Annotated in this window: 57 protein-coding genes and 1 tRNA gene (2 of these 58 running past the window's edge); 17 read left to right on the top strand and 41 right to left on the bottom strand. The window is 61.3% G+C overall.

The genetic code is table 11. The features are described from left to right. A protein-coding gene (locus ACR0J1_RS00815; RefSeq protein ID WP_480730160.1) for a DUF1223 domain-containing protein crosses the window boundary here: on the bottom strand, nucleotides 1–95 show its 5' portion. The gene continues 607 nt to the left of window position 1, outside the view; 95 of the gene's 702 nt are visible here — the first part of the coding sequence; it begins with the start codon at nucleotides 93–95; its stop codon lies off the left edge, out of view. Nucleotides 96–319: 224 nt separating this feature from the next. On the opposite strand from ACR0J1_RS00815, the gene acnA reads away from it, so the two are divergent. Both acnA and ACR0J1_RS00805 read left to right on the top strand, forming a co-directional pair. After that, nucleotides 320–3,010, top strand: coding sequence for an aconitate hydratase AcnA (gene acnA / locus ACR0J1_RS00810; protein ID WP_480730162.1), 2,691 nt, complete (start codon nucleotides 320–322; stop codon nucleotides 3,008–3,010). Nucleotides 3,011–3,154: 144 nt separating this feature from the next. Continuing rightward, nucleotides 3,155–3,856, top strand: coding sequence for an SDR family NAD(P)-dependent oxidoreductase (locus ACR0J1_RS00805; RefSeq protein ID WP_480730164.1), 702 nt, complete (start codon nucleotides 3,155–3,157; stop codon nucleotides 3,854–3,856). Here the strand turns inward: ACR0J1_RS00805 and ACR0J1_RS00800 are convergent. The 10 genes from ACR0J1_RS00800 to yajC form a co-directional block, all read right to left on the bottom strand. Further along, nucleotides 3,851–4,393: a DsbE family thiol:disulfide interchange protein gene (locus ACR0J1_RS00800; RefSeq protein WP_480730166.1), complete on the bottom strand. Its 543-nt coding sequence runs from the start codon at nucleotides 4,391–4,393 to the stop codon at nucleotides 3,851–3,853. The two genes, ACR0J1_RS00805 and ACR0J1_RS00800, sit on opposite strands and share 6 nt — an antisense overlap. Continuing rightward, nucleotides 4,386–4,544, bottom strand: a complete 159-nt coding sequence (gene ccmD, locus ACR0J1_RS00795) for a heme exporter protein CcmD (protein ID WP_480730167.1) — start codon at nucleotides 4,542–4,544, stop codon at nucleotides 4,386–4,388. Before ccmD ends, ACR0J1_RS00800 begins: the two co-directional genes overlap by 8 nt. Beyond that, nucleotides 4,541–5,314 carry a heme ABC transporter permease gene (locus ACR0J1_RS00790; RefSeq protein WP_480730169.1) on the bottom strand — a complete coding sequence of 258 codons (774 nt, stop codon included), beginning with the start codon at nucleotides 5,312–5,314 and terminating at the stop codon, nucleotides 4,541–4,543. Before ACR0J1_RS00790 ends, ccmD begins: the two co-directional genes overlap by 4 nt. 62 nt (nucleotides 5,315–5,376) lie before the next feature. Continuing rightward, on the bottom strand, nucleotides 5,377–6,033 hold the full coding sequence (gene ccmB, locus ACR0J1_RS00785) for a heme exporter protein CcmB (RefSeq protein WP_480528710.1): 657 nt from the start codon (nucleotides 6,031–6,033) through the stop codon (nucleotides 5,377–5,379). Further along, nucleotides 6,030–6,644: a heme ABC exporter ATP-binding protein CcmA gene (ccmA, locus tag ACR0J1_RS00780; protein ID WP_480730170.1), complete on the bottom strand. Its 615-nt coding sequence runs from the start codon at nucleotides 6,642–6,644 to the stop codon at nucleotides 6,030–6,032. The genes ccmB and ccmA overlap by 4 nt, the downstream gene beginning before the upstream one ends. A gap of 177 nt (nucleotides 6,645–6,821) precedes the next feature. After that, a complete protein-coding gene (locus ACR0J1_RS00775) occupies nucleotides 6,822–7,175 on the bottom strand; it encodes an Mth938-like domain-containing protein (protein ID WP_480730172.1) in 354 nt (117 codons plus the stop codon). Nucleotides 7,176–7,184: 9 nt separating this feature from the next. Beyond that, nucleotides 7,185–7,931, bottom strand: coding sequence for a TSUP family transporter (locus tag ACR0J1_RS00770; RefSeq protein WP_480730173.1), 747 nt, complete (start codon nucleotides 7,929–7,931; stop codon nucleotides 7,185–7,187). Further along, on the bottom strand, nucleotides 7,924–8,892 hold the full coding sequence (secF, locus tag ACR0J1_RS00765) for a protein translocase subunit SecF (RefSeq protein WP_480730174.1): 969 nt from the start codon (nucleotides 8,890–8,892) through the stop codon (nucleotides 7,924–7,926). The genes ACR0J1_RS00770 and secF overlap by 8 nt, the downstream gene beginning before the upstream one ends. 1 nt (nucleotide 8,893) lies before the next feature. Further along, on the bottom strand, nucleotides 8,894–10,555 hold the full coding sequence (gene secD, locus ACR0J1_RS00760; RefSeq protein ID WP_480730176.1) for a protein translocase subunit SecD: 1,662 nt from the start codon (nucleotides 10,553–10,555) through the stop codon (nucleotides 8,894–8,896). A gap of 33 nt (nucleotides 10,556–10,588) precedes the next feature. Next, nucleotides 10,589–10,873: a preprotein translocase subunit YajC gene (gene yajC / locus ACR0J1_RS00755; RefSeq protein WP_480730177.1), complete on the bottom strand. Its 285-nt coding sequence runs from the start codon at nucleotides 10,871–10,873 to the stop codon at nucleotides 10,589–10,591. Nucleotides 10,874–11,075: 202 nt separating this feature from the next. Between yajC and ACR0J1_RS00750 the strand changes: the two genes are divergently transcribed. Then, nucleotides 11,076–12,740 (top strand): mechanosensitive ion channel family protein, encoded by a 1,665-nt coding sequence (locus tag ACR0J1_RS00750; RefSeq protein WP_480730179.1) that lies wholly within the window; start codon nucleotides 11,076–11,078, stop codon nucleotides 12,738–12,740. Nucleotides 12,741–12,812: 72 nt separating this feature from the next. Beyond that, on the top strand, nucleotides 12,813–14,105 hold the full coding sequence (gene serS, locus ACR0J1_RS00745; protein ID WP_480730181.1) for a serine--tRNA ligase: 1,293 nt from the start codon (nucleotides 12,813–12,815) through the stop codon (nucleotides 14,103–14,105). A 51-nt stretch (nucleotides 14,106–14,156) separates the two neighbouring features. Here the strand turns inward: serS and ACR0J1_RS00740 are convergent, their stop codons facing one another. The 5 genes from ACR0J1_RS00740 to ACR0J1_RS00720 form a co-directional block, all read right to left on the bottom strand. Then, entirely contained in the window at nucleotides 14,157–14,735 is a 579-nt protein-coding gene (locus ACR0J1_RS00740) for a helix-hairpin-helix domain-containing protein (protein WP_480730183.1), read from the bottom strand. Nucleotides 14,736–14,819: 84 nt separating this feature from the next. Next, nucleotides 14,820–15,806, bottom strand: coding sequence for a fatty acid desaturase (locus tag ACR0J1_RS00735; protein WP_480730413.1), 987 nt, complete (start codon nucleotides 15,804–15,806; stop codon nucleotides 14,820–14,822). Between the two features lie 163 nt (nucleotides 15,807–15,969). Further along, nucleotides 15,970–17,433: a ribosome biogenesis GTPase Der gene (gene der / locus ACR0J1_RS00730; protein WP_480730184.1), complete on the bottom strand. Its 1,464-nt coding sequence runs from the start codon at nucleotides 17,431–17,433 to the stop codon at nucleotides 15,970–15,972. A 49-nt stretch (nucleotides 17,434–17,482) separates the two neighbouring features. Beyond that, nucleotides 17,483–18,805: a PQQ-binding-like beta-propeller repeat protein gene (locus ACR0J1_RS00725; RefSeq protein ID WP_480730186.1), complete on the bottom strand. Its 1,323-nt coding sequence runs from the start codon at nucleotides 18,803–18,805 to the stop codon at nucleotides 17,483–17,485. Between the two features lie 42 nt (nucleotides 18,806–18,847). Then, entirely contained in the window at nucleotides 18,848–19,519 is a 672-nt protein-coding gene (locus tag ACR0J1_RS00720; RefSeq protein ID WP_480730188.1) for a hypothetical protein, read from the bottom strand. A 225-nt stretch (nucleotides 19,520–19,744) separates the two neighbouring features. On the opposite strand from ACR0J1_RS00720, the gene ACR0J1_RS00715 reads away from it, so the two are divergent. Together ACR0J1_RS00715 and ACR0J1_RS00710 are read left to right on the top strand one after the other, a co-directional pair. Beyond that, a complete protein-coding gene (locus ACR0J1_RS00715) occupies nucleotides 19,745–20,974 on the top strand; it encodes an efflux RND transporter periplasmic adaptor subunit (RefSeq protein ID WP_480730190.1) in 1,230 nt (409 codons plus the stop codon). Next, complete coding sequence (locus ACR0J1_RS00710) at nucleotides 20,971–24,750, top strand: efflux RND transporter permease subunit (protein ID WP_480730192.1); 3,780 nt, start codon at nucleotides 20,971–20,973, stop codon at nucleotides 24,748–24,750. The genes ACR0J1_RS00715 and ACR0J1_RS00710 overlap by 4 nt, the downstream gene beginning before the upstream one ends. Nucleotides 24,751–24,783: 33 nt before the next feature. Here ACR0J1_RS00710 and ACR0J1_RS00705 read toward each other — a convergent pair whose 3' ends face one another. From ACR0J1_RS00705 to ACR0J1_RS00695, 3 genes are read right to left on the bottom strand one after another with little or no spacing between them, the layout of a single operon-like run. Next, nucleotides 24,784–25,176, bottom strand: coding sequence for a DUF2147 domain-containing protein (locus ACR0J1_RS00705; protein ID WP_480730193.1), 393 nt, complete (start codon nucleotides 25,174–25,176; stop codon nucleotides 24,784–24,786). A 52-nt stretch (nucleotides 25,177–25,228) separates the two neighbouring features. Continuing rightward, nucleotides 25,229–27,040 carry an ABCB family ABC transporter ATP-binding protein/permease gene (locus tag ACR0J1_RS00700; RefSeq protein WP_480730194.1) on the bottom strand — a complete coding sequence of 604 codons (1,812 nt, stop codon included), beginning with the start codon at nucleotides 27,038–27,040 and terminating at the stop codon, nucleotides 25,229–25,231. Between the two features lie 57 nt (nucleotides 27,041–27,097). Beyond that, on the bottom strand, nucleotides 27,098–28,489 hold the full coding sequence (locus ACR0J1_RS00695; RefSeq protein ID WP_480730196.1) for a LysM peptidoglycan-binding domain-containing protein: 1,392 nt from the start codon (nucleotides 28,487–28,489) through the stop codon (nucleotides 27,098–27,100). A gap of 126 nt (nucleotides 28,490–28,615) precedes the next feature. On the opposite strand from ACR0J1_RS00695, the gene ACR0J1_RS00690 reads away from it, so the two are divergent. After that, the gene (locus ACR0J1_RS00690; RefSeq protein WP_480730198.1) at nucleotides 28,616–29,167 is read left to right on the top strand and encodes an LOG family protein; all 552 of its coding nucleotides are present in this window, start codon (nucleotides 28,616–28,618) and stop codon (nucleotides 29,165–29,167) included. Nucleotides 29,168–29,184: 17 nt separating this feature from the next. Here ACR0J1_RS00690 and ACR0J1_RS00685 read toward each other — a convergent pair whose 3' ends face one another. The 4 genes from ACR0J1_RS00685 to ACR0J1_RS00670 form a co-directional block, all read right to left on the bottom strand. After that, nucleotides 29,185–29,670: a hypothetical protein gene (locus ACR0J1_RS00685; RefSeq protein ID WP_480730199.1), complete on the bottom strand. Its 486-nt coding sequence runs from the start codon at nucleotides 29,668–29,670 to the stop codon at nucleotides 29,185–29,187. 159 nt (nucleotides 29,671–29,829) lie between these two features. Beyond that, nucleotides 29,830–30,282 carry a host attachment family protein gene (locus ACR0J1_RS00680; protein ID WP_480730201.1) on the bottom strand — a complete coding sequence of 151 codons (453 nt, stop codon included), beginning with the start codon at nucleotides 30,280–30,282 and terminating at the stop codon, nucleotides 29,830–29,832. 206 nt (nucleotides 30,283–30,488) lie between these two features. Beyond that, a complete protein-coding gene (locus ACR0J1_RS00675) occupies nucleotides 30,489–31,370 on the bottom strand; it encodes a metallophosphoesterase (protein ID WP_480730202.1) in 882 nt (293 codons plus the stop codon). Nucleotides 31,371–31,374: 4 nt separating this feature from the next. Further along, a complete protein-coding gene (locus tag ACR0J1_RS00670) occupies nucleotides 31,375–31,974 on the bottom strand; it encodes a superoxide dismutase (RefSeq protein WP_480730203.1) in 600 nt (199 codons plus the stop codon). Nucleotides 31,975–32,074: 100 nt separating this feature from the next. Here ACR0J1_RS00670 and ACR0J1_RS00665 point away from each other — a divergent pair, with 100 nt between their 5' ends. Beyond that, nucleotides 32,075–32,842: an FkbM family methyltransferase gene (locus ACR0J1_RS00665; RefSeq protein ID WP_480730205.1), complete on the top strand. Its 768-nt coding sequence runs from the start codon at nucleotides 32,075–32,077 to the stop codon at nucleotides 32,840–32,842. Nucleotides 32,843–32,949: 107 nt separating this feature from the next. On the opposite strand, the gene ACR0J1_RS00660 is transcribed toward ACR0J1_RS00665, so the two are convergent. From ACR0J1_RS00660 to ACR0J1_RS00645, 4 genes are all read right to left on the bottom strand, one after another. After that, a complete protein-coding gene (locus ACR0J1_RS00660; RefSeq protein WP_480730206.1) occupies nucleotides 32,950–33,516 on the bottom strand; it encodes a sarcosine oxidase subunit gamma in 567 nt (188 codons plus the stop codon). Then, nucleotides 33,509–36,538 (bottom strand): sarcosine oxidase subunit alpha family protein, encoded by a 3,030-nt coding sequence (locus ACR0J1_RS00655; RefSeq protein WP_480730208.1) that lies wholly within the window; start codon nucleotides 36,536–36,538, stop codon nucleotides 33,509–33,511. The genes ACR0J1_RS00660 and ACR0J1_RS00655 overlap by 8 nt, the downstream gene beginning before the upstream one ends. Nucleotides 36,539–36,605: 67 nt before the next feature. Continuing rightward, nucleotides 36,606–36,935 carry a sarcosine oxidase subunit delta gene (locus tag ACR0J1_RS00650; RefSeq protein WP_480730209.1) on the bottom strand — a complete coding sequence of 110 codons (330 nt, stop codon included), beginning with the start codon at nucleotides 36,933–36,935 and terminating at the stop codon, nucleotides 36,606–36,608. Nucleotides 36,936–37,019: 84 nt separating this feature from the next. Beyond that, nucleotides 37,020–38,264 carry a sarcosine oxidase subunit beta family protein gene (locus ACR0J1_RS00645; protein ID WP_480730211.1) on the bottom strand — a complete coding sequence of 415 codons (1,245 nt, stop codon included), beginning with the start codon at nucleotides 38,262–38,264 and terminating at the stop codon, nucleotides 37,020–37,022. Nucleotides 38,265–38,440: 176 nt separating this feature from the next. Between ACR0J1_RS00645 and ccmI the strand changes: the two genes are divergently transcribed. Genes ccmI through ACR0J1_RS00630 form a run of 3 tightly spaced genes read left to right on the top strand, consistent with a single transcriptional unit; the run spans nucleotide 38,441 to nucleotide 40,391 of the window. After that, the gene (gene ccmI / locus ACR0J1_RS00640) at nucleotides 38,441–39,679 is read left to right on the top strand and encodes a c-type cytochrome biogenesis protein CcmI (protein ID WP_480730212.1); all 1,239 of its coding nucleotides are present in this window, start codon (nucleotides 38,441–38,443) and stop codon (nucleotides 39,677–39,679) included. Then, nucleotides 39,676–40,140: a Holliday junction resolvase RuvX gene (ruvX, locus tag ACR0J1_RS00635; RefSeq protein ID WP_480730214.1), complete on the top strand. Its 465-nt coding sequence runs from the start codon at nucleotides 39,676–39,678 to the stop codon at nucleotides 40,138–40,140. Before ccmI ends, ruvX begins: the two co-directional genes overlap by 4 nt. Nucleotides 40,141–40,157: 17 nt before the next feature. Then, a complete protein-coding gene (locus tag ACR0J1_RS00630; protein WP_480730216.1) occupies nucleotides 40,158–40,391 on the top strand; it encodes a DUF1289 domain-containing protein in 234 nt (77 codons plus the stop codon). On the opposite strand, the gene ACR0J1_RS00625 is transcribed toward ACR0J1_RS00630, so the two are convergent. From ACR0J1_RS00625 to ACR0J1_RS00595, 7 genes are all read right to left on the bottom strand, one after another. After that, nucleotides 40,392–40,703, bottom strand: coding sequence for a hypothetical protein (locus ACR0J1_RS00625; RefSeq protein ID WP_480730218.1), 312 nt, complete (start codon nucleotides 40,701–40,703; stop codon nucleotides 40,392–40,394). A 171-nt stretch (nucleotides 40,704–40,874) separates the two neighbouring features. Then, on the bottom strand, nucleotides 40,875–41,603 hold the full coding sequence (locus ACR0J1_RS00620; RefSeq protein WP_480730220.1) for a SpoIIAA family protein: 729 nt from the start codon (nucleotides 41,601–41,603) through the stop codon (nucleotides 40,875–40,877). A 36-nt stretch (nucleotides 41,604–41,639) separates the two neighbouring features. Further along, on the bottom strand, nucleotides 41,640–42,425 hold the full coding sequence (locus ACR0J1_RS00615) for a hypothetical protein (RefSeq protein ID WP_480730221.1): 786 nt from the start codon (nucleotides 42,423–42,425) through the stop codon (nucleotides 41,640–41,642). After that, nucleotides 42,419–43,243 carry a sulfite exporter TauE/SafE family protein gene (locus ACR0J1_RS00610; RefSeq protein ID WP_480730223.1) on the bottom strand — a complete coding sequence of 275 codons (825 nt, stop codon included), beginning with the start codon at nucleotides 43,241–43,243 and terminating at the stop codon, nucleotides 42,419–42,421. The genes ACR0J1_RS00615 and ACR0J1_RS00610 overlap by 7 nt, the downstream gene beginning before the upstream one ends. 28 nt (nucleotides 43,244–43,271) lie before the next feature. Then, nucleotides 43,272–44,282: a tRNA dihydrouridine(20/20a) synthase DusA gene (dusA, locus tag ACR0J1_RS00605; protein ID WP_480730225.1), complete on the bottom strand. Its 1,011-nt coding sequence runs from the start codon at nucleotides 44,280–44,282 to the stop codon at nucleotides 43,272–43,274. Between the two features lie 92 nt (nucleotides 44,283–44,374). Continuing rightward, nucleotides 44,375–44,451 (bottom strand) — tRNA-His (locus ACR0J1_RS00600). A gap of 47 nt (nucleotides 44,452–44,498) precedes the next feature. Then, nucleotides 44,499–44,981, bottom strand: a complete 483-nt coding sequence (locus tag ACR0J1_RS00595; RefSeq protein ID WP_480730227.1) for an N-acetyltransferase family protein — start codon at nucleotides 44,979–44,981, stop codon at nucleotides 44,499–44,501. A 78-nt stretch (nucleotides 44,982–45,059) separates the two neighbouring features. Here ACR0J1_RS00595 and ACR0J1_RS00590 point away from each other — a divergent pair, with 78 nt between their 5' ends. Beyond that, nucleotides 45,060–45,248, top strand: a complete 189-nt coding sequence (locus ACR0J1_RS00590; RefSeq protein ID WP_480730229.1) for a DUF6324 family protein — start codon at nucleotides 45,060–45,062, stop codon at nucleotides 45,246–45,248. On the opposite strand, the gene ACR0J1_RS00585 is transcribed toward ACR0J1_RS00590, so the two are convergent. Next, nucleotides 45,245–45,676, bottom strand: coding sequence for an MmcB family DNA repair protein (locus ACR0J1_RS00585; protein ID WP_480730231.1), 432 nt, complete (start codon nucleotides 45,674–45,676; stop codon nucleotides 45,245–45,247). The genes ACR0J1_RS00590 and ACR0J1_RS00585 overlap by 4 nt on opposite strands. A gap of 112 nt (nucleotides 45,677–45,788) precedes the next feature. Between ACR0J1_RS00585 and ACR0J1_RS00580 the strand changes: the two genes are divergently transcribed. Both ACR0J1_RS00580 and ACR0J1_RS00575 read left to right on the top strand, forming a co-directional pair. After that, complete coding sequence (locus ACR0J1_RS00580; RefSeq protein ID WP_480730233.1) at nucleotides 45,789–46,109, top strand: ArsR/SmtB family transcription factor; 321 nt, start codon at nucleotides 45,789–45,791, stop codon at nucleotides 46,107–46,109. Continuing rightward, a complete protein-coding gene (locus tag ACR0J1_RS00575; protein WP_480730235.1) occupies nucleotides 46,106–46,531 on the top strand; it encodes an SRPBCC family protein in 426 nt (141 codons plus the stop codon). The genes ACR0J1_RS00580 and ACR0J1_RS00575 overlap by 4 nt, the downstream gene beginning before the upstream one ends. A gap of 225 nt (nucleotides 46,532–46,756) precedes the next feature. On the opposite strand, the gene ACR0J1_RS00570 is transcribed toward ACR0J1_RS00575, so the two are convergent. From ACR0J1_RS00570 to ACR0J1_RS00550, 5 genes are all read right to left on the bottom strand, one after another. Further along, nucleotides 46,757–47,062, bottom strand: a complete 306-nt coding sequence (locus ACR0J1_RS00570) for a hypothetical protein (protein WP_480730237.1) — start codon at nucleotides 47,060–47,062, stop codon at nucleotides 46,757–46,759. A gap of 59 nt (nucleotides 47,063–47,121) precedes the next feature. Then, nucleotides 47,122–47,604 (bottom strand): transcription antitermination factor NusB, encoded by a 483-nt coding sequence (nusB, locus tag ACR0J1_RS00565; RefSeq protein WP_480730239.1) that lies wholly within the window; start codon nucleotides 47,602–47,604, stop codon nucleotides 47,122–47,124. Further along, nucleotides 47,601–48,152, bottom strand: a complete 552-nt coding sequence (locus tag ACR0J1_RS00560; protein WP_480730241.1) for a 6,7-dimethyl-8-ribityllumazine synthase — start codon at nucleotides 48,150–48,152, stop codon at nucleotides 47,601–47,603. The genes nusB and ACR0J1_RS00560 overlap by 4 nt, the downstream gene beginning before the upstream one ends. A 2-nt stretch (nucleotides 48,153–48,154) precedes the next feature. Then, complete coding sequence (ribB, locus tag ACR0J1_RS00555; RefSeq protein WP_480730243.1) at nucleotides 48,155–49,276, bottom strand: 3,4-dihydroxy-2-butanone-4-phosphate synthase; 1,122 nt, start codon at nucleotides 49,274–49,276, stop codon at nucleotides 48,155–48,157. Between the two features lie 73 nt (nucleotides 49,277–49,349). After that, nucleotides 49,350–49,937, bottom strand: a complete 588-nt coding sequence (locus ACR0J1_RS00550) for a riboflavin synthase (RefSeq protein ID WP_480730245.1) — start codon at nucleotides 49,935–49,937, stop codon at nucleotides 49,350–49,352. Nucleotides 49,938–50,069: 132 nt separating this feature from the next. Here ACR0J1_RS00550 and ACR0J1_RS00545 point away from each other — a divergent pair, with 132 nt between their 5' ends. From ACR0J1_RS00545 to ACR0J1_RS00535, 3 genes are all read left to right on the top strand, one after another. Then, nucleotides 50,070–51,368 carry a capsule biosynthesis protein gene (locus ACR0J1_RS00545; RefSeq protein ID WP_480730247.1) on the top strand — a complete coding sequence of 433 codons (1,299 nt, stop codon included), beginning with the start codon at nucleotides 50,070–50,072 and terminating at the stop codon, nucleotides 51,366–51,368. 81 nt (nucleotides 51,369–51,449) lie between these two features. Then, nucleotides 51,450–52,583: a polysaccharide biosynthesis/export family protein gene (locus ACR0J1_RS00540; protein ID WP_480730249.1), complete on the top strand. Its 1,134-nt coding sequence runs from the start codon at nucleotides 51,450–51,452 to the stop codon at nucleotides 52,581–52,583. 3 nt (nucleotides 52,584–52,586) lie between these two features. Next, the gene (locus ACR0J1_RS00535) at nucleotides 52,587–54,590 is read left to right on the top strand and encodes a capsular polysaccharide biosynthesis protein (RefSeq protein ID WP_480730250.1); all 2,004 of its coding nucleotides are present in this window, start codon (nucleotides 52,587–52,589) and stop codon (nucleotides 54,588–54,590) included. Nucleotides 54,591–54,593: 3 nt separating this feature from the next. Here the strand turns inward: ACR0J1_RS00535 and ribD are convergent, their stop codons facing one another. Then, nucleotides 54,594–55,210: the 3' portion of a bifunctional diaminohydroxyphosphoribosylaminopyrimidine deaminase/5-amino-6-(5-phosphoribosylamino)uracil reductase RibD gene (gene ribD, locus ACR0J1_RS00530; RefSeq protein ID WP_480730252.1), read on the bottom strand. It continues 484 nt past the right edge of the window; 617 of the gene's 1,101 nt are visible here — the last part of the coding sequence; the start codon falls outside the window, past its right edge; the stop codon is at nucleotides 54,594–54,596.

The raw sequence follows: 55,210 nt of genomic DNA, 5'->3' as shown, positions 1-55,210 counted from the left end.
GTAAACAGTTCGACCACGACCGGGTCAGTCTCGGCAGTGGCGGCGGTGGTCAGAAAGAGTGAAGCAATCGCGGTCAGGGTGGCTGATCTGAGCATGAAATCTCTCGGCATGAGTGGCGTTCCAAAGGTCTAAACGGGAATCACATAAACCACCAATCAAGGTTTCTTGAGAGCCTGGCAGCGGAATTTCGCAAAAATGTGTGCAATGGTATACAAAAATTGCCGCAGGTAGCCTGTTGGACCTTGAACCGAAGGCCAACGTCATGCAGATACCCCTCAGCGAATCCCATATTCCACGTCATTTGAGAGGGAGGCCACAGATGCCCATCAAAGTCGGACAGGATACCGCCAAGACACGCCGCAGCCTGAGCGTGAATGGCAAGTCCATTTCCTATTACTCGATCCCCGCCGCGCAAGAAGCCGGTCTGGGTGATTTCTCGAACCTGCCCGCCGCGCTGAAAGTGGTGCTGGAGAATATGCTGCGGTTCGAGGATGACGGATTCTCGGTCTCGGTCGACGACATCAAGGCCTTTGCCGAATGGGGCGCGAATGGCGGTAAGAACCCGCGCGAGATCGCTTACCGCCCTGCCCGCGTGTTGATGCAGGATTTCACCGGTGTTCCGGCGGTTGTTGACCTTGCCGCGATGCGTGACGGGATCAAGGGTCTGGGCGGCGACGCGCAGAAGATCAACCCGCTGAACCCGGTCGATCTGGTCATCGACCATTCGGTCATGATCGACGAATTCGGCAACCCGCGCGCCTTCCAGATGAACGTGGATCGCGAGTACGAGCGCAATATGGAGCGTTACCAGTTCCTGAAATGGGGCCAGAACGCGTTCAACAACTTCCGCGTGGTGCCCCCGGGCACCGGCATCTGCCATCAGGTGAACCTGGAATATCTGGCCCAGACCGTCTGGACCGATACCGACCAGAGCGGTGAAGAGGTCGCCTATCCCGATACGCTGGTCGGCACCGACAGCCACACCACCATGGTCAACGGCATGGCCGTTCTGGGCTGGGGCGTTGGCGGGATTGAGGCCGAGGCTGCGATGCTGGGTCAGCCGATCTCGATGCTTATCCCCGAGGTTGTAGGCTTTGAACTGACCGGCGATCTGGTCGAAGGCACCACTGGCACCGACCTTGTTCTGAAGGTCGTCGAGATGCTGCGCGAAAAAGGCGTTGTTGGTAAATTCGTCGAGTTCTACGGCGAAGGTCTGGACCGTCTGCCGCTGGCCGACCGTGCCACCATCGCCAACATGGCGCCTGAATACGGCGCGACCTGCGGCTTCTTCCCGATCGACGGCGAGACCCTGCGCTATCTGCGCAACACGGGCCGCGACGAGGACCGGATTGCTCTGGTCGAGGCCTACGCGAAAGAGAATGGCTTCTGGCGGGATGCGGACTATGCGCCGATCTACACCGACACTCTGTCGCTGGATATGGGCACCATCGTTCCCGCCATCTCGGGCCCGAAACGCCCGCAGGATTACGTTGCGCTGACCAACGCCAAGGCCGCTTTCACCAAAGAGATGGAAGAGACCTTCAAGCGTCCCATGGGCAAAGAAGTCGCCGTCAAAGGCGAAGACTACACCATGGAATCGGGCAAGGTCGTGATCGCCTCGATCACGTCCTGCACCAACACGTCGAACCCCTATGTGATGATCGGGGCCGGTCTGGTGGCGCGCAAAGCGGCTGCTTTGGGCCTGAACCGGCAGCCCTGGGTCAAGACCTCGCTGGCACCGGGTTCGCAGGTTGTGTCCGCCTATCTTGAAGCCGCTGGCCTGCAAGAGGATCTGGACAAGGTTGGCTTTAACCTTGTGGGTTACGGCTGCACCACCTGCATCGGTAACTCGGGACCCATTCAGGCTGAACTGTCTGATGCGATTGCCGAAGGCGATCTGGTCGCCACGTCGGTTCTGTCGGGTAACCGGAACTTCGAAGGCCGTATCTCGCCTGACGTGCGCGCCAACTATTTGGCCTCACCGCCGCTGGTTGTCGTTTATGCGCTGGCCGGTACGATGGATATCGATCTGACGTCTGAGCCGATTGGTCAGGACAAGGACGGCAACGATGTCTACATGAAAGACATCTGGCCGACCCAGCAAGAGGTTGCGGAACTAGTTGAACAGACCGTGACGCGCGAGGCGTTCCAGTCGAAATATGCCGATGTCTTCAAGGGCGACGAGAAATGGCAATCGGTTGAGACCACCGACGCCGAAACCTATGACTGGCCGCCGACCTCGACCTATATCCAGAACCCGCCCTATTTCCAGGGCATGGGGACCGAGCCCGGCACGATTTCGAATATCGACGGTGCCAAGGTTCTGCTGATCCTCGGCGACATGATCACGACCGACCATATCTCGCCCGCGGGCTCGTTTGCGACGACCACTCCGGCTGGCAAGTATCTGGTTGAGCGTCAGGTGCAACCGCGCGAGTTCAACTCGTATGGCTCACGCCGCGGCAACCACGAGATCATGATGCGCGGCACCTTTGCCAACATTCGTGTTAAGAACGAGATGCTGGATGGTGTCGAAGGTGGCTATACCAAGGGCCCCGATGGCGCGCAGACCTCGGTCTATGAGGCGTCGATGGCCTATCAGGAACAGGGCACACCGTTGGTTGTCTTTGGTGGTGAACAGTATGGCGCGGGGTCTTCGCGTGACTGGGCAGCCAAAGGGACCGCTCTGCTGGGCGTCAAGGCGGTAATCGCCGAGAGCTTTGAGCGTATCCACCGCTCGAACCTGGTTGGCATGGGTGTCATCCCGTTCGAGTTCACCGGTGGTGACACTCGCAAGTCGCTGGGCCTGACGGGGGACGAGACCGTCTCGATCCACGGACTGGATACGATCCAGCCGCTGCAGGAAGTACCCTGCACCATCGTCTATGGTGACGGAACCGAGAAAACCATCACCTTGAAGTGCCGCATCGATACCGCGCCCGAGATTGAATACATCGAGAACGGCGGCGTGCTGCATTACGTGCTGCGGAATCTGGCCAAGGCAGGCTAACGCCGCATTGGCTTAGAGGTTTGAAAGGACGCCTTCGGGCGTCCTTTCTTTTTTGCGAGGCTCTGCCTCGCGCTCCGAAGTATTTTGAACAGAAGAAGTTGAATCTGTGCGGTTTTCCGGGTCTGGTGAGATCGGGAGGTAATCATGGACAAGGTCGCATTGGTGACAGGCGGGGCACGGGGCATTGGCCGCGCCATTGTCGAGGATCTGAGCCGCGATCATAGGATTGCGTTTACATGGCTTTCGACAGAGCCAGCATCCGAGCTGGTGCATGGGGAGGCTTTGGCGATCCGCGCTGATCTGACCGCGCCGGGTCAACCAGAGGCGGTGATCGCGCAGGTGATGCAGCGATTTAGGCGGATCGATGTAATCGTGAACAATGCCGGGTTGGTGCGGCCGACGCCGAAAGAGGCGTTTCAGGCCGATGCACACCGCGCGATTCTGGATCTGAATGTGCTGGTGCCTGCGGCCTTGCTGGCAGCCGCCTTGCCGCATCTGCAGCGAGAGGCCGCGATTGTCAGCATCTCGTCGATGAATGCGGTACTTCCGCCCCGCGACGCGGTGACCTATGGGGCCAGCAAGGCCGCGCTGAACCTGTGGACCCGTGCCATGGCGAAAGAGTTGGGGCCGGAGGGGATACGCGTCAACGCGGTGGCTCCGGGTGCAATCAACATCCCCGAAGCGCCGCGCTCCGAGGAACTGACAGAACTGTTCGTGAAGGATACCGCGTTGCGCCGGGCGGGGCGGCCCGAAGACATCGCCAAAGCGGTCAGATTTCTGGCGTCCGATGCCGCGTCATTTATCACCGGTGAGGTTCTGGCTGTCGCCGGTGGCTATCGCTTATGAACCGCCCGCAGCTTTCTCGAGCGCGGGGCGAATTGTGCTTTCGATGACGCGCTGGGTGATCGGCCCGGCGAAGCGCAGGAGGATCGTGCCCTCTCCGTCGATCACGTAGGTCTCGGGCACGCCGTAGACGCCCCAGTCGAGGCCCATGCGGCCTTGCTCATCCCGCCCGATGCCTGTGTAGGGGTCGCCGAGCTCGGTCAGGAAGGCCTCGGCATTGTTCAACTGGTCCTTGTAGTTGATGCCGTAGACTGGGATGCCTTCGTCCGACAGGGCCTGCAGGTTGGGGTGTTCCACGCGGCACGGGGCGCACCAGCTGGCCCAGTAGTTGACCAGCTTGACCTCGCCATCGCGCAAGGTGGCATCGTCAAAGCCCGGTTTGCCCGCGAATTCGGTCAGAACCACGGGCGGTGCGGTCTGGCCCTCGCGCGCCGAGGGCAGCGCGTTGGGGTCATCACGGAACATGCCGATCCCGGCCAGCACCGCGAAGGCTCCGAAGATCAGCGGCGGTGCGATCATCAAGGGTGATATCTTAGCCATGGCGCGACATCCGTTGTTCGACCTTCTCCATCTCGGCCCGCACCTTGCGACCCCGGATCAGGCTGAACACGACCAGCGCGACCAGCAACAAGATCGAGGCGGCATAGGCCGACAGGACGGTATCGGCGTATTTTCCAAGATCGGGTATCATCCGTTAACCCTTTCCCGCGCCAGCAGGGCCTTGATCCGGCGGGCGCGGATTTCCGTGCCGGTGCGGTAGAAGACAAGCGCGATGAACAGCAGCACGAAGCCGATAATGCACAGGAACAGCGGATAGAAGTAGATATTGCTGACCTTTTCTTCGGTATCCGTACCGGTGACGGCAGCGGCGCGCATCACCGATGCGCCCTGATGCAGGCCCTGATTCCAGAAATTCACCGCATAGCGGCTGAGCAGCGCAAAGACCGACCCAACGAGGCACAGGACTGCTGTCAGATCGGCCGCCGTATCGGGGTCTTCGATGGCTTCCCAAAGGGCCATGTAGCCGAGGTAGAACAGGAACAGAATCAGGAACGAGGTCAGGCGCGGGTCCCAGGCCCACCAGGTGCCCCACATGGGTTGACCCCAGATTGCGCCGGTTGCCAGCGCAATCAGCGTCATGACGATGCCGATCGGCGCGGCCGCGCGGGCGGCCAGCGCACTGACATGATGGCGGCGGACCAGCCAGACCAGCGACGTGGCCAGCATCATAAGCCAGCAGTTAATTGCCATTAACGCAGCGGGCACATGCAGGTAGATGATTTTGACGGTCGAGCCCTGTTTGTAGTCATCGGGGGTGAAGAAGAAGCCCCATATCAACCCGACGACCAGACAGATCGCCGAAGTAATCCAGAAAAACGGCAAGGCCCGCTCGGTCGTGGCGAGAAACTTGCGCGGATTGGCGTATTCCCAGAGGGCGTTGGCTTTGGCTGCGATTGTCATGGGCCTTATCTAGTCCGAGTCGGTGTGGTTCTCAATTGACCTCGGTCAATCTTCATTCCCCGTCACCGAAGATTGATACGCAGAACGGCGGCGCTGGCGAAAGGCAACAGCGCGACCGTGGCGGCGGTGATCCCGGCCAGCATCAGCAGCGGGGTTTGCGTCTCCATCCCTGTGGCACCGCGCCGGGCGACCTCGGCCCCGAAGATCAGGGTTGGGACATAAAGCGGCAGAACCAGCAGCGACAGCAGCAGGCCGCCGCGTTTCAGGCCCACGGTCAGGGCTGCGCCGAAGGTGCCGATCACGCTCATCGCCGGGGTGCCGATCAGCAGCGAGATGACCAGCCATGAAAAGCCGGGAACGGGCAGGTTCAACAGCACACCCAAAAAGGGCGCAGCCAGCACCAGCGGCAGGCCCGTGGTCAGCCAGTGGGCCAGCGCCTTGATGGTTACGACCGCCTCGAGCGGCAAGGGCGCGGTGGCCAGCAGGTCAAGCGAGCCATCCTCCCAATCCAGCGCCAGCAGGCGGTCGAGCGACAGCAGGCAGGCCAGCAGCGCGCCCAGCCACAGCACGCCGGGGGCGATGGTGGACAGCAGCGAGGATTGCGGGCCGACCGAGAAGGGCACCAGCACGGTGACGATCAGGAAGAACGCAAGGCCGAGGCCGAACCCTCCGCCCGCGCGGAGGGCGAGTTTCAGGTCACGCAGCAGTAGGGCGATCACAGGAAGCCTCCGTCGAAATCGTCGATGGGTTTGGGTTTGGCCTTGTTGGGGCCGACATCCAGAACCTCTCCGTCAAGGCCCAGGTCGATATGGGTGGCAATCAGGGCGGACCCGCCCTGCCCCAGATGCGCGCGGACGGAATCGGCGAACATCTGCACGGCGTTCTTGTCCAGCGAAACGGTCGGCTCGTCCAGCATCCATACGGGGCGGCCCGTCACCAGCATCCGCGCCAGCCCGAGGCGGCGCTTTTGCCCAGCCGAGAGGTTCCCCGCGTGGCGATCAGCCAGTTCGTTCAGGGCAAACGCGTCGAGCGCGGGTTGGATATCGTGGGTCCCGAACACCGAGGCCCAGAAGTTGAGGTTCTCGACCACAGTGAGCGTGGGTTTCAGCCCGTCGGAATGCGAGGCATAGGCGATCTGATCCTCTGCCCCCTCGATCTGCCCCGCCAACGGTGGCTGCAGCCCGGCCAGCGTGCGCAGCAGGGTTGTCTTGCCGATGCCGTTGGGGCCACGCAGGATCAGCGCGCGCCCGGGTTGGAGCGAGAAGCTCAGCCCTTCGAGCACAGGAACGCCGCCGCGGGCGATGGCCAGATCGGTTACTTGCAATGTCATGGTGCCCGCTTAGCGGATTGTGGGTGCCGGCAAAAGGTCGGAAATGCCGCAGAGTGGTGACCTTGGTTTTGTGGTGGGGGTGGAGCGAGGGGCCAGCCCGCCGCCATTGGCGCTTGAACCAATGGCGCACCAATGACGGCTCCCCGGGATATTTTTGGCCAGATGAAGATTGGATCCTTAGGCAGGGATCAATGCCAGTGCGACGCGGCGGCCTTCGGAGAGCAGCACGTTATAGGTGCGGCAGGCGGCGGGCGAGTTCATGATTTCGACGCCGATGCCCGCCTCTTCCAGCTTTGTGCGCAGGGCGGCGGGGATATGGGTGAGGTCTTTGCCAGTGCCGATGAAGAGGACATCGATGTGATCGGACAAGGCCAGCAGCGGGCTTTCGTCGGCATAACCGTCCCATGTCGTGGTTCCTGTAGGGCCGGTCAGCACCGGGCCCTGGTGGACTTGGCCGCCGATACGGAAGAAGCCAGGGCCGTACCCGTCGATCGGCTTGGCGTCGGTGTAGGTGATCTCGTTCAGGCGCATGGCTGGGTTTTAACCCCAAACCGGAAGGCCGGACAAGGCCGCGGATGCGATCACCAGATAGGCGGTTGCACGATAGAGTTTCTCTCGCTCGGGGCGGAACAGCCAGCCACCCAGCCCGTTGCCCGCGATGTTGGGGATGGCAAGCATGAGCCCGATCCCGACAGCCGGCAGGGTGACGCGCCCCATGCCGGTGAGATAGCCGAGGATCAGGAAGTCGAAGGCAAACAGGAACAGCAGGATCGTGGCACGGATCACGGCAACCGGCAGCGGGCGGGACATATAGAACAGGATCACCGCCGGGCCTGGTATTCCCGCGACACCACCGAGGAGGCCGGCGGCCCCGCCGATGGCTGTGACCATGCCCCGGTGAACCGCTCCGCGATACCGCAGCCCAAGGATCAGCGCCGCCAGCATCGACAGCGAGATCAGGCTGACCAGATAGCGAAACAGCACTGGGTCCGAGCGGGTGAGCAGCCAAAGGCCGACAGGCAGGATCAGGGCGCATCCCAGCAGAAGGCGCGCGAGATCGCCCTTTTCAACCACGGCCCAGGCGCGGCGCAGGTTCGGCAGCGGGCCGAAAATGTCCATGATGGTCAGCGCGATGATCGCGCCGAAGGGGCCCAGATGGGGGCTGGCAAGTGGCAGGAAGATCAGGGCTGTGCCAAAGCCGGAAAACCCGCGCACCAGGCCGCCGACAAAGGCGGCCAGAATGATGACGGCCAGACCGGTTGGGGTCTGGCCGAGAAGATCAGGCATCAATATTGGCGAACTGGTTGCCCGCCGTGTTCGACGGTTTCGACCAGTCGCGCTTGACCCCTAGCCACAGCAGGATGGTCGAGGCCACGAAGACCGACGAATAGGTCCCCACGATCACACCCCAGATCATCGCGAAGACGAAACCTCTGATGACATCCCCGCCCAGCACATAGAGCGAAATCAGCGCCAGCAGCGTGGTGACCGAGGTCATCACCGTCCGACTGAGCGTTTCATTGATCGAGATGTTCAGAACCTCTTTGAGGTCCTTCTTCTTGTACTTCCGCAGGTTCTCGCGCACGCGGTCAAAGACGACCACTGTGTCGTTCAGCGAATAGCCGACGATAGTCAGAAGCGCCGCGATGATGGCCAGATCGAAACGGATCTGCAGTTCCGAGAAGATGCCGATCGTCAGGATCACGTCATGCACCAGCGCAGCCACGGCGCCAAGGGCAAACTGCCATTCGAAGCGTAGCCAGATGTAGACGAGGACGGCTCCGATCGCCAAGGCCACGGCGATGACCGCAGTCTGGATCAACTCGCCCGAGACCTTGGGGCCGACGGATTCGACGGACACGAACTGGATATCGGGGGCGGCGGCACTCAGCGCCTCTTCGACGGCGGTGATGGTGCTGGCGGCAACGGCCTCGGCGTCGTCCTGCGCCTGAATGCGGATCATGGCGACATTTTCATCGGGTCCGAAGGTCGGGTCGAAGATCTCGGTGATGGTGATGTCGCCCAGCTCCAGCGGCGCGATGGCGTCGCGGTAGGCACCGACGTCAATCTGTTCGGTGCTTTGGGTGCGGATCGTGGTGCCGCCACGGAAATCGATGCCGAAGTTCAGCCCCTGCAACAGGAACGACGTGAAGGCGATCACCATCATCAGACCCGAGATGCCCAGCCAGACTTTCCAGCGGCTGAAGAAATCGAACGAGGTGTTTTGCGGTACGAGTTTCAGTCTCATGTCAAACCTCGATCATTTTCGGACGACGGCGTTCGAACCACATCACGATCATCAGGCGCGTCACGAAGATCGCCGTGAAGACCGAGGTCAGAATACCCAGACCCAGAGTGATGGCGAACCCGCGCACCGGGCCGCTGCCCATGGCAAACAGGATCGTTGCGGTGATGAAGGTGGTCACGTTGGCATCCAGAATCGCCGACAGCGCCTTTTCATAGCCCAACTCGATGGCCCGTGCTGGGCCTTTGGCCGATTTCAGCTCCTCTCGGATACGTTCGAAGATCAGCACGTTGGCGTCCACCGCCATACCGACCGTCAGAACGATACCGGCGATGCCCGGCAGGGTCAGCGTCGCACCGATCAGCGACAGCAGGCCGAACAGCAGCCCCACGTTCAGGATCAGCGCGACATTGGCGAAAAGGCCAAACAGGCCATAGCTAAGCGCCATGAAGACCAGCACAGCGGCAAAGGCCACCATGGTTGCGACTTTACCCGCGTCAATGCTGTCCTGTCCCAATTCGGGGCCGATGGTGCGTTCTTCGAGGAAGTCCAGGCCCGCCGGCAGCGCACCTGCACGCAGCAGAACGGCCAGATTGGTGCTTTCCTCGACAGTGAAATTGCCGGTGATGATGCCCGACCCGCCGGGGATGTGGCTTTGGATCACGGGGGCCGAGATGACCTCGTCATCCAGCACGATGGCAAACGGTGCGCCGATGTTTTCCAGCGTATAGTCGCCGAATTTGCGCGCCCCGGAGGTGTTGAACCGGAAGCTAACCGCCGGGCGGCCATTCTGATCGAACGCAGGCTGCGCGTCGACCAGTTCCTCGCCCGTGACGACGGGCGCCGATTCCAGCGTGTAATAGACGCCGCTTTCGTCAATCGAAGGTACGATCTTTTCACCCACGCCCGGGACTGCGTCGGGGTCAGAGCCGCGCCCCACCACCGGATTAAAGGTCAGCTGAGCGGTGGTGCCGATGATCTCTTTCAACTCACCCGCGCTGCCGATACCGGGAACCTGAATCAGGATACGGTCTGCACCCTGACGCTGAATGGTGGGCTCACGAGTGCCGACCTCGTCGATCCGGCGACGGATGATTTCAAGGGACTGGCGCACGGTGCGGTCGTCTGAGGCCAGCTTTTCAGCCTCGGACAGTTGCACGACGATCTCGTCGCCATCGGCACGGGCCTCGATATCGGTGGCCCCTACTCCGGTCAGTGTCTGCACCTGACGGGCCAGACCGCGAACAACCTCCAGCGCGCGGGACATGCCTTCGGGCTGGCTGATCTTCACGCGAATCTCGTCCGGGGCCGACGGTTGTTTGCGAATGGTGCCGACGGTGGCGCGCTCATCCCGCAGGGCGTCGCGGATTTCGGGCCACATCGCCTCCATCCGGGATTCGTAGACATCGCCGACCTTGACCTCGGCCAGCAGATGCGCGCCGCCGCGCAGGTCGAGGCCCAGATTGACCAGCGAAGATGGCAGCCAGTTGGGCCATTGTCCGGCCTCGGCCTGCATTTCAGGGGTGTCGATGCCAAGCTCAATCGCGGCCTTGGCATCGTTGGATTGTTCGACGCGCGTGTAAAACGCATTCGGCAGGGCCAAGAGCAGGCCGATCACGCAGACCGACCAGATCAGAACCCGCTTCCAGGTATCAATTTGCAGCATTACCCTGCCTTTTCAAGGGATTGTCGCGCGAGGTTACTTCGCCGGTTCAGTCTTGTTCAGAACCTGTGCAATGGTGGCCTGCACCACACGCACCTTGACGCCTTCGGCGATCTCGACCTCGACCTCGCCGTCGTCCTTGACCTTGGCGACCTTGCCGATCAGGCCACCTTGGGTGACCACCTGATCCCCGCGGCGCAGCGCTTCGACCATCGCCTTGTGTTCTTTCATCTTTTTCTGCTGCGGACGGATCAGCAGGAAATACATGATCGCAAAGATCAGGATGAGGGGGAGAAACTGGGCGATTGCGCCACCTTCCATGGGATATTCCTTTGTTCTGATGCTGCGGAGGGCTCTCCGCAAATTTGGCGGGAACCTATGCCCTGAACCGGGCGTTTGCAAGCAAAGGCGGCACGGGAATCTGTCATGGACCGGCATCGACGGCCACGGATGCCGTCAAGCGTTGCAGATATGCCCTAGGAACCAGCCCCAAAGCGGATATAGTCACCAGTCAGGAGGACCTATGACGCCAATCTTCAAGCCCTTCCGTTTGCTGTCTTATTTGCTGTGGATCGCGGTCTTGATCTGTGGGTTTTCCTCGTTGGCCGTCGCGCAAGACACCACGGGCGAGGTCGTCGAAACTCCGGCCGAAGACAGCGATATTTTCAAGGCTCCGGTAATTGTCGACGGGGATATCCTGTTCCATCTGCGCGGCTCAAGCGCCCTGCCCGCGTCCGAGCGTGCCGAAGGCGTTCAGGACAAGATCATCGAGATTGCCGAGTCCTCGGACGACCCCACGGTCGATATCAGTTTCGAGGAAACCGAGTTCGGCACCTGGGTCATGGCCGATGGTGAACGAGTGTCGATTGTCACCGATGCAGATGCCGATCTGGATCAGATGGACCGCAGCGTCGTCGGCGTCCTGCATGGCAACGCAATCCGCGACGCCATCGAGTCCTACCGTGCCAACCGCACCGAGCAGGCGCGCGTCTCCGGTGCAATTGAGGCCGCAGGCTGGACCATAGGGTTCGGCCTGTTCATCCTGATCATCCTCTGGCTGCACCGTCGGATCAGGCGGCGGACGTTACGGTTTGTCCAGCGTCACCTGAAAGAGGTCGAGACCGCCACCGCCAAGAGCGTACAGGCCGAAGCCATCGCCGCGCTTGTGCGCTATGGGCTGAATCTTGTTCTGCTGATCGTCTTCTTCCTCGGCTTTTACTACTATCTGTCCTTCGTCCTGCTGGCCTTTGCCGAAACCCGCTATTTCGCCCAGCTTCTGCTGACTTATCTGACCGAGCCGGTGCTGCTGATCTTTCGGGGCGTCATCAGCTATATCCCCAACCTGATCATGCTGGGGCTGATCACCTGGATCACGCTGTACATCATCAAGGGCATGCGCGTGTTCTTCGACGCGGTCGAGGCCGGTACTTTCGAGATGCGTGACTTCGAAAGCCATTGGGTGAACCCCACTTTCAACATCGCCCGCGTTGCCGTCATCCTGATCGCACTGGTCTTTGCGGTGCCCTACATTCCGGGCTCGGATTCGGCAGCGTTTCAGGGGCTGACCATTCTGGTGGGCGCGATGCTATCTCTGGGCGCGAACTCTGTGGTGTCGAACATGCTGGCAGGGCTGTTCGTGATCTATCGCCGATCAACGTCGATCGGGGACCGCATCCAGATCGGCGACCATATCGGCGATGTGGTGCAGATCAAGCTTATGGAGACGCATCTGAAATCGATCAAGAACGAGCTGATCTCGATCCCCAACGCGCAGCTGATGAATTCGGATGTGGTGAATTTCTCGAAGAAAACCGATGGCAGCGGTTTGCTGCTGCATACCACCGTCGGCATCGGCTATGAGGAACCGCCCGAGAAGGTCGAGGCGATGCTGATCGAGGCCGCCCACCGCACCAAGGGCATCAAGGCCAAGCCCGAACCCTTTGTTCTGTGGACTGCCTTGGCCGATTACGCGATCAACTATCAGATCAACGGCTATACCACGCGGGGCAGCATCATTCCAAAAATCCGCTCGGACCTGCATCGCAACATCGTGGCCGTGTTCAACGAGAACAATGTGCAGATCATGACGCCATCCTACATGGCTGACCCGCCCGAGCCGAAAATCCCGGCAGAAGGCTGGGATGGCCATCTGGCACATGAAACGCACGAGGACGACGATAAGTCGTAACCGGTGCTACACCCCGCCTGTCAGATGGTGCATAAGCGCTCTCAGTGATTCACGCATTCAAGGATCTGAGACATGCACGACATCCGCGCCATTCGCGAAAACCCAGCCGCCTTCGACGCCGCCCTTGCGCGCCGTGGGGACGCGCCGGTGTCGTCAGACCTGCTGAGGCTGGACGAAAGCCGCCGCGCCAAGATTCTGGCGGCTGAGACCGCGCAGGCCGAACAGAACAAGGCCAGCAAAGAGGTCGGTGCTGCCAAGGGCCGCGGTGATGAGGCCGAGTTTGAACGCCTGCGCGCTTTGGTCGCCGAGAAAAAGGCCGAGATCGCGCAGATGCAGAACGAGGCCAAGGATCTGGACGCTCTGCTGACCGACCAACTGATCCGCATCGCCAACCTGCCCGCCGAGGATGTGCCCGAAGGTGCGGACGAGGACGACAATGTCGAGGTTTCGCGCTGGGGCACCCCGCGCGAACTGGATTTTGCACCGAAAGAGCATTTTGAAATCGCATCCGTCCAAAACGGCATGGATTTCGAAACCGCCGCCAAACTGTCCGGCTCGCGCTTTGTGCTGCTGTCCGGCGGCGTCGCGCGCATCCACCGCGCGCTGGCTCAGTTCATGCTGGACACCCATATCAACGAGAACGAACTGACCGAGGTCAACGGCCCGGTTCTGGTTCTGTCCGAGATGATGCAGGGCACCGGCCAGTTGCCGAAATTCGGCGAAGACAGCTATCAGACCCGCGAAGGCTGGTGGTTGATCCCGACGTCCGAGGTCTCGCTGACCAACATCATCAACGACACGATGATCGAAGAAAGCTATCTGCCCCGCCGGTACACCGCGCATTCGCTCTGCTTCCGGTCCGAGGCCGGATCGGCGGGCAAGGATACCCGTGGGATGCTGCGCCAGCACCAGTTTGAAAAGGTCGAGATGGTCTCGGTCACGCATCCCGACAACTCGGACGCTGAACAGAAACGCATGCTGCGCTGCGCCGAGGGGATTCTGGAGAAGCTGGGCGTGCCCTATCGCACCGTGATCTTGTGCACCGGCGATATGGGTTTTGGCGCGCGTCGGACCTTTGACATCGAGGCCTGGTTGCCCGGTCAGGATACATACCGCGAGATCAGTTCGGTCTCGACCTGTGGCGACTTTCAGGCGCGTCGCATGAACGCGCGCTTCCGCCCCGAAGGTGGCGGCAAGCCGGAATATGTGCATACGCTGAACGGTTCGGGCCTTGCGGTCGGGCGCTGCCTGATTGCGGTGCTGGAAAACGGTCAGAACGCGGATGGCACGGTCACCCTGCCCGACGTTCTGGCTCCCTATCTGGGCGGCAAGCTGACGCTGCGGACCGACGGCACACTGGCATAAGAAAACCGGCACCCCTAGGTGCCGGTCGGATTGAACAAGGCGGAGAAGGTGTTACTTCTTCGCCTTCTTCTTATCCTTCTTCTTTACGGATTTCTTATCGGGCTTTTTGTCCGACTTCTTTTTCGCCTTCTTCTTTTCGGCCTTTTTCTTGCCGCCAGATTTGGACTTCTTGTCCTTCTTGGCTTTCTCTTTGACCTTTTCCTTGGCCTTCGAGAAAACGGCCTCCATCTCGGATTTCTTGCGCGCAGCTTTCTCAGCCTTCGCCTTGGCCTTGGCTTTTTTCTTCGCCTTTGCCTCGGCCGCTGCCAGTTCTGCAGTGGCGCGTTCTTCGGCTGCCTTGCGCTCGGCCTCGGCCTTTTTCGCGGCGGTCGACTTGCGCGCAGGTGCCCGGCGCGCCGGGGGTTTGCGGGCCGGCGCACGGCGCGCAGGTGCCTTGGCCGGCGTCGGTTTGGCGACAGCCTCGTTCGCGGCGGCAATCAGAATGGCGGCCCGGGCAACACCGATACGCGGCACCTTCACCAGATCTTCGGGCTTGGCCTTTGCGACGGCCTCGGCGGTTTTGAAGCCGTTCGAATTCAGCGCTTGGGCCAGCGCCTGTCCTACGCCGCGTACATCGGTAACTGCAGTCATCGCGGGTCCTTTCCTGTCTTCTCGCATCTATGTATGTACACGGAACATGCACCCTGACAAGGGCGTCGACCGCCTGCCCCCGGATCAGCCGCTCTGAGCCAAACCCTGCGCCTGTGGCCGCTTGGGGAAGGGTACCAGACGTTTGGCCTCTTCATCCCACAGCTTGAGATTCAGCGCCGCCACTGCCTCGGGGAACTTGATCCGGCGCGGCGTGTATTCGGGCGGCAGGTTATAGTGGCACGCGCGCAGCCGGTAGGACGGGATACGCGCGTTGAAATGGTGGATGTCGTGCAGGGTGATACAGGCCACCGCATTATCGAACCACCACCCAAAATCCAGCGCCGACGACCCCTGCAGCGCGGCCAACTGCGGATCGAGATCGGGGCGGCGATCCCAATAGGTATCCTCAAAATTATGCTGAAGGTAGACGAGGAACACACCAAGCATCCCGCCCAGCAAAGAGAAGATCAGCCAGACCAGAATGCCGGTGCTGCCCGCGATCAGATAGAGCAGCCCCAGAAAGACAATGATCGACAGATTATGCAGCAACACGCCTCTTACGCCGAAGCGAACGGTGTTTTTTGGCCAGCGATAACGAATGAAGTAGGTGAACAGCGCACCCACCGGCACAAGGATAAACGGGTTCCGGTAAAGCCTGTAAAACAGACGCTTTTTCCAATCCGCCTCATTCCATTCGCGCAGCGTCATGGTGTGGATTTCGCCGGTTTCGCGATGTTCCAGATTGCCGATCCCCGCGTGATGCAGATTGTGGTTCTGCTTCATCACCTCAAACGGTGCAAAGGTGAACGGCGACAGGCCGTGGCCCGCCCATTCATTCTGCGCCCGCGTCTCAAACAGCGAGTGATGCCCGCAATCGTGCTGGAGCACGTAAAGACGCACGGCAGAGAAGGCAAAAACGACCCCCGCCGGGATCATGATATACCAACGATCCACATAGGCGATCGCCAGCGTCAGCGATGCAAAATACACAGCAAACGTCCCGAAATAGCTGAGCGCGGCCAGCCGGTTGTCCTGTACCGCGTATTGTCTTGTGTATTCCCTCAGATCCATCACGCCCGCTCCCCAGGGTGGTCCGGTTATGTACTGTTTCAAAATGATATGCGGGCAGCCCGCAAACAAGCCGCGCACGAAAACAAATGCACGCAGTTGAATGCTAGCGCGGGGAACGGGGGCTGTCACGCCCCCTGTCTGAAAATGGCGAAAATTAGCGCAGTTACGCGCGTCCCTTGAGATGTTTGGCCAAGGCACCGGCGTTTTTCTTGCGCCGTCCCTTATAGGGATTCTTGTCGCCCTGCCCACGCAACGTCAGCCGGATCGGGGTGCCCGGCATGTCAAAATCCTCGCGCAGACCGTTGACCAGATAGCGGTTATAGCTTTCCGGCATCTTGTCGGGATGCGAGCACATCACCACAAACCCCGGCGGGCGGGTCTTGGCCTGGGTCATGTAGCGCAGCTTGATCCGGCGGCCCTGTGGTGCTGGCGGCGGGTGCTGTTCCAGCATGGCCGTCAGCCAGCGGTTCAGCGCAGCCGTCGGCACACGGCGGTTCCAGACATCATGGGCGCGCAGGATCGCGGCGCGCAGACGCTCCAGCCCCCGGCCCGTCTTAGCCGAAACGGTGATCAGCGGAGCGCCGCGTAATTGGGGCAGCAGCCGTTCAAAGGACTCTTTCAGGTCGCGCAGCTTTTCCTGTTTGTTGTCCTCGACGTCCCACTTGTTGACGGCGACGACCACAGCGCGACCCTCACGCTCGGCCAGATCAGCGATGCGCAGGTCCTGCTGTTCAAACGGAATCGCAGCGTCCAGCAGGACCACCACAACCTCGGCAAATTTCACCGCGCGCAGACCATCCGAGACCGAGAGCTTCTCAAGCTTCTCCTGCACCTTGGCCTTTTTGCGCATCCCGGCGGTATCAAAGATACGCATCGGGGTGCTGCCGCCCTCGGGGCTGGCCCAATCGATGCGCAGGCTGATGGCGTCGCGGGTGATCCCAGCCTCGGGACCGGTCAGCAACCGGTCTTCGCCCATGATCTTGTTGATCAGTGTGGATTTTCCGGCATTCGGGCGGCCCACCACAGCCACCTGCAAAGGCTTGGCTGCCGTGATCAAAGGGGACTCGCCCTCACCATCCTCATCAAGTTCAATATCGGTTTGCGGGGTATCATCGACGGACTGCTCCTCCGCCGCGTCCGCCAGCGGCATCAACTGCGCATAGAGGTCCGTCATCCCCTCGCCGTGTTCGCCCGACAGGCGCACGGGTTCGCCAAGACCCAGATTATAGGCTTCAAGCACGCCTGCATCCGCTGCGTTGCCTTCGGCCTTATTGGCAGCCAAAATCACATGCTTCGAGCGTTTCCGCAGAATTTCGGCGAACATCTCATCGGTCGGCGTCAGTCCAACCCGCGCGTCGATCATGAACAGGCAAACATCTGCCATATCAACAGCTCGCTCGGTCAGACGGCGCATCCGGCCTTGCAGGCTGTCATCGGTCGCATCCTCAAGGCCCGCCGTGTCGATCACGGTAAAACGCAGATCGCCCAGACGTCCTTCGCCCTCGCGCAGGTCACGCGTCACGCCGGGTTGGTCGTCGACCAACGCCAGACGTTTGCCCACAAGGCGGTTGAACAGTGTGGATTTGCCCACATTCGGGCGCCCCACGATGGCGAGGGTCAGCGACATGATACCAATCTTTCAAGACTCAAGATGCGCCCTTTAACGCATCTTGTCGTCAACGGAAAGCGTGCAGTTCGCCCTTGGTCGACACGACATAGAGCGTCTGCCCCGCCACAACCGGGGCCGTGGTCGCGCCACCCGGTACTTCGACCTGATGCACCAGCGCCCCGTCGACGGGGTTGAAGAACCGCAGGAAGCCGTCATTTGAGGCCACGACCGCCCGCCCTCCGGCCATGATCGGGCCGTAATGGGCAAAGATCGGGCCACGGCGACCTGGCTTGTCTTTCACAAAGCCCGGCAGGTCGATCGCCCAGACGATCGCGCCATCTGCTGCGTTCAACCGCACCAGCTGGCTGCGGTCGCTGATCAGGAAAATGCTATTCCCGGCGGGCCACACGGTATCAACCGCCCCCTCGGGGGCTGTCCAGTTGCGCTCGCCTGTGCCTGCGTTGAACGACACCGTCCGGCCCGAGTGGTTACCGATCAGGATCGCATCGCCCGACACCATCGGCCCCGCCGTGACATCCACGATCTGCGCGGCAGCACGCCCCCTGCGCCCGCCCGCGGCCGAGGCGTTCCAGCGGCGGATGCCGCCCTGCCGGAACGCTGCGGCAACATCCCCTGATCCAAAGGCAAAAACAGCCAAATCCGAGGTGATGACCGGCGCTGGCGCCCCCAGAACGTTGCCGACGCTGGGTGTGCCTTCAAGCTGCCATGCGATACGTCCGTCCTTGGTGTTCACGGCCCATCCGGTCTCGTCCCCGGCGACCAGATACAGCAATCCGCCACTGACCAGAGGCGCGCCGCTGCCCGTCGCATTCAGGCGTTTCTGCCACCGCTGCGCCCCGGTCTTTGCATCGATCGCCGTCAGACGGCCAAACCCAGACGAGACGTAAAGAACCCCGTCGGCATAGGCGAGGCCCCCGCCGGTGGCGTCGCCCTCTTTCTCATTGGACGGAATCAGGTTCGTCGTCCATGCGACCTGCCCCTGCGGTGTCACCGCCGAGACATTGGCACCAGAATCGAGCGTATAGATCAGCCCGCCGCCCACGACCGGATCGGCTGTGATCCGCTGCCTGCGGCTGTCGCCACTGCCGATATTCGTCGACCAGATCCGCTGCGGTGTCTTGCCAAGGGCGGCATTGGTGGTGCGAAAGGCCGGAGTGCCGGGGCTTTGCGACCAGCTTGCATTCCCGCTTTGCGCCGGAAGGCTGATCGGCTTGGCACCGCGCGTCTCAACGGTTTCATTGTCGATGGCGGCGCGGATGTCCTCGCGCTCACCCGGCAGGATGACCTCGGGTTCCCGACAGGCGCTCAGGGTGGTCAGGGCAATTGCCGCGACGGGCAAAGCAAAGCGTGAGAAATAACGTGCTACCATGATCTTACGAACTCGCCTGTGAAATTCCGTTTTGTCGCCGGGTCAGCCTTGTTGCGCCGCGACGGGCTCGGGCTCACCGCCCAGGGCCACGATCAGCTGCGCGGCCCGCTGCTGGATATCAAGACTGGCTTCAGCGTCCTGACGCAGCGCCTGCAACCGGTCCAACGCGGCCTGCGTGTCACCTTCGGCTACGTCGATCAGGGCCAGTTGCTCTTGGGCCAGAAGGCGCAATGGCGCGCCGGGGATGGCCAGTGCCTCGAACTGCTGGCGGCGGTCGGCTGCGGGCAGCGTATCGGTCTGCAGCAACAGCGCCTTAAAGCTTGCGATAGCCCGATAGATCTCGGGCAGCTCACCCTGCGTGGCGATGGCGTTCAGGCTGTTGATGGCGTCCTGCTCGGATCCGGCTTCGACCTGTGCTGCCGACAGCAGCATGTTCAGCACCGCATCGCCGCCCACGGATTGCGCATCAACGCCTTGCAGGCTGGTGGCCCGTTCGGCAGACCCGTTTTCGGCCAGCGCGGTTAGAATCGCATCGCCCAGCGCCTCGGCCTGACCGGTGTCGCGCGCCTTGCGGTATTCGTTGAACGCCGCCCCGCCGACGATGGCAATGACGGCAACCACACCAACCCAGCCCCAGCGGCGCAAAAGCAGGTACATGCGGTCGCGGCGCACCTCTTCGGTGACCTCATCAATAAAACTGTCGGCGTCGCTCATCCCTGCCCCCGGGCTCGTGTGTAAAATTCTCTGGCGCCATGTCTTACCCCGCCACCGGGGTCAAGCCAAGTGCCCGAATCCACACATTTGGCCGGATGCACCGGGGTCTTGCTTAAAAAAGTGAACCGAACTATTCAGTTTAGTATGGACAAGGCCTGAACCCGGCCCCATTTCAAGGCAACGCGCCACAGCCGGGTGGGCGATCAGATCTGGAGAACGCATCGAATGCGATTGATTTCATTCGTCAACGCCATTTTGGTCATCATTGCGTTGTATTTTCTTGTATTCGAACGCGACGCGTTGTTCGCCTTCGCCGGTCGCGGCGAGGATCAGACGGAAACGGCGGCGCAGACAGCCGAAGCAGAAACCGAACAGGTGGCCAATGCCGTGGGTGTGGTTGCCCTGCGCTCGACCGCGCGCGAGATCGGCAGCGCCGTGCAACTGCGCGGCCAGACCAAGGCCAACCGTCAAGTCGAAGTGCTGGCCGAGACGACCTCGACCGTGCTGTCCGAGCCGAAACGCAAAGGCGCCTTTGTCGAGGCCGGAGACCTGCTGTGTGAACTTGACCCCGGCACTCGTCCCGCCAGCCTGGCCGAAGCGATGGCAGGCAAGCTCGAGGCTGAAAGCCGCGTGCCCGAGGCCGAGGCCCGTCTGGCCGAGTCGCATGCCCGTCTGGCCGAGGCCGAGATCAACCTGAAAGCGGCGCGCAAGCTGTCGGAAACCGGGTTCGGTTCGGAAACCCGCCGGATTTCGAGCGAGGCCGAGATGAGCACCGCGCAGGCCGGGATCAAATCCGCCGAGGCCGGGCTTGAGGCCACGCAGGCCGGCATCGAGGCCGCCACCGCCGAGGTCGCCGCCGCCCGCCGCGAGATGGACCGCCTGACCATTGAGGCCCCCTTCAAGGGTCTTCTGGAAAGCGATACCGCCGAGTTGGGCAGCCTGATGCAGCCCGGATCGTTGTGTGCCACGGTGATCCAGCTTGACCCGATCAAACTGGTGGGATTTGTCCCCGAGACCGAGGTGAACCGCGTCGTGGTCGGCTCGACCGCGTCGGCGCAACTGGCGACCGGTTTGCAGGTCGAGGGCCGCGTGACCTTCCTCAGCCGGTCAGCGGATGAAACCACCCGCACCTTCGAAGTCGAGATCACCGTACCCAATCCCGAGCTGCTGATCCGCGACGGTCAGACCGCGACGATCCAGATCGCCGCAGAAGGCGTCAAGGCGCATCTGTTGCCGCAATCGGCGCTGACCCTGAACAACGAAGGGCAGCTAGGCGTGCGCACAATCGCCGCAGGCAATGTGGTGGATTTCATGCCGGTGCAACTGCTGCGCGACACCTCGGACGGTGTCTGGATCGGTGGGCTGCCCGAAACCACTGACATCATCGTGGTCGGACAGGAATTTGTAACGCGCGGCGTCGCCGTCGCGCCCACATATCAGGACGCCCTGCAATGACCGGCATCGTCAGTTGGGCCGCCGACCGCGCCCGCATGGTCCTGGCGTTCATCGCCATCTCACTGGTGATTGGCGGGTTCGCCTATGTCAGCCTGCCGAAAGAGGGTGAGCCGGATATCGATATTCCGATGCTGTTTGTCTCGGTCCAGTTCCCGGGCATCTCGGCTGAGGACAGCGAAAGCCTGCTGATCAAGCCGATGGAAACCGAGATGGCCGATCTTGACGGTCTGGACTCGATGACCGCCACGGCCGCCGAGAACTATGCGGGCATCCTGATGGAGTTCGAGTTCGGCTGGGACAAATCGGCCACCATCGCGGATGTGCGCGATGCGATGAATACCGCGCAGGCCGATTTCCCGGACGGAGCAGAACAGTATACGATCAGCGAGATCAACTTCTCGGAATTCCCCATCGTCATCGTCAACCTGACCGGCGCAGTCCCCGAGCGCACAATGGCGCGCATCGCCAAGGATTTGCAGGACGAACTGGAAGCGCTGGATTCGGTGCTGGAGGCTGGGGTCGCCGGCAACCGCGACGAGATGCTTGAGGTCGTGATCGACCCGCTGCGCCTTGAGGCCTATAACGTCACCGCTGCGGAACTGATCACCGTGGTTCAGAACAACAACCAGTTGATCGCGGCAGGTGAAGTCGAGACCGAGCAGGGCACGTTTTCGGTCAAGATCCCCTCGTCATTCAAAACCGCGCAAGACGTTTATGGCCTGCCCATCAAGGTCAATGGCGACCGCGTGGTGACACTGGGTGAGCTGGCCCAGATCAACTACACCTTCGAAGACCGCGCAGGCACGGCCCGCTTTGACGGAGAGCCCACGGTGGCCCTTCAGGTGGTCAAGCGCAAGGGGTTCAACCTGATCGATACGGTGGCTCAGGTAAAGGCGACCGTAGCCGCCGCACAGGCCAAATGGCCGGCTGAGCTGCAGGCCGCAGTCGATGTCGGCACCTCCAACGACCAGAGCCGCATTGTCGATTCCATGGTCCGCCAGTTGGAGGGGTCGGTTCTGACCGCCATTGCGCTGGTGATGATCGTGGTTCTGGCCTCGCTGGGAACCCGCGCCGCGCTGCTGGTGGGTTTTGCGATTCCCACATCGTTCCTGCTGTGTTTTGCCTTTCTGGCCATGATCGGGGTCACGATCTCGAACATGGTGATGTTCGGGCTCATCCTCGCCGTGGGCATGCTGGTCGACGGCGCCATCGTGGTGGTGGAATACGCCGACAAGCGTATCAAGGAAGGCGTCGGCCCGATGCACGCCTATGTCGAGGCGGCTCAGAGGATGTTCTGGCCTATCGTATCATCGACCGCCACAACGCTATGCGCCTTCCTGCCGATGCTGTTCTGGCCCGGCGTTCCGGGCGAGTTCATGAAGATGCTGCCGATCACGCTGATCTTTGTGCTGTCGGCGTCGCTGGTCGTGGCGCTGATCTATCTGCCGGTTATGGGCGGCGTGTCCGGTCGGCTTAGCCGGGTGTTTGACCGCACATCCGATTGGCTGCGCGCCAGAACCCCTTGGTGGGTGCGCGCCGTTATGGTGCCGCCGGTGCTGTATCTGATCTTTCTGGGCGCGATGCAGATGGTCAACCCCGACTATCTGCTGCCCCCCGGATCGTCATGGGGCGGCGTGCTGTTTGGTGCGGTACTGCTGATGCTGGGGGCCTTTGGCGGGTCGATCACGCTCAGCGCTGCCAAAATCCAGCGCGCGCCAGATGATCACGTTCATACAGCCAAGGAACACACCGCGTTTGGCTATGTGATGAAGATACTGGTCGGCAACCCGATCATGCCGATTGTGTCGATCGTGGCCGTCGGCTTTGCCGTCGTCACCGTCATGGGCGCTTTTGCCGCCAACAATCGCGGCGTCGAATTCTTTGTCGAGACCGAGCCGGAACAGGCAACCGCTTATGTCCGCGCCCGGGGCAACCTGTCGCTGATGGAAAAAGACGCGATGGTGCTGGCCGCCGAGAAGGTCATCGCCGAACATCCGGCGGTTATCAACGTATTCTCGTTTGCAGGTGAAGGCGGGTTGAACCAGAATACAGGCGGGGCCGAGGCCCCTGCCGATACGGTTGGACGGGTCCAGTTCGAGATCGTCCCATGGGAAGACCGCCCTGTCGTCTCGGAACCCGTTGCAGGCGGGCTGTTCGAGCGGCAGGTGATCGCCCCCGAATATGACGGCGACTTCGTGCTGGAAGAGCTGACCCAGCAACTGTCAACGCTGCCGGGCATCATCGTTGATCTGCAGCCTCTGGAACAGGGACCCGCCTCGGCCAAGCCGGTGCATCTGCGAATCAAGGGAGACAATTGGGAGGACCTGAACGCAGCGACCGCCACCGCGCGCGGTGTGTTCGACCAGACCCCAGGGCTGATCAAGATCGAGGACTCTCTGCCCCTGCCCGGCATCGACTGGCAGATCGACGTGGATGTCGCCAAGGCCGGACGGTTTGGCGCGGATGTGGCAACCGTGGGCGCGATGGTGCAGCTTGTCACCCGTGGCATCCTTCTGGGCGAGATGCGCCCCGATTCCACCGATGAAGAGATCGAAATCCGCGTCCGCCTGCCGGAACAGGACCGGGTTCTGTCGACGCTGGATACGCTCAAGGTGCGCACGCCGGACGGGTTGGTACCGCTGTCGAACTTTGTAACCCGCAAACCCGTGGCCAAGCTGGCCGAGATCAACCGGGTGGACCAGCAGCGGTATTATGACGTCAAGGCGGATGTCGAACCCGGTTTGAGCAAAGCCTTCATCGCAGACGGTGAAGGGGCCGAACAGCGGTTGGCCGTAATGCGCGAAGTCCCCGAGGGCGTTGCCCCAACAGGACCCGTGTTCAACGGACCAACCGGGCAAGCGTATGAACTTGTACAGCTTTCCACGGGCAACACCATCGACGACCTGCAAAGGGCAAGTGACGACGGCGACCTGCAGTTTGCGCTGATCAATCCCAACGAACGGATCGCGGTTCTGACCGAATGGCTGAACACCGACCCTTTCCCCGGAACGATAAGTTGGGAATGGACCGGCGATCAGGAAGAACAGGCAGAAAGTCAGGCATTCCTGTCCAGCGCCTTCCTGGCGGCTTTGGGACTGATGTTCGTAATCCTGCTGGCGCAGTTCAACTCGTTCTATAACTCGGTTCTGGTGCTGCTCGCGGTGGTGCTGTCGACCACCGGGGTTCTGATCGGGATGATGGTGATGCAGCAGCCGTTCTCGATCATCATGACTGGGACGGGCATCGTGGCGCTGGCGGGGATCGTGGTGAACAACAACATCGTTCTGATCGACACCTATCAGGAATACAGCCGCTATATGCCTCGGATCGACGCCATCGTACGCACAGCCGAGGCGCGTATCCGTCCCGTTTTGCTGACCACATTGACTACCATGGCGGGCCTGACTCCGATGATGTTCGGCCTGTCGCTGGATTTCATCAATGGTGGCTATTCCATCGACAGCCCCACTGCGCTGTGGTGGAAGCAGTTGGCGACGGCGGTGGTGTTCGGTCTGGGCATCGCCACGGTGCTGACGCTGATCGTGACGCCCTCGTTCCTGGCGCTGCGGGTCTGGGTGACGACCTACCTTGTCTGGGGTGGAAAGGCGCTGGCGCGGGCCACCGCCGGACGGTCCAGCAAGATCGCGCAGGACATGGCCATCGACCAGAGCGCACGCGACATGCAAGCGACCGAGATTGTCTGGAACGACGGCACATCCGACGCCAAGCAGGACCCCGATCACCCGCCCGGGCCACCGCTGAAAGCGGCCGAATAACAGGATCAGGGCCGGTCATTCCGGCCCTTTTTCTTAACCCTTCAACCGCGACCACGTCTGGTGTGCGCACACCAGATGCTCACAGCCTTTGACCTTCAGCGTATCCCCTTGCAGCGTCATCTGCGGCACCGCATCGACGTTGATCAGGGGCACCCAGAACTCTCCGCCACCGTATTTACCGCCGCCTTCGCTGGCCACGTCCCAGAACAGCTTCTTGCCGATATTCGGTGTCTGCACCTTTTTGCCCGACGGATCATAGGCCGACATGATTTGGCCGCAGAACTTGTCTCCGCAGGCTGTGATCTTGATGTGAGAGGTCAGGTTCTTGCGATCCGGTTCAGTCTTCCAGACCCCTTCAATCGGGTCCGCCGCAGCCAAGGCCGGGGCCAAAAGCAAGGCTGCGATAAGGGGCAATCGTCTGCGCATCTGAAATCCTCCGACTATCAATGCCCTATCATAGCATATCAGGCGCGCAGGATCAGGCAGCCTGCGCATCCGATTGCTGGCGGCTCCATAGTTGGGCATAGCGCCCTTCGCGCGCCAGCAGTTCATCATGGGTGCCCTGCTCGATGATCTCGCCGCTTTCCAGAACCACGATCCGGTCGGCCTCGGCAATGGTGCTGAGACGGTGGGCGATGGTGATCACCGTACGCCCCTCACCCGCGCGGGCCAAAGCATCCTTGATGTCCTGTTCGGTGTCGGTGTCCAGCGCCGAGGTCGCCTCATCCAACAGCAGGATCGGAGGGTTCTTGAGCAGCGTGCGCGCGATGCCCACCCGCTGCTTCTCACCGCCCGAGAGCTTCAGGCCGCGTTCACCGACCTTGGTGTCATACCCCTCGGGCAGGCTGGCGATGAAGTCATGGATCTGGGCAGCGCGCGCGGCGGTCTCGACATCCTGCTGCGTGGCCCCTTCGCGGCCATAGGCAATGTTGTAGCGGATCGTATCGTTGAACAGCACGGTATCCTGCGGCACGACGCCAATGGACGCGTGCAGGCTGGTCTGGCTGACGTCGCGCACATCCTGCCCGTCGATCTTCAACGCGCCGCCGGTGACATCGTAGAACCGGAACAGCAGCCGCCCGATGGTGGACTTGCCTGATCCGGTCGCCCCTACGATGGCCACAGTCTGCCCCGCCGGAACGGTCAGCGACACGCCCTTGAGGATTTCCCGATCCGCGTCATAACCAAAGCGCACGTTGTCCAACGTGACCTCGCCCCCGTTTACCTTCAGGTTCGGCGCGCAGGGCTTATCGGTGACCTCGGCAGGCTGTTCAAGCAGGTCGAACATCTGCCCCATATCCACCAGCGACTGGCGGATTTCGCGATAGACCGTACCCAGAAAGTTCAGCGGCACGGTGATCTGGATCATGTAGGCGTTGACCATCACGAAATCGCCGACGGTCAGTTGCCCGTTCTGCACCCCGATGGCGGCCAGAACCATTACACCGATCAAGCCGCAGGTGATCAGGAAGGACTGACCAAAATTCAGGAAGGCCAACGAATAGGCGGTCTTCAACGCCGCCTTGGCGTAGGCTTTCATCGACACGTCATAGCGTTCAGCTTCCCGCGTTTCGGCGTTGAAATACTTGACGGTTTCGAAATTCAGCAGGCTGTCGATGGCACGCTGGTTGGCCTCAGTATCCTGATCATTCATCTCGCGCCGCAGCTTCACGCGCCACTCGGTCACGGCAAAGGTGAACCAGATGTACAGCGCGATGGTCGCGGCCACGACCACCAGATACCAGACATCGAACAACCACATCAGAATGATCGCGACCAGCAGCAGTTCCAGTATCAACGGCCCGATGGAAAACAGCAGGAAGCGCAGCAGAAACTCGACTCCCTTGACGCCGCGCTCGATGATCCGGCTCAGCCCACCGGTGCGCCGGGTGACGTGATAGCGCATCGAAAGCTGGTGGATATGCTGAAACGTCTCAAGCGCCAGAGCCCGCAACGCGCGCTGCCCCACCGGAGCGAAAAACGCATCGCGCAACTGCTGAAAGCCAACGGTCATCATCCGGGCCACGCCATAGGCCACGGTCAACCCAATCGCGCCCAGCGCCAGCGGTGGCACGCCTTCGCCCGCCAGACCGTCGACTGCTCCTTTATACAGGATCGGCGTATAGACCGCGATCAGCTTGGCCACCACCAGCATCACCAGCGCCAGCACGACGCGGCGTTTCACCCACGGCTCATCATCCGGCCACAGGTAAGGCGCGACCTTGCGGATCGTGCGCCAGCCTGAGCGATGTTCGTCAGTATCCACTTGCAGGGCTGAGGATCGTCTCATCACGTACCTTAACTGCGGTCAGAGAATGCGCCCGGCCCGGGAGGGCCGAGTATTGTGTTATTCGGGAATGGTGAAAATCTGCCCCGGAAAAATCAGGTCAGGATCACGAATGGACTCGCGATTGGCTTCGAACAGCCGGACATAGAGAACACCGTCGCCGAACCGCTCTCGTGAGATGGCCCAGAGCGTATCGCCCTGCTGCACGGTGACGGACCGGATCGGGGGCGTTTCGGTCGGAATGTCGCCCTGCCCGGTGTCTTCGGCGGCGCGCAGAACCTCGACCGGTTCGCGTTTGAACGGGGTCTCAAGCCGGCTGACGACAGTGCCATCCGGCGCGACCTCATCCACACGCAGGGTGTAGACGCCGGGATCAATGCCCTCGACCTCGCCCCGCCACTGGCCATCCGCAGCAGGCGGCAGATCCGCCACGAGCCGATTGTTCAGATAGAGGCGCACGGCCGACCCATCCTGCGCCCGCCCGGTCAGTTGCACATCGCCAGTGTCCGAATATCCGATCGTATCCAGAGCGATCTGCTTGGGCGGCACATCCCTGACGGTCGGAGGCTGAACCAGTTCAACGCCCTGTTCACCCGACCTCAGGATTGCAACCTGCTGGTCCTGCTCTGCTTGAGGCGTTTTTACGTCGGGCTGGGGATCTGACGTCGGGGTGGTCTGTTCCGTCTCCCGCGGCTCGGCGCTGGCGACGTCTGGCGCGTCCGCCGTCTCCGAAGCGGTGGCGTCTGGTTCAGGCGCCGCTTCACCCTCGGCTGTTTCCGACGCGGGAAGCTCAGGCTCTGACGTTTCTTCTAGCGCGGCGGTCTCCACCGCCGGCTCTTCGGGTTCCGGCGCGGCATCAGTTGCGACCACGTCCTGGTCCGGGCCGTCCTCCGACAGAGCCGTTGCCTCAGGTTCTGGTGGCTTCGGCAATGCCGCGATCAGGTAGTCGTCCGACCGCGTGGTTTCACCTTCACGCTGCGTTTCCAAAGCCAATCCGCGCGCGGCATCGGCAAAAGGGATCGTCAGGAATTCGGCAAACTGACCGCTGTCATCGACGGTGAATCTGTGCACGGACTCTCCGTCCAGCAGCACGTTGACCTCAGAGCCCGGCTCGGCATTGCCGGACAAAAGTGCATTGCCATCGGCCTCGACGAAAATCTGATCCAGAACCGGGGCCTGCGCCGCGGGGGCCTCGGTTTCTTCGTTTTCGGGCTCGGCCTCTGCCGCTTCGGTTGGTGTCTCTTCGACCGGGGCTGCCTCGGGTTCCGCTGTGGCCTCGGTGGTTGGTGCAGGTGCCTCGGCGGTTTCAGCCACCTCTGGAGCGGTCGGTTCGGGCGTTCCGCCGAAGAACCCCGAAAGGTACAACCCGCCCACAGCCGCTACTGCGACGATCCCGGCAACCAGCCCCCAAATGAAGGTGCCCGAGCTTCCGCTTCCCGAATTGGCGTTCATTCTCTTCCTTTCACTCCACCCCGTAAGTGCTTTGACAGCCAAGCCTTACATGGAGCGGTTGAGCCAGCCTATCAATCCCGCTATCAGGGGTCAAAACCCCGAACACAAGAGCAGAGAGACCGACTTATGCCCCAGAAATCCGTCTGTGTGTATTGCGGGTCACGCAATGGTGCAACTCCGGCCTATGCCGAGGCCGCCCGATCCTTTGGCACCCAACTGGCTCATGAAGGCTGGCGGCTGGTCTATGGCGCAGGAGATGTGGGCCTGATGGGCGAAGTCGCCCGTGCCGCGCAGGCCGCCGGAGGCGACACATTTGGCGTCATCCCCGTGCATCTGCTGCAGCGCGAGGTGGGTAAAACCGACCTGACGCGTTTTGTGGTGACCGAGACCATGCACGAGCGCAAAAAGGTCATGATCATGAACGCCGACGCAGTGATCGTGCTGCCCGGCGGCCCCGGGTCACTGGACGAGTTGTTCGAGGCGCTCACGTGGCGGCAGTTGGGCCTGCATGACAAGCCCATTCTGGTGCTGAATGTGGATGGGTATTGGGACGGGCTGCGCGCATTGCTCGATCAGGTGATCGATCAAGGTTTTGCCGATGCGTCGCTGGCCGAGTTCGTTACATGGGTAGATACACCGCAGGGCGCGATGGAAAAGCTGCGCGCGTTTCTAAATTAACGCGCGCAATCAATATACTAGCCGCCGATGTCACCCCAGTTTCCAGTCATCAGGCAATACGACGTCCCATCAATGCAAATGTCGTCAATGATCAGAGAGACATTCTGCAATTGCGACACTTGGGGGCCTGCAAGCTGCTTGATCGAAAAGCTGAGCTGCTCACCTGTCTGTTTCGGGCCGCTCAACTCAAGCACCAGCCCGACTTCTTCACCATCCACGACGCCGGACAAAGCGGCGTTGGGCGGGTCAGAAGCCAGATCGTTCGCGCCTTTCGACCAATTTTCCAGCATAGACGCGACCGGCAGCGTCTTAGTGTCGCGATAGGGGCGGTCAGCGAAGGCAATCACCGAGCCATCGATGCCATCCAAGGTCAGCACGCCATCGGCAATCTGAGCCGAATCCGCAAGTTCAACGATCAGAAAGCTTTCGGGGGTTGTGCTGTCAGCCCATGTGGCCCCCGCGGCCACAACGCTCAGCACCGCCGCGGTTAGCGCTGTCTTCATTTTCTATAACCCTCCACTGCGAAACGGTCGCCGCGTTGGTGCGGCGACCTTATGATTGAAAGGTTTGTCAGGAACAAACGCCCCAGTTGAGGGGAAATTACATTACCCGACGTCAATTTTTCATGAAGCACTCATTAAATTCGCAATTTCAAAGCGATGTCACGCCGGGCGGGCCAGCCGATTCCTGAGCAATTTCTCGACCTTGTGAATCGGATGGTTAGTCAGCGTCTTGTCGACCTCGGCCACAACCTTGGCCAGCACCTCGCTGTGCAGACGACGGCGCAACAGGCCCAGAACATGCGGGCTGGCGACCAGCACAAGTCTGTCATAGGCCCCTCTCAACCCTTTCCGGTTCAACAGGTTCGCCACATCCTGCACGAAAAGCGATCTGGCGTGGGTCTTCCAGTTATCCTCTTCCACGGCAGATTTCTGGTTCGGCCCCGTATCGGTCCTGCGCCCTGCCCGATCGGTGGGCTTGGCCGGGGCGGCCTCCAACTCCTCGACGGATACGACGACTAAGTTAGGGTCCTGTGCGTCCGTGATATTCTCCATCACCAGTGCCTTTTCCCCGTCGGCGATGATAACCCAAGTTCCCTGTTCAAGTGCGGCCATTACGGTCTCCTGCAAAGATTGACATGGATTTCCCCGTCCCTCGGGCACAGCTTCCTTGTCGCGCGGCGGTGGTGTCCCGGCGCGCTGAAGGGTCTGTTTTCAATTGGTTGGCGGTTCTCTCCCTCCGCATACTATAGCTAGGGGTTGCGGGGGCCGGTACAATAGGTCTGCGGTCGAAAGTTGACCTATCGGCAGGTTTTCACTTGTCAGGCAGACAGTTCGACAACCGTAATCTCCGGCGTCACTCCGAATCTAATTGGCAAAACCGAGCATCCAATTCCACCTGACACAACCAGATCGCGGCCATTTTCGCGCACATGACCGTAAGCGTATCGTTCGCCATAGCGAGACGGCACAACCGGGGCCCGACCGAATAAACGAATTTGTCCGCCATGTGTGTGACCAGACACAGTCAACGCGACCTGATCAGGCAGATCTGGAAAGATGTCAGGCTCATGGGCCATCATGATGACAGGCGCGTTGTCGGTGATCTGGGCCATGGTCGCAGGCAAATCATCCAGCCCTTGGGTTTGGCGCAAACCGCGCCGTAACGCTCTTTGATCTTCAAGGCCTGCCAGCCAAAATCCTGCGCCTTCGGGCTTAGTCGCAGAGTTGGAAAGCACCGGTATCCCGCTATGTTCCAGAGCTTCTGCGACCATGTTCGGACCACATTCCCGCCGTTGCGCCTCGCGATCTTCCCACCAATCGTGATTGCCGAGAACGGCATACACACCTAACGGAGCTTTGAGATTTGCCAGAATGGGCGCTAATTCCTCAATTCCAATGGAACGGGTCTCAAATTTGTGACCCCGCGCAAAATCGCCCGGTAACAAGATCAGGTCGGGTGAAATCGCGTTTGTGCGACGGGCGATCTGCTTAACTCGGCTAAGACCCACAAAGGGTTCACCGACATGAAGGTCAGACACCACCGCGATACGCAGCGATGGAAGCGCCCAGTCGTCACGCCTTATATGCCACTTGCGCACATGCAACTTTAGTGCCGGCTCGATAAAGTATCTATATCCGGCACCAAAAAGGCCCGCTCGCTTGCGCGCCAGCAGGCCTTCTAGAAATCTCTTGCGATTCAATCAATCACATCCGCGAGGCAACGTTTTCCCAGTTCACCAGATTGTCGAGGAAGTTCGACAGGTAAGCCGGGCGCTTGTTGCGGAAATCGATGTAGTAGGAATGCTCCCACACATCACAACCCAGCAACGCGGTCTGACCAAAGCACAGCGGGTTCACGCCGTTCTCGGTCTTGGTCACGGCCAGCGAGCCGTCCGCATTCTTGACCAGCCACGCCCAGCCCGAGCCGAACTGACCGGCACCAGCAGCACTGAACTGCGACTTGAACTCGTCAACCGAGCCAAAGCTTTCGGTCAGAGCCTTCTCCAACTCGCCCGGCATACCCGCATCACCTGGGCCCATCATCTCCCAGAACTGGTTGTGGTTCCACAACTGGCTGATGTTGTTGAAGATACCGTTCTGCGCAACAGCACCCGCGTCATAGGTGCCCACGATAATCTCTTCCAGCGACTTGCCGTCCCACTCGGTTCCCGCGATCAGCTTATTGCCGTTGTCGACATAGGCCTTGTGGTGCAGATCGTGGTGATATTCCAGCGTTTCTGCGGACATGCCCTTGGCTGCCAGCGCGTCATGTGCATAAGGAAGATCAGGAAGTTCAAAAGCCATCTCGGCCCCCTGTTAAAATGATTGTTGTGGTTCCAAAGGTTAAATGCTTTGGCAACGGCCATAGGTCAAGGGCAGAGACAAGAAAACCCGGAGGTCCGCGATGCTGACACAGGCGCGCAAGATGTTCTACCGCGCCCGCGGATATTATGCAGGCTCTTTGAACAAAGAACCCTTTCGCCTGGATCCTTACCATTCGAAATTCTGGCGCAAGGCTTCGGCAGGCGATTGGGAGCCCGAGACCTTCGCCGTACTCGACCAGTATCTCTCACCCGACAAAGACTATCTGGACATCGGCGCCTGGATTGGACCCACCGTCCTCTACGCCGCGCGCCGTGCCCGCCATGTCTGGTGCTTTGAACCCGACCCGGTGGCCTATCGTCATCTGGTCTGGAACCTCGAGCTCAACAATATCCGCAATGTCTCGGCCTTCAGCATAGCCCTATCCGACGGGTTCGGCGTGACCCGAATGGCGTCCGCGCACGGAGAGGCCGGCGATTCCACAACCTCGCTGCTTCATGAGGGCAGCCACGGCACCGACGCGATGACAATCGGATGGGACCAATTCGCCGCATCGGTCGATCTGTCCGACGTGTCTTTGGTCAAGATGGACATAGAAGGGGCCGAGTTCTCGGTCCTGCCGTCACTCATCCCTTGGCTGGAAAAGGCGCACCCGGCCTTGTTCCTTTCAACACACGCGCCCTACCTGAAACCCGAGAACCGCGCCACTGCGATGGAAGACCTCGCAGACACCCTGTCTTTCTACCCCCACTGCAAGGACCCGTTCTCGAACGAAACCGGCAAACCTGCCCTGACCGGTCAGCGCGGCCAGACCCAATTCCCCACATTCCTGTTCAGCGCAGAACGCTGACGCCCACCGCACCTGATCCAAACTTCATCTGGCCAAAAATATCCTGGGGGTGAGGCCGCAGGCCGAGGGGGCAAAGCCCCCTCTCCCAGTTTTCCTTAAGCACACGCTTAATAGTAACCGACTTCGCTACCCGGCTGCGCCGCAACCGTGAGCAGCTTGAATACGTAGTCCGCAGTCGAGCGGAAGCAGACAACACGGAACGTCTCAGCATCGTCCATCCAGAACGCGCCCGCCACCTGCGCCAGACGCGACCGGCGAATGTGGCCGGGCTGGAAGGCATCGGTCGACAACTCGACCGGGGCGACCTTTCCAAGCACCTCCCGGGCGCTGCCACCCGAGACACGGAACACCGCGCGGGCGTCCGAGACATTTACGGCCAGGGCGTGGGTACCGCTGAGCGCGCCCGTCAAATCAGCCAGCTTGGCCTCAACCTCGGCATAAGGCACCAGCACCAGCAATTCGTCCGCAGACATCCAGCAGACACCGGTATCACCGTTGACTGAGGCCTCACACTGGCCGGGCACCTTTTGGCCGGTGGCGTCCTTGACTGCCTTGGCCAGCACCTTGTCCGACAGATCGCCGCGCAAGGTGATCATGCCTTGCAGGCCGCATTCCTCGACCTTGGCAATGCCGTCATAGCTGGCGTGGTTCAATGCGCTGATGGGTTCAGACATTCTGCTTCTCCCCGTCCTTATCGAAGAAGATCGGATCCACGATCTTGGCTTTGTAGATCTTGCCGTCCGTGCCCGGGAACTCGACAATCTCACCCATCCGGTCAGGTCCGTGCTTGATCAGCCCCATGGCGATGCCCTTGCCCAGATTGGCCGAGTAATAGGTCGAGGTCACACGCCCGATCATGTTGCGCTGACCGTTGGCATTGACCCCCTCGCCCACCGCATAGGCCCCGTCGGGAATGACCGAACCATCCACAGTTTCGAGACCTACCAGTTTCCAGCGATCCGGGTCGGCCATATGCGTACGCGTATGGGCGCGTTTGCCAAGGTAGTCCTCTTTCTTTTTCGACAGCGCCCAGTGCAGCCCCAGATCCTGCGGGATCACGGTGCCGTCGGTCTCGTCGCCGATCATGATAAACCCTTTCTCGGCACGCAGGATGTGCAGACATTCGGTGCCGTAAGGCATCACGCCGAACTCCTGCCCGGCATCCATCAAAGCGTCCCAGAACGCCTGACCCTGCGATGCCGGAACCGCGATCTCGTAAGACAACTCACCCGAGAACGAGATGCGATAGGCCCGCGCATCGAACTCACCGATCTTGCCGTCGCGCCATTCCATGAAGGGCAGCGCCTCTTTCGAAAGGTCCATGCCTCCGCCCGCTTGCGCGTTCAGCTTGTCCAGCACTTTGCGTGCATTCGGACCCACAACAGCGACCTGAGCGTATTGCTCGGTCACATTGGCAATGTAGACTTTCCAGTCCCACCATTCGGTCTGCAACCATTCTTCCATGTGGCCATGGATACGCTCAGCGCCGCCAGTGGTGGTATGACACAGCCATGTATCCTCATCGATACGGGCGACAACGCCGTCATCAATCAGGAAGCCGTTTTCCGAACACATCAGGCCATAGCGGCATTTGCCGACCTTCAGCGTGGACATCATATTGGTGTACAGCATGTCCAGGAACTTGCCCGCATCCGGGCCTTTGACAATCAGCTTGCCCAGCGTCGAGGCGTCCAGCAGGCCGAGGTTTTCGCGGGTGTTCTTCACCTCGCGATTCACCGCGTCGTGCACGGATTCACCGGCTCGGACATAAGCATAAGTCCGGCGCCAATGGCCCACCGGCTCCCAATCAGCGCCGTTCTTGTCGTGCCAGTTGTGCATCGGAGTCTGCCGGATCGGCTGGAACACCTCACCGCGCGCCTCGCCGCCAATCGACCCCATCGAGATGGGGGTATAGGGCGGGCGGAACGTGGTGGTACCGACCTTGGGTATCTCCGAATCCAAAGCATCAGCAAGGATCGCCAACCCGTTGATATTGCTCAGCTTACCCTGATCTGTCGCCATACCCAGCGTAGTATAACGCTTTGTGTGCTCAACGCTTTCGTACCCTTCGCGGGCAGCCAGCTGGACGTCGGACACTTTGACGTCGTTCTGGAAATCCAGCCAGGATTTCATCCGCAACTGAACGTCGGCATTGGCGGGCATCAACCAGACGGCTTCCATCGGAGCTTCGTCGGTGGTTTCACCGACCGGGGCTTTGGTGCGTTTAGCTTTGCAGCCAACCGCCTTCGCCGCCGCCTTACCCGCCGCATCGGCATCGATCAGAACATCTCCCAACGCCAGCGGACCGTTCGAGGCCCCCGCGGCCAGCACAAACCCTTCGCCATCCGCGCCCAGCGGAGGACGCGACGGGTCGGGGCGGAAATGAGCGTTTACCTCATCCCAAATCAGCTTGCCGCCGCAATGCGACCACATATGTACGACCGGAGACCAGCCACCCGACATGGCGACCGCATCGCATTCGACCTCTTCCCGCGCGCCGCCGATGCCGTCCTGATTGCACAGCTCGACTTTCTTGACCCGTTTGCCGCCCTTGACCTTGGCGATTGCCTTCCCGGGATCGACACGGATGCCCAACTGACGCGCCTCTTCCGCCAGCGGGCCAGCAGCTGCCCGCGCGTCAATAACGCGCAGAACATCTACACCCGCCTGTTTCAGGATAATCGCGGTGCGATAGGCGTCGTCGTTATTGGTGGCGACAATGACCCGTTCCCCGGGCGTCACGCCCCAGTTCACGACATAGTCCCGCATGGCCGAGGCCAGCATCACGCCAGGCACATCATTGCCCGCAAAGGACAACGGCCGCTCAATAGCACCCGTTGCGGTAACGACCTGTTTAGCCCGGATGCGCCACAGACGGTGACGGGGTCCTTGCACACCCGGAGTATGGTCCGTCAGACGCTCGTAACCCAGCACGTAACCGTGGTCATAGACACCCGCGCCCATGCAGCGATTGCGCATGGTCACGTTGCTCATTGTTTCGAGTTCGGAAACTAATTGTTCCACGAACTTATCCACAGGTTCATCGTTGACCGTGCCACCATCAACCGGCGCACGACCGCCCCAATGCGCGGTCTGCTCGATCAGCAGCACTTTGGCTCCCGATTGCGCCGCCGTTTTGGCTGCCTGAAGGCCAGCAACACCACCGCCAATCACCAGGACATCGGTAAAGGCATAGAAGTGTTCATACGTGTCGGCATCCTTCGTCTCTTTGTCAGGCGCCTTGCCCAGACCCGCCGATTGCCGGATGAACGGCTCATAGACGTGTTTCCAGAACGGTTTGGGGTGGATGAACGTCTTGTAATAGAACCCGGCAGGCAGGAACCGTGCGAAGGCGGTGTTCACGGCGCCGATATCGTGTTCAAGGCTCGGCCAGTGGTTCTGCGAGATCGAGGTCAGGCCGTCGAACAGCTCGGTCGTGGTGGCGCGCTGGTTAGGCTCGAACCGGGCACCCTGCCCCAAACCGACCAACGCGTTGGGTTCCTCTGCGCCGCTGGCAACCACGCCGCGTGGGCGGTGGTATTTGAACGAGCGGCCCATCATCATCTGATCATTGGCCAGCAGCGCCGAGGCGAGCGTATCGCCCGCATAGCCCTGCATCGAGGTGCCATTAAAGGTGAACGTGACCTGTTTCGACCGATCGATCAGGCGGCCTTGTTTCGCGAGGCGGGTGCTCATGGTGCGGACCTTTCGCATGTGGAGGCGCAGGGGCCTCCGGCGGGAGTATTTTTGAAAAGGTGAAACATCAGGAGAGTTCTCTCCACGTCCAGCCCGGGCGCTTGGCAGAGATGGCATCCTTGATCTCTTGCGGCGGCTCGGTGGTTTGCGCCGAATAGGTGCCAAAGATTTCCAGCGTTTGTGTGCAGCGCGCCGCGTGGAACCACTTGCCGCAGCCATTGGCGTGGCGCCAGCGTTCGAAATGCACGCCTTTGGGGTTTTCGCGCATGAACAGGTAATCGTGGAAGTCATCATCCGACGAGCCGGGACCAAAGCGCTTCAGATGCGCCTCGCCACCGGCGGCCAGTTCGGTTTCTTCGGCATCGACGCCGCAATAGGGGCAATTCAGGATCAGCATATGGTCATCCTTTCGGCAGGCACGACGGGGCGGCCCGCAAAACTACGTAGAAGGCGCGCGAGATTTTTCGACGAAAAATCTCCATCAGTGCGCCACCCCGGCGGCGACGCTTTCATCGATGAAGCGGCCTTCTTTGAAACGGTCCAGCGTAAAGGCTTCGGTCAGCGGCGAATGGCCTGTGGCCATCAGCTGCGCCATACCCCAGCCCGAGCCCGGAATGGCCTTGAAACCACCGGTCCCCCAGCCCGCATTGATGAAGCACCCGCCCAGAGGCGTCTTCGACAGGATCGGAGACCGGTCGCCGGTCATATCCACGATCCCGCCCCACTGGCGCAGCATCTTCAGGCGCGAGATCATCGGGAAGGTCTCGACCAGCGCCCGCACGGTTTCCTCGATATGATGGAACGATCCGCGCTGGGTGTAGTTGTTGAACCCGTCGGTACCGCCCCCGATCACCATCTCGCCCTTGTCGGACTGGGACATATAGCCATGCACGGTGTTGGCCATCACAACCACGTCCATGCAGGGCTTGATCGGCTCAGACACCAGCGCCTGCAGCGCAACGGCTTCCAGCGGTAGACGGAAGCCCGCCATCTCGGCCAGTTGACCCGAGTGGCCCGCAACGACGATGCCCAACTTGTCACAGTCGATGGCACCCTTGGTGGTGTCGACGCCGACCACACGGCCATTTTCGGACCGCACGCCGGTAACTTCGCATTGCTGGATGATGTCCATCCCCATCGCCGAACAGGCGCGCGCATAACCCCACGCCACCGCATCATGACGCGCGGTGCCGCCGCGTTCCTGCCAGAGACCGCCCAGAACCGGATAGCGCGGACCTTCGAGATTGATAATTGGAACCAGCTCTTTGACGCGCTCGGGGCCGATCCACTCGGTCTTCACGCCCTGCAGCGCGTTGGCGTGTGCCGTACGCTGATAGCCGCGAATCTCATGCTGGGTCTGCGCAAGCATGATCACACCGCGGGGGCTGAACATGATGTTATAGTTCAGGTCCTGGCTCAGGTCCTCATAGAGGCCCCGCGCCTTCTCATACAGCGCCGCCGACGGATCCTGCAGATAGTTCGACCGGATGATCGTGGTGTTCCGTCCGGTGTTACCACCGCCCAGCCAGCCTTTCTCGATCACGGCGACATTCTGGATGCCATAGTTCTTGCCAAGGTAATACGCAGTCGCCAGACCATGCCCGCCCGCACCAACAATGATGACATCATAGCGTTTCTTGGGCTGGGGCGAACGCCATGCGCGTTCCCATCCGGTGTGATAGCGCAGCGCCTCGCGGGCCACAGCAAAGGCAGAATAGTGTCTCATGAGCGAATCCATTCGGTTCCGTGATTGGGCGCAGATATGCCGCGCGGCGCCATTTTACCCGTGCCAAGCAACGCCGCAATAATGCACTATTGCGACATGAACGTCATTCGCGGCCATTTGTCCCTTTTTTCGCGCCGCCGACAGGTCTAAGTCAGGGCAGTCATTTCGGAGGCACCATGACGTTCTGGGTTCTGATCTTTCTCATTGCGCTGCTGATCGTGGTGTTTCTGGGGTATTCCATGCTACGCGGACGCCGCGGCGGCGAGCCCGCGGCCGCGTATGACCTGCGCGTCTACCGTGAACAGTTGGCCAGCGTCGACCGCGATCTGGCCCGCGGTGTTATTGCGCAGGCCGACGCCGAACGGGTGCGCACCGAAATCTCTCGTCGCATTCTGGCGGCTGATGCGCAGATCAGGGGCGAGACCAAGGGGGCGGGTCCCTCGCGCGTCGTATCAGCGATAACGCTGCTGATAATGGCCGCAGTGCTGATTGGCGGAGGCATGTGGATGTACCGCCAGATGGGTGCCGCGGGTTTTCCCGACATGCCGCTGACCGCCCGCATCGAGATGGCCGATGAGCTACGCGAGAACCGCCCGAGCCAGGCCGACGCCGAGGATATGGCCACCCCGTTCGAGCCCCCCGCGCTGGAAGAAAGCTATGCCACTCTGCTGGCCCGCCTGCGTGAAACCGTGGCTGAACGCCCCGATGACCTTCAGGGGCATCTTCTGCTGGCACAGCATGAAACCAATGCGGGGAACTTCAAGGCGGGCTATCAGGCGCAGACGCGCGCGATTGAACTGTCGGACGGCAACGCCCCAGCCGAAGCGTATTACGATCTGGCTGAGATGATGATCCTGGCTGCAGGTGGTTATGTCTCACCCGAGGCCGAGGACGCCTTGCAGCAGGCACTGGACCGCGACCCCACGCTGGGGCCCGCGCGCTATTACTGGGGGCAGATGTTGGCGCAGACCGGGCGGCCCGACATGGCTTACCGCGTCTGGGTGGATACGCTGCGCGACGCCCCTACCGGTGCGCCCTGGGCCGAGGCCATTCGCGGGCAGATCGACGAACTGGCCTTTCGCGCGGGCGTATTCAACGCCCCCGACCTGAGCGCGACCCCCGACCCGAGCGCAACCCCCGGCCCCAGCCAGCAGGACATGGAGGCCGCCGCTGCACTGACCCCGGAAGAACGGCAAGAGATGATCCGCGGCATGGTAGATCAGTTATCCGACCGGCTGGCGACCGAGGGCGGCTCGCCCGAGGAGTGGGGACGACTGATCGCGGCCCTCGGCGTTCTGGGCGAAACCGACCGAGCCATAGCCATCCGGGACGAGGCGCAGACGGTCTTTGCCGGAAACGATGCCGCGCTTTCAGTGATCGCTGCGGCGTCCACGCAGGCCGGCATCGCGCAATGATCTTTGACGCGTTCGAAGATTTCGCCGCAGCGCTGACCCGGATGCAGGCGCTGATGGGGCTGGATCTGGGCGAGAAGACCATCGGCGTGGCCGTCTCGGACCGGATGCGTGGGGTTGCCAGCCCGCTGGAAACGGTGCGGCGCAAGAAATTCACGCTGGATTCCGCCCGCCTGATCGAAATTGTGACCGAACGTGAGATCGGCGGGATCGTTCTGGGCCTGCCCCGGAACATGGACGGCAGCGAAGGCCCGCGCTGCCAGTCCACGCGCGCTTTTGCCCGCAATTTATCGCGTCTGACCGATATCCCTATCGGGTTCTGGGACGAACGGCTGAGCACCGTGGCCGCCGAAAAGGCGCTGCTTGAGGCGGATACGACACGAAAACGTCGCGGACAGGTTATTGATCACGTCGCCGCAGGTTATATCCTGCAAGGAGCGCTGGACAGGTTGCGCTTTCTGTGACGGATCGGGAAACGCCAATGACGAACATGGTTTGGAAACGGGATGAGGTCGAAAGCCCTTGTATCCAGATTTGCGTCGTCCACCCGACCGAACGCATCTGCACCGGCTGCTACCGCACCATTGACGAAATCTCGCGCTGGTCCAAAATGGACAGTGCCGAGCGGGCCGAAATCATGCAGGCCCTGCCGGATCGCAAACCCCAGCTGGTCAAACGCCGCGGAGGGCGCGCGGCGCGTATGACGCGCAAGTAATCACCGGCGCGCCTTGTCAGATGTTCTGGCCCGGCTTTGGTGCCATTCTGGCATCTGTGACAAATCCTGCTGAAACAGAGTCATGACTTCGGACTTCCTCACCCGGTCCGGGTTTGCCTTGTCAGCTGTCTGCGGCAAGCTTCCTGGAATTGGAATACGCAGCGTGGTGCCGTCAAAGACACTGGAAAGCAATTTCCTCATAAGTATCTTCTCCTTCAAATCGTGCCTGAAAATCGTATGCCGCGCTGAACTCACGGCAAACGGACGACGGAGCAGCCACCACCAGAGGTTGTCCGCATCGATGCAGCGCATGTAGAGACTGTGCCCACAGGAAACAGGGGGGAAAAACAGCACGAATTTGGCAGTATCACGGGCCTGCGACGGGTTTTCCTTTGAAACGGGCCGCTTACACGGCCGACCACCGGACGCCCGCCACTATTTGTAACGCGACGTCACGGATGCGCACCCGTCGCCAAACAGCACTCAGCCCGCTGCCAGCCAGGTCTTGGCGTTTTCGTACTCGGCAGCCGGGAAATACTGCGTACGCGTCCCCAGAACGTGGCTGGCCATGCGCTGCGCCATTTTCTGCCAGTTCTTGTCACCAACAATCGCCGCCCGGTCCAGCAAACCGATATGACCCGCCGCCAGCCGGAAATGCGCCCCCATCGCCGTGAGGCCCTGCCAGCCGTCAAACTCACGCAGATCAATCAACATGCGAAATCCATCACGGTTTTGCAGCAGCGCGTCCAGATCCGTTTGCGCCTGCTGGTACTCATTCGAATCCAGCTTGCCCATCAGACTGATCTGAATGCAGGGGCCGCCCAGATCAGTCACATGAATCGCACCCAGAGATTCCCGCATCCAGCGGCGGGCGGTTTCCAGTTCGGCCATTTCGAATACCTGGACCGGACAAGGCAGGATCGGTGCGGCCAGACGGATGCTGGTCTGTACCCAACCCTGATCCGCCACAACGCCGATCCGGTCAAAACCGCGCCAATGGCTCAGCCCCAGCTTGGTATCCGACCACGCGGCACCCAGATCGTATCCCTTGAACTCGGCATCCACGATGGCCAGCAGGCGCACCGAGTCATGTTCTTCCAAGGCAGCCTCAATAGCGGGGACAAGCGTCGTCGCGTAATCGGCACTTGTAACCTGCCCAGACAGTTCCACCTCGATCAAAGCGCCATCGGAATTTGTGCGAACCGTAATCATTGAACCAACTCTCCAAAGCCAAACAATGGCAGAAGGTTAAGGAGATTCGATCCATTGCGCTACACCGCCGGGCAGTTCGGGGCGGAAATAGGCGATCATCCGGCCATCCGGCCCGGCGCGGGCCCCCGCCCCCCAGGGCGCGACCCCGTGCAGACAGTGGCGATGCAACAGATAGGCCTCGCCCGGGCGCGCTGGCAACTCGATACGGGGACAGGTCTCAAAGACCTCTCGGCGCGCGGTCTGGTAGATATCGGTGATATCCGTTTCGGGCAGTTGTCCGGGCGGCACACCCTGTAGCGCCTTGCGAAACGCGGCCCCCAATATCCGATGGCTGCCGTCCCAGACCACCATCGGCGATGCGTCCGCGCTGGCCGTAGTCAGCGGGATGCCCAGTATCCAGGCATGAGGTTCATCGACCCGGCGCCGCCGATCAGGCCCCGCAGGCTTGAGGCCGTCCACATGGGCGGCGTCGCGGTTGGCCCGATACCGCGCCGCAGCCGCGCTTTCGCCGCGCCGCGGCTGCGGATAGCCGGGATAAATCACCGAGACCTGCCCTTTGTGCAAATCAATCGGTCCGAACTGCCGCCGCGCAAATTCAATGGCTGCACCCGGCAAGGCGGACAACCCATCCACCCTGCCCTGCGCGTCGTTGTTCAGCGCATCGACACCGATGAACCACGTGCCCGCGCAATCATGCCATTCTGCATGGGCCGGGTCCGAGACCGAGGCCCGCGCGGCGGGCAAAACCTGCGTCACCCAATCCATCAACGCCTGATCATGAGGGAACTTAACCCAGCCCCGCTGATGAAACGCCTCTACCATCCCAGCGCCTTTCTCAGCATGTTCAGCGCGACCAGTGTCAGAAACACGGCGAACACCCGTTTCAATGGTTTCGGATCCATCGCATGGGCCAGTTTCACGCCCCAGGGCGCAGTGATCATCGTCATCGCCACGACAATGGCGAACGCCACCAGATTGACCGCACCGATGGTCAGCGGAGGGCGGTGTTCCGGTGAAATGTTCAGAAACAGAAAGCCAATCACCGAGGGCACCGCAATGATGACTCCAAATCCGGCCGCCGTGGCCACAGCCCGGTGAATGGGAGTGTTGTAGAGGCTCATCAGCGGCACACCGAAGCTGCCTCCGCCGATGCCCATCAGTACCGACAGAAACCCGACCGACGGAGACAGAACGGCACGGCGCACCCCCTTGGGCATTGCATCCCCCAGCCGCCATTCGGATTTGCCCAGACCAAGATATAGGCCGATCACCATCCCAAGCACACCAAACAGCGCCTGCAGCAGTTCCGTGCGCAACGCCGAAGCCACCAGAACGCCAACCACCGCCCCTAGGGCTATCCCCGGGCCCCAGCTGCGCAGGATCTCCCAATCAACCGCGCCTTTCTTGTTGTGGCTCAGAACCGACCGGACCGAGGTGACAATGATCGTCGCCAGAGATGTCGCCAGACACAGTTGCATCAATTGCGGGCCACCATAGCCAAGCGTCTGAAATGCATAGAAAAATGCAGGCACCAGAACAATCCCACCGCCCACACCCAACAGCCCGGCCAGCACCCCGGCCAAAGCGCCGATCACAAGCAAAAGGCCCAGCATCTGGGCCAGCAACATCGTCTCGGGCATCATCCCCCCTACCGGCCCTGGGGCCGCATCAAACCATCTGCGACTGTGCTGCGACAGCTTCCAGCGCCTGCAGGATCACTTCGGGTCCGGCTTGGTCGCGCACAGCTCCTTCGGACAGTATCCGCCGCCACCCCCGCGCGCCGGGACACCCCGCAAACAGGCCCAGCATATGCCGGGTGATCTGGTGCAAACGTCCACCGTCGGCAAGGTGCGCCTCGACATAGGGCAGCATTTTGTGCACCACATCTGTCGGGTCAGCGACCCCTTCAGTTCCGAAAATCAGCGAGTCCGCGGCGGCCAGAATATCGGTGGGCTGATGATAAGCCGCGCGTCCGATCATGACACCGTCCAGCCCCGCCTCAAGATGCTGCTGCGCTTGAGCAAGCGAGGTGATGCCGCCATTGATCGAAATATGCATATCCGGAAAATCCGCTTTCATGCGATTTACGAGATCATAATCCAGCGGCGGAATATCCCTATTTTCCTTGGGGCTTAGCCCCTGCAACCAAGCCTTGCGCGCATGGATGGTGACGCGCGTACACCCCGCCGCGCGAATCCGTTCGAGGAACGTGGGCAAAACTTCGGCAGGCTCCTGTTCGTCAACGCCAATGCGGCACTTCACGGTAACTTCGGCGTCCACCGCCTCGCGCATCGCCGCAACACAGTCGGCGACCTTTTCCGGCGATCGCATCAGCACCGCACCAAAGGTCCCGGACTGCACCCGATCCGAGGGGCAACCGCAGTTCAGATTAACCTCGTCATACCCTGCATCCGCCCCCAGTTTTGCCGCCTGCGCCAGTTCCCGAGGGTCCGATCCCCCCAGTTGCAGGGCAACCGGATGTTCCTGCGGGCTAAAGTCCAGCAGATGCAGCGCACCACCCCGCACCAGCGCCGGTGCCGTGACCATCTCGGTATAAAGCAGTGTTTCCGAGCTGAGCAGGCGGTGCAAATACCTGCAATGCCTGTCAGTCCAATCCATCATGGGTGCCACGCTCAGGCGGGCGCTTCTGCGGATATCTTTGAGGTTCTCTTCCGGCATGTCTTGGCTACTTGATCAGGATGCGGCTTGCGGCAAGCATCGGATATACCGAAACAGACACGATCAGCAAATCATTCTCAGGATCGGGGAAATGGTACCGCCTCCCTGGCTTGAACAGGGGACCTCTGGATCCACAATCCAGCGCTCTAACCAACTGAGCTAAGGCGGCACTCGTGAGGGGCGATTTAGCGAACGCGTGCAGGGATTGCAAGAGGATTAAAGCTGAATTCGCCAGCTTTGTTCCACCAGATCGACGCCGAATGAATGCACCGGCTTGCTGCCTGTCAACTGCCACCCGAAGGCGCGGTAAAGCGCGCAGGCCGCAGTATGGCTTTCATGGGTCCACAGCACCATTTCGCGATACCCAACCTCGCGCGCAAAGCTCATGCAAGTGGTCAAAAGGCGCTTGCCCACCCCCTGCCCGCGCGCCTCGGGGCAAAGGTAGAACAGGCGCAGTTTGGCGGTTTGCCGACCCAGGGAGACACAGAAGATACTGCCCTGAGGGTGCCCATCGCGTTCAGCGATCCAACCGCGTTCCCTTTCGGGGTCGTTTTCCGCAACAAACGCGGCGAGGATGTCAGCAACAAGTTCACCAAAGCTGTCATCAAAGCCTTCCACGTTGGCGTAGTGGTCCGCGTGCTGCTCGACCAGCCAGGGTGCATCCTCGGCGCGAAAGGGTCTGAGTGTGATCTTGTCCATGCCCTATCTGACCGCATTGGTCGCTTGATTCTCAACCCTTTGCGCGGTAGCACCAAGGCGCAATTCCCGGAGGCGTACATGGGCATCAACACCGAACGCGATATCGAAGCGAACCTGCAAATCGGTCCGACCGATCAGGGCATGGTGCGCCTGTTCATCGAGGGCACCGGGATCGAGATTCCGATGGATTTCGACCCGGAAGAAGCCGAAGAAATCGCCGAGGAAATCCGCGCCGCCGCACAGGCCGCACGCGCCGTCAAAGGCTAAACCCGGGGATCGCGCAGGGCCTGCAATCTGCGGGCGGCATCCACGGCAAACTTCTGGATCATCTTTTTGCGTCGCGCCGGGGCCAGCTTGTTTTCCGGGCTCATACGGATGATTTCCGCATCGTAGGCATCTGCGATGATCAACCCGGTCTCTGGTGGCAACAACTCTGTCGGAAAATCGGTATCAACCGCCCAGAAGAATCGGTCGCACCACTCCAGATAGCCCTGCCATTTTGAATCCGACTGGTAATCGGCACGACTGGATTTACATTCGACCACCCATAGCTCGCCCTTCGGGCCCAATCCCATCACGTCGACCCGCAGCCCTCGGGCGGGCACGAATTCTTCAATCGAAACATAGCCATGGGTCGCTAGGTGCCGCGATACACCTCGGGCCAGTTTTTGTCCGGGTTGCAAATCCAGTGTCATGGTTGGAATGTGAACAATTCGTGAACAAAAATCAAGCTCCTGCTTCCCCTTGACATAGTACCATTTGGTATCTCATTAATACGAAACCAAATGGTATCGAATGGAGTTTAGCATGAACTCGCAAACCCAAAACGCGTTCCGGGCGCTTGCCGATCCGACCCGGCGGGACATTGTGCAGATGCTCGCCGCACAAGACATGACGATTGCGCAACTAACCGAGCGGTTCGACATGACCCGCGCCGCCGTGAAAAAGCATCTGATCGTCCTGTCAGATGGCGGCCTGATCACGGTCGAGGCCCGCGGTCGCGAACGCATCAATCGCCTTGAACCTCAGGGGATGGCCCCGGTTCTGGACTGGCTCAGCTACTTCGACCGGTTCTGGGATGATCGTCTTGCCAATCTGAAAGAAGCTATTGAAGGGAATAAGAAATGACTGACGCAGTTTTGCAGAAAACCATCTTTCTCCGCGCGACGCCGGATGTCGTTTGGGACTATCTGACCGAGCCAGACAGGCTGGCCGAGTGGTTCCACAAGCCCGAACGGCCCCTGGCTGCGGGGCAAAAGCTTGAGATGTTCGGGACAACCAGCGGTGATCTTCTGATCTGGGGCGAAATACGTGAGGCGCGACCTCCGGAGTATCTTGAGTACACCTTCACTGTGAAACCGATGGGGGACGTTGTGAGCGTCGTGAAATGGACACTGGACCCCGTCGCCGGGGGAACACGCCTCAGCTTGGCGCATGAAGGTCTGCCGCAAGGTGCGGACGCCTTCGGCCTGATCCTTGCCCTCGACAATGGATGGGACGAGCATTTCGGCAAGATGCGCACCGCGCTGCACGAAACTGTTGACGCCTGACCCCCAATGAACCCCTTGTGCGAACCCGCTTCACGCCCTACTTAGGCCTGTGGCGGGTTCTGCCCTTCTTGTGACTGGTAGCATTCTGGTGGCCTTAAGCAATTCCGAGGGGGCTGGCTCTGTTCAGGTCCTGGCCTGATTACCTGGCGCCCACCTGTACATACAGGTCCTCGGGAATCAAACCGCACGGTTGACTGGTGGTCCCGCCACATTTTCCAATAAATTTCAGCGCCCTGCCTGGGCTTCCTGCTTCACGGGCGCAGGTTTCAGCCCATGCGCAACCGGCGTGCCGCCGCGCGGTTTGTTGGGCTTCTCGGCCATGCTCATGATGGCATAGGCGAATTGCACACCGGCAAAGACGATGCCGTTCATGAACCAAATCATCAACAAAGCGATCAGGCCGATTTCCGAGCTGGTGATCAGGTGACGCAGATTGGCGACATTCAGCGCCAGCAGCACCCCGACGAACACCGCCGAGATGACAAAACCCCATGCAACCTGCATGATATAGAGACGAACCAGCTTGGGCATCGCGAACCTCCTTGCGCTCTGACATTCAGTCTAGCGCATGTCTGGTCGCGGTAAAGGCGTCAGAACGCCTCGGGCTGGGCCTCGCGCGCCATGTGATCCAGCACGGCGTTGACGAATTTCGGCTCTTTGCCTTCGGGGAAGAACGCGCGGGCAACGTCGACAAATTCGGTGATCACGACCTTGGGCGGCGTGTCGCTTTGGGTCAGTTCCGCGCCCGCGGCGCGAAACAGGGCGCGCAGGGTCGGGTCGATCCGCGCGATGGGCCACTTCGCCACCAGCGCTCGGTCGGTCATCTGGTCGATGGGGGCCTGATAGTTCACCGCGTCATCGACCAGCTTGCGGAACAGGCGGATATCGCCGTCCAGCATTTCCTCGCCCTCATAGACCGCGCCAAACCGGTGATCCAGAAACTCGGTCACGACCGCTTCGGTCGTCTGGCCGGATTGCTCCATCTGGAACAGTGCCTGCACGGCATACAACCGGGCGGCGGATTTCATCAGGCGTTTCTGGTTGGCCGGTTTCGGCGCGTCGGTCTTTGTCATGCTGTCGTGGATCCGTTGCTGTCGCCCGCCACTAGGATGGACTCGGACGGCGGCTTGAAGCCCACGCCCTTTTTCGAAGCGCCCCACTTACGGCTGAGTGCAATCAGATGCAAGGCCGCAGCGGCCGCCCCGCCGCCTTTATTCATCTTTTCAGGATTTGCGCGTACTTCCGCCTGATCGTCATTCTCGACGGTCAGAATGCCATTGCCGATCAGCAGGCCCTGAAGGCCCATCAACTGGATGGCGCGGCTGGAATCGTTGCAGACGGTTTCATAATGCGTGGTCTCGCCACGAATGACACAACCCAGCGCCACATAGCCGTCGTAGTTGCACTGCCGGTCAGCCATAGCGATGGCGGTGGGGATTTCCAGCGCACCGGGCACTTCGACCACATCGCAGGTGCCGCCTGCAGCCTCGATCTCGGCCTTGGCACCGGCGACCATGTTATCGGCGATGGCGCGATAGAACGGAGCCACCACCAGCAGCAGTTTCACCGGTTTATCGAATGTCGGGGTCGGCAGGACGCCATGTTTGTCTTGTTCAGCCACGATCAGTCATCCTTGAGAATGGAACGGGTGCCGACGATGGACAGGCCAAACGCGTCGAGACCCAGATACACGGTTTCGGGCGAGTCGGTCAGCAGCACCAGCTCTTGCACACCCATCTTCGACAGGATCTGCGCGCCCAGACCGGTTTGCTTGATGGTCCGGGGGCCTTCGTCGTCGGCTGCATACAGCGAGTTGCGCGGCTGGCGGAACAGGCAGACCACGCCGCGCCCTTCTTCGGCAATCTTCTCCATCGCACGCGGCAATTCGCGCGAGGATTTCGGGCCAAGGCCCAGAATGTCAGGCGCCTCGTGCAGGGCGTGGGTCCGGGTCAGGACCGGTTCGGGTGTGGTGATATCACCCTTAATCATGACGACGTGCTCGATGCCATGGGTCTGATCGGTGAAAATCCGCATCTCCCAGTCGCCGCCATATTCCGAGGTCACGGTATCGCGCGAGGTTTCAACCACCAGATTATCATTGCGCGAACGATAGGTAATCAGGTCGCTGATCGTGCCGATCTTCATACCGTGTTCTTTGGCAAAGGCCACCAGATCGGGCAGCCGCGCCATGGTCCCGTCCGCTTTCATGATCTCACAGATCACACCCGCCGGGTTCAGCCCCGCAAGGCGCGAGATATCCACCGCTGCCTCGGTATGCCCCGCACGCACCAGCACCCCGCCCCGCTTGGCGCGCAGTGGAAAGACATGCCCCGGTGTCGCGATATGCGCCATCGTGTTCTGCTCATTGATCGCCGTCGCCACGGTCAACGCCCGGTCGGCGGCGGAAATGCCGGTGCTGACGCCTTCGCGCGCTTCAATGGACACGGTGAACGCCGTCTCATGCCGGGACGAGTTGTTCACCGCCATCATCGGCAACCCCAGCATCTCGATCCGTTCCGCCGTCATCGGCAGGCAGATCAGACCACGCCCGTGGGTGGCCATGAAGTTGATCGCCTCGGCATCCGCGAACTCGGCGGGGATGACCAGATCGCCCTCATTCTCGCGATCTTCATGATCGACCAGAATATACATCCGGCCTTTGCGGGCCTCTTCGATGATCTCTTCGATCGGGCTGATCGCCTCGCGCAACTGGGCCTCGACCGGTCCGGGGGTTTCAAAGCTCATGGGGCAGCCTTTCGCTGAGCATGTGTTGCAGGCGGGATAGACCAGAGCGCGCGCAAAGGCCAGACCGCAAACGTCAGGTCATCTCGGCCAGCCGGGCCACGTAACGGGCAAGCGTGTCGATCTCGAGGTTGACGCGGTCGCCCACGGCGACGTCACCCCAGGTCGTGACCTCTTTGGTGTGCGGGATGAAATTGATGCCGAAATCGCAGCCTTCGACATCGTTCACCGTCAGCGAGGTGCCGTTCAGCGCAACCGAGCCCTTGGGCGCGATGAACCGCGCCAGATCCCGCGGCGCGCGCAGGGTGACCCGGGTGCTGTCGCCCTCGTCCGTAACCGCCACAACCTCGGCCACGCCGTCGACATGCCCCGAGACGATATGGCCACCCAGCTCGTCGCCGACCTTCAGCGCGCGTTCCAGATTGACCCGCTTGCCCACGCGCCACGTGTCCAGATTGGTTTTTGACACGGTTTCAGCGCTGATCTGTACATCGTACCAGTCGTCGCCCAGCGCAATGACGGTCAGGCACACCCCGTCGCTGGCAATCGACGCACCGATGTCGACCGAGGCCGTGTCATACCCAGTGGCGATCCGCGCCCGCAGATCACCCTGCTGATCCAGTTCGGTGACAGTGCCTATATCGGTGACGATCCCTGTGAACATTTCCTTTACCCTCTGAACCTAGCTTCAACAGCCGAGGTAAAGGCCCAATGCCCCACGGGCAAGCCCCGCCTTGCCGGGAAAACGGGAAACGGGCATAATTTGACGACACGCACCACCGCACGAGCAGACAGCATGACTCCTTCCCCACCCCGCCCCGACCGGCGTGTGTTCCTATTCTTGCAGGGGCCCCATGGCCCTTTCTTCAACGCTTTGGGCCGCAAGCTGCGGGCCACCGGCGCGCAGGTCTGGCGGGTTGGCTTTAACGCGGGCGATCAGGCGTTCTGGCGCGATAGGAACAGCTATATCCCCTATCGGGGCACCCCGGACGACTGGCCCGCAAGAATCAGTGCCCTGATCCGCGACCTAGGCGTGACCGACATTGTGCTTTACGGCGACACCCGCCCCATCCATGCCCACGCCATCCGTATCGCGCAGGCACGCGGGTTGACCGTGCATGTGTTCGAAGAAGGCTATCTGCGCCCCTGGTGGGTCACCTATGAGCGGGACGGGTCCAACGGAAACTCGCGCCTGATGGATCTGGACGTCGATGGAATGCAGGCCGCACTGGAACAGTCCGAACGGCCAACACCGCCGCCGCCGTCCCACTGGGGGGACATGCGCCAACACATCTTTTATGGTGCGCTTTATCACTGGTTCGTGCTGTTCCTGAACCACCGCTACCGCAACTTCCACCCGCACAGAGACCTGCCGGTATCGAAGGAATTCCGCCTGTATTTTAAACGTCTGGCGCTGATGCCGTTTCACCGCATCCAGCGCGGCTGGGCCACCGCACGGGTCAGATGGAGCGGTTCGCCCTATCATCTGGTGCTGTTGCAGCTTGGCCATGATAGCTCGGTCCAGTGCCATTCGGACTATACGTGCATGAGCGAGTTTCTGGAACAGGTCGTCGCCGGATTTGCCGCAGGTGCACCCGCCCATCACCACCTCGTCATCAAGGAACACCCGCTGGAAAACCATCGTGAGCCGTTGCGGCGGCGGGCCAGACAGGCAGCTCGCCGGTACGGTCTGGCGGGCCGCGTGCATTATGTTCCGGGGGGCAAGCTTGCCCGGTTGCTGGATGAGGCACGCTCGGCGATCACGGTGAATTCGACCGCAGGGCAGCAGGTGTTGTGGCGCGGTATTCCGCTGCGGATTTTTGGACGCTCCGTCTATGACAAGCCGGAATTCGTATCCCGGCAACCGCTGGAGTCGTTCTTTGCGCAACCAGACGCACCCGACAGCGCTGCCTATCGCGCTTATCGGCAGTTTTTGCTGGCGACCAGCCAAGTGCCGGGCGGCTTCTATTCACGCAGGGGGCGGCGTCAGCTGCTGCGGCGCGCGGTCGACATGATGTTGCATCACGCAGACCCCTATCAGAGCCTTCCCGCAACCAACGCGGCGTCGACGCCACAGTTGCGTCTTGTTCGCTAGATCCCGAGCAACTGCCGCTGGAAGTTTTTCCATCAACCGGCTACCCTGCACGAAACAAAAAACGACTGAGGAAAATCGGCAGTGCAGCGCTTTCCAACCCGATGGATCCGGGGGGCTTCCCTTGTGGCGGCCCTTGGCCTGCTGGCGGCGTGCCAGCTTCCGAAATCCGGTCCCAACAAGACCGAAATCCTGGCCGGATCGGTCCAGAACGGCGGCAACGCCTTCGTGGTCGAGGTTGACGACCGCGTCGCCCGCGCCACCGCCGCAGTCCCGCAATACGGCTTCTCGCAATCCTTCCGCAGCGCCCAAAGCGTTGCATCCGATACTGTCCGGCCCGGCGACACCCTAAGCCTGACCGTTTGGGAAAACGTCGAAGACGGCCTGCTGACCTCGTCCGCAGGCGGGGCCGCAAACCTGAGCGAATTGCAGGTCGACAGCGACGGGTATATCTTCGTGCCCTATGCCGGACGCCTGCGCGCTGCGGGCAATACCCCCGAGCAGCTGCGCGCTCTGATCTCCTCCAAGCTGGAAGAGCAGACACCGGACCCACAGGTTCAGGTCAGCCGCGCGCCCGGCGATGGCTCGACGGTTTCGCTGACCGGCACCATCGGTGCGCCGGGGATCTATCCGATCGAACGGCCGACGGGCACCTTGTCGACCATGCTGGCAAGCGCGGGCGGCGTGGCCGTCGCCTCGGACATCGCACTGGTGACCGTCATCCGCGGCAATCAGCGCGGGACGATCTGGTATGACGACCTGTTCCATAAGCCCGAGACAGACATCGCCCTGCGCGGTGGTGACCGGATTCTGGTCGAACAGGACAGTCGGTCCTACATCGCGCTTGGCTCGACGGGCGGGCAATCGCGCGTGGCCTTCGAAAGCCAGGACCTCTCGGCGCTGGAAGCGCTGGCGCAGGTTGGCGGGCTGCAGTCGCTGTCCTCGGACCCGACCGGCATCTTCGTGCTGCGCAAGGAACGGCAGGACATCGCCCGCAGCGTCATGGGCCGCGCCGATCTACAGGGCGATCAGCGCATGATCTACCTGCTGAACCTGACTGCGCCCAACGGGCTTTTCGTGGCCCGCGATTTCGTCATCCGCGATGACGACACGATCTATGTGACCGAAGCCCCATACGCGCAATGGACCAAGTCCATCTCGTTGATCGCAGGGGGGCTGACGCCGATTGCGAATGTGGCAACCCTGACGGGCGGCTGACATATGCGGCCTGAAACGGAACACGATGCCGGGGGCGAACGCCCTCGGCTTTTTGTTTACAATGGCGGGTTTCTGACCCAGCGGCGGGTGCGACGCATTCTGTCGCTGGCGGGGTATGACATCCGGCTGGGCCTGCCTCAGGACGGCGATCTGATCGGCATCTGGGGCAACAGTCCCACCGCCCATCGCGGGCTGGCCATGGCCGAAAAGCGTGGCGCGCAGGTGCTGCGGGTCGAGGATGCCTTCCTGCGTTCGCTGCATCCCGGGCGCGCGGGTGAGCCTCCGCTGGGCCTGCTGCTGGACCGCGCGGGCGTCCATTTCGACCCCGAAACCCCGCCCGATCTTGAGGATCTGCTGGCCACCCACCCACTGGACGACACCGCGCTGCTAAACCGCGCGCGCGGCGCTATGGAGCGCATTCGGGAACTGCATCTAAGCAAATACTCGGCTTTCGACCTTGATCTCACACCCCCCGATCCCGGCTATGTCCTGGTGATTGACCAGACACAGGGCGATGCGTCAGTGATCGCCAGCCGCGGCGACCGCGCCCGGTTTCTCGAGATGCTATTCATCGCGCAAGAGGAAAACCCCGGCGCGCGCGTGATCATCAAAACGCATCCCGAAACCGCCGCAGGTCACCGACCCGGACACTACACCGCCGACGACCAGAACGACCGGGTTTCTATACTGGACGCTCCGGTCAGTCCCTGGGCTTTGCTGGACGGCGCGGTTGCGGTTTATACCCTGTCCTCGCAAATGGGTTTCGAAGCCATTCTCGCCGGTCACAAACCGCGCGTTTTTGGCCAGCCCTTCTATGCCGGATGGGGCCTGACGCAGGAAGAGATCCCCCTGCCCCGCCGCCTTCAACGTAACCTGACACGCGCGCAGCTTTTTGCAGCGGCCATGATCTTGTACCCGGTCTGGTACGACCCCTATCGCGATCAGTTGTGCGAGTTGGAAACCGTCCTGAACACGCTTGAGGCGCAAAGCCGCGCATGGCGGCAGGATCACAAGGGCTGGACCGCCTCGGGGATGCGCGTGTGGAAACGTCGGCATCTGCAACAGATGTTCGGGCAACATGGCAAGATGCGCTTTACCACTGAGCAGCCAGAGAACAGCCAGACACCCCACATGGCATGGGCCAGCCGGGCAGGAGATGCCGCGGATGTGGTTCGGGTCGAAGACGGGTTCCTGCGCTCACGCGGATTGGGGGCCGAGCTGGTGCCTCCGCTGTCGCTGGTGACCGATGATCTGGGTATTTACTATGATCCCACACGACCCAGTCGCCTTGAGGAATGGATCGCGGCGCGCGAAACTCTGCGCCCGGATCAGCAGCAACGGGCCGAGCAACTGGCGGCGCGGCTGCTGTCCGAGGGCCTCAGCAAATACAATACCGGCGATCCGGTAGAGCAGCTTCCCCAAGGCCATCGCATTCTGGTGCCGGGGCAGGTCGAAGACGATGCCTCGATCCGGTTGGGAACCAACACGGTTCGCACCAACCTCGACCTGCTGCGCGCCGCGCGCGAGGCCAATCCGGATGCTGTACTGATCTACAAACCCCACCCCGATGTCGAGGCCGGGCTGCGCGAGGGCCAGATCGACGCCGAGGGTCTGGCGGATGTAGTCGTAGACCACAGCGATCCGGCGATGTTGCTGACACAGGTGGACGAGCTGTGGACCATGACCTCTCTGATGGGGTTCGAGGCGTTGTTACGCGGCGTGCGGGTCACCACTCTGGGCGCGCCTTTTTACGCTGGCTGGGGGCTGACAACCGATCTGGGCGCGGTTCCGGCACGGCGGGGGGCTCGGCCCACGTTACCCGGGTTGGTTCACGCGGTCCTGATCGACTATCCGCGTTATTTTGATCCGGTCACCGGTCAACCCTGCCCGGTGGAGATCGCGGTTGACCGGCTGGCCCACGAGGGAGTCTCGGCAACAGGACCGATCAACCGAATTCTGTCGAAACTTCAGGGCGCGCTGGCCACGCACGCGCATCTATGGCGCTGAGTTTCAGCCGGCCGCGCGGGACCAGCGGTGCAGGATGTCGCCACCCAGAACACGCGTTTCAATCAGGTCGAACCGAGGCGCGGCCCCCAGCGTGTCGAGGCCCAGCGCCCCGATCGCGGGCAGGCCTTCGCCGCCTATGACCAGACCGGCGGTAAAGCCCACAAGCTCATCCACCAGATCGGCCTTCAGCAAAGACGCAGCAAGGGCCGATCCCCCCTCACAGAATACGCGGGTCAGCCCCGCCTGCCCAAGCTGTTGCAGCAAGTCAGCCGCGTCAACGTGGTGCCCCTGCAGCGTGCAGGGGATGAGGCGCGCGCCCAGCCCTTCCCACGCGCGGGCGCGTTCCGGATCGGGATGCGGACCGTGACAAAGCCAGACCGGAACCTCTGACGCGGTGCGGGCCAATTGGCCCATCAGCGGCAGGTCCAGATGGCGCGAGACCACAACGCGCGCTGGTTGTCGTGCGATACCCAGATCGCGCACGGTCAGCGACGGATCATCCGCACGGGCCGTCCCCGCCCCGACCATCACGGCGTCATGGTGCGCGCGCATGGCATGTACCGCCCGCCGCGCCTCGGGTCCGGTGATCCACTGGCTATGGCCGGTCTCTGTCGCGATCC

It is taken from the genome of Ruegeria sp. CJ3 (assembly GCF_056536725.1).
Note: the sequence above shows the minus strand (reverse complement) of the source record. Positions and strands in the feature narration are given on the sequence as shown.

Bases quoted from the DNA above. Each gene is read 5' to 3' on its own strand.
- acnA (WP_480730162.1), top strand. From the start codon at position 320: ATGCCCATCAAAGTCGGACAGGATACCGCCAAGACACGCCGCAGCCTG.
- ACR0J1_RS00805 (WP_480730164.1), top strand. From the start codon at position 3,155: ATGGACAAGGTCGCATTGGTGACAGGCGGGGCACGGGGCATTGGCCGC.
- ACR0J1_RS00800 (WP_480730166.1), bottom strand. From the start codon at position 4,393: ATGGCTAAGATATCACCCTTGATGATCGCACCGCCGCTGATCTTCGGA.
- ccmD (WP_480730167.1), bottom strand. From the start codon at position 4,544: ATGATACCCGATCTTGGAAAATACGCCGATACCGTCCTGTCGGCCTAT.
- ACR0J1_RS00790 (WP_480730169.1), bottom strand. From the start codon at position 5,314: ATGACAATCGCAGCCAAAGCCAACGCCCTCTGGGAATACGCCAATCCG.
- ccmA (WP_480730170.1), bottom strand. From the start codon at position 6,644: ATGACATTGCAAGTAACCGATCTGGCCATCGCCCGCGGCGGCGTTCCT.
- ACR0J1_RS00775 (WP_480730172.1), bottom strand. From the start codon at position 7,175: ATGCGCCTGAACGAGATCACCTACACCGACGCCAAGCCGATCGACGGG.
- ACR0J1_RS00770 (WP_480730173.1), bottom strand. From the start codon at position 7,931: ATGCCTGATCTTCTCGGCCAGACCCCAACCGGTCTGGCCGTCATCATT.
- secF (WP_480730174.1), bottom strand. From the start codon at position 8,892: ATGAGACTGAAACTCGTACCGCAAAACACCTCGTTCGATTTCTTCAGC.
- secD (WP_480730176.1), bottom strand. From the start codon at position 10,555: ATGCTGCAAATTGATACCTGGAAGCGGGTTCTGATCTGGTCGGTCTGC.
- yajC (WP_480730177.1), bottom strand. From the start codon at position 10,873: ATGGAAGGTGGCGCAATCGCCCAGTTTCTCCCCCTCATCCTGATCTTT.
- ACR0J1_RS00750 (WP_480730179.1), top strand. From the start codon at position 11,076: ATGACGCCAATCTTCAAGCCCTTCCGTTTGCTGTCTTATTTGCTGTGG.
- serS (WP_480730181.1), top strand. From the start codon at position 12,813: ATGCACGACATCCGCGCCATTCGCGAAAACCCAGCCGCCTTCGACGCC.
- ACR0J1_RS00740 (WP_480730183.1), bottom strand. From the start codon at position 14,735: ATGACTGCAGTTACCGATGTACGCGGCGTAGGACAGGCGCTGGCCCAA.
- ACR0J1_RS00735 (WP_480730413.1), bottom strand. From the start codon at position 15,806: ATGGATCTGAGGGAATACACAAGACAATACGCGGTACAGGACAACCGG.
- der (WP_480730184.1), bottom strand. From the start codon at position 17,433: ATGTCGCTGACCCTCGCCATCGTGGGGCGCCCGAATGTGGGCAAATCC.
- ACR0J1_RS00725 (WP_480730186.1), bottom strand. From the start codon at position 18,805: ATGGTAGCACGTTATTTCTCACGCTTTGCTTTGCCCGTCGCGGCAATT.
- ACR0J1_RS00720 (WP_480730188.1), bottom strand. From the start codon at position 19,519: ATGAGCGACGCCGACAGTTTTATTGATGAGGTCACCGAAGAGGTGCGC.
- ACR0J1_RS00715 (WP_480730190.1), top strand. From the start codon at position 19,745: ATGCGATTGATTTCATTCGTCAACGCCATTTTGGTCATCATTGCGTTG.
- ACR0J1_RS00710 (WP_480730192.1), top strand. From the start codon at position 20,971: ATGACCGGCATCGTCAGTTGGGCCGCCGACCGCGCCCGCATGGTCCTG.
- ACR0J1_RS00705 (WP_480730193.1), bottom strand. From the start codon at position 25,176: ATGCGCAGACGATTGCCCCTTATCGCAGCCTTGCTTTTGGCCCCGGCC.
- ACR0J1_RS00700 (WP_480730194.1), bottom strand. From the start codon at position 27,040: ATGAGACGATCCTCAGCCCTGCAAGTGGATACTGACGAACATCGCTCA.
- ACR0J1_RS00695 (WP_480730196.1), bottom strand. From the start codon at position 28,489: ATGAACGCCAATTCGGGAAGCGGAAGCTCGGGCACCTTCATTTGGGGG.
- ACR0J1_RS00690 (WP_480730198.1), top strand. From the start codon at position 28,616: ATGCCCCAGAAATCCGTCTGTGTGTATTGCGGGTCACGCAATGGTGCA.
- ACR0J1_RS00685 (WP_480730199.1), bottom strand. From the start codon at position 29,670: ATGAAGACAGCGCTAACCGCGGCGGTGCTGAGCGTTGTGGCCGCGGGG.
- ACR0J1_RS00680 (WP_480730201.1), bottom strand. From the start codon at position 30,282: ATGGCCGCACTTGAACAGGGAACTTGGGTTATCATCGCCGACGGGGAA.
- ACR0J1_RS00670 (WP_480730203.1), bottom strand. From the start codon at position 31,974: ATGGCTTTTGAACTTCCTGATCTTCCTTATGCACATGACGCGCTGGCA.
- ACR0J1_RS00665 (WP_480730205.1), top strand. From the start codon at position 32,075: ATGCTGACACAGGCGCGCAAGATGTTCTACCGCGCCCGCGGATATTAT.
- ACR0J1_RS00660 (WP_480730206.1), bottom strand. From the start codon at position 33,516: ATGTCTGAACCCATCAGCGCATTGAACCACGCCAGCTATGACGGCATT.
- ACR0J1_RS00655 (WP_480730208.1), bottom strand. From the start codon at position 36,538: ATGAGCACCCGCCTCGCGAAACAAGGCCGCCTGATCGATCGGTCGAAA.
- ACR0J1_RS00650 (WP_480730209.1), bottom strand. From the start codon at position 36,935: ATGCTGATCCTGAATTGCCCCTATTGCGGCGTCGATGCCGAAGAAACC.
- ACR0J1_RS00645 (WP_480730211.1), bottom strand. From the start codon at position 38,264: ATGAGACACTATTCTGCCTTTGCTGTGGCCCGCGAGGCGCTGCGCTAT.
- ccmI (WP_480730212.1), top strand. From the start codon at position 38,441: ATGACGTTCTGGGTTCTGATCTTTCTCATTGCGCTGCTGATCGTGGTG.
- ruvX (WP_480730214.1), top strand. From the start codon at position 39,676: ATGATCTTTGACGCGTTCGAAGATTTCGCCGCAGCGCTGACCCGGATG.
- ACR0J1_RS00630 (WP_480730216.1), top strand. From the start codon at position 40,158: ATGACGAACATGGTTTGGAAACGGGATGAGGTCGAAAGCCCTTGTATC.
- ACR0J1_RS00625 (WP_480730218.1), bottom strand. From the start codon at position 40,703: ATGCGCTGCATCGATGCGGACAACCTCTGGTGGTGGCTGCTCCGTCGT.
- ACR0J1_RS00620 (WP_480730220.1), bottom strand. From the start codon at position 41,603: ATGATTACGGTTCGCACAAATTCCGATGGCGCTTTGATCGAGGTGGAA.
- ACR0J1_RS00615 (WP_480730221.1), bottom strand. From the start codon at position 42,425: ATGGTAGAGGCGTTTCATCAGCGGGGCTGGGTTAAGTTCCCTCATGAT.
- ACR0J1_RS00610 (WP_480730223.1), bottom strand. From the start codon at position 43,243: ATGCCCGAGACGATGTTGCTGGCCCAGATGCTGGGCCTTTTGCTTGTG.
- dusA (WP_480730225.1), bottom strand. From the start codon at position 44,282: ATGCCGGAAGAGAACCTCAAAGATATCCGCAGAAGCGCCCGCCTGAGC.
- ACR0J1_RS00595 (WP_480730227.1), bottom strand. From the start codon at position 44,981: ATGGACAAGATCACACTCAGACCCTTTCGCGCCGAGGATGCACCCTGG.
- ACR0J1_RS00590 (WP_480730229.1), top strand. From the start codon at position 45,060: ATGGGCATCAACACCGAACGCGATATCGAAGCGAACCTGCAAATCGGT.
- ACR0J1_RS00585 (WP_480730231.1), bottom strand. From the start codon at position 45,676: ATGACACTGGATTTGCAACCCGGACAAAAACTGGCCCGAGGTGTATCG.
- ACR0J1_RS00580 (WP_480730233.1), top strand. From the start codon at position 45,789: ATGAACTCGCAAACCCAAAACGCGTTCCGGGCGCTTGCCGATCCGACC.
- ACR0J1_RS00575 (WP_480730235.1), top strand. From the start codon at position 46,106: ATGACTGACGCAGTTTTGCAGAAAACCATCTTTCTCCGCGCGACGCCG.
- ACR0J1_RS00570 (WP_480730237.1), bottom strand. From the start codon at position 47,062: ATGCCCAAGCTGGTTCGTCTCTATATCATGCAGGTTGCATGGGGTTTT.
- nusB (WP_480730239.1), bottom strand. From the start codon at position 47,604: ATGACAAAGACCGACGCGCCGAAACCGGCCAACCAGAAACGCCTGATG.
- ribB (WP_480730243.1), bottom strand. From the start codon at position 49,276: ATGAGCTTTGAAACCCCCGGACCGGTCGAGGCCCAGTTGCGCGAGGCG.
- ACR0J1_RS00550 (WP_480730245.1), bottom strand. From the start codon at position 49,937: ATGTTCACAGGGATCGTCACCGATATAGGCACTGTCACCGAACTGGAT.
- ACR0J1_RS00545 (WP_480730247.1), top strand. From the start codon at position 50,070: ATGACTCCTTCCCCACCCCGCCCCGACCGGCGTGTGTTCCTATTCTTG.
- ACR0J1_RS00535 (WP_480730250.1), top strand. From the start codon at position 52,587: ATGCGGCCTGAAACGGAACACGATGCCGGGGGCGAACGCCCTCGGCTT.